This is a genomic window from Streptomyces sp. bgisy130 (genome assembly GCF_057708345.1).
The window spans coordinates 1-44839 of sequence record NZ_JBYISA010000051.1 but is presented as its reverse complement, the minus strand read 5'-3'; the positions used below and the strand labels follow the sequence as shown (position 1 = coordinate 44839).

At 70.6% G+C, this 44839-nt stretch carries 36 protein-coding genes, 1 tRNA gene and 2 pseudogenes; 22 read left to right on the top strand and 17 right to left on the bottom strand.

Features of this window, described 5'->3' with window-relative positions:
• The 5 genes from AC3EUV_RS35070 to AC3EUV_RS35050 form a co-directional block, all read left to right on the top strand.
• The coding region (locus AC3EUV_RS35070) for a hypothetical protein (RefSeq protein WP_435604669.1) at positions 1-202 on the top strand (202 nt) is incomplete at its 5' end.
• Positions 203-369: 167 nt separating this feature from the next.
• Positions 370-2082, top strand: a complete 1713-nt coding sequence (locus AC3EUV_RS35065) for a sensor histidine kinase (protein ID WP_432144330.1) — start codon at positions 370-372, stop codon at positions 2080-2082.
• Complete coding sequence (locus tag AC3EUV_RS35060; protein ID WP_432144331.1) at positions 2075-2785, top strand: response regulator; 711 nt, start codon at positions 2075-2077, stop codon at positions 2783-2785. Before AC3EUV_RS35065 ends, AC3EUV_RS35060 begins: the two co-directional genes overlap by 8 nt.
• Before the next feature lie 185 nt (positions 2786-2970).
• The gene (locus AC3EUV_RS35055; RefSeq protein ID WP_432144332.1) at positions 2971-3852 is read left to right on the top strand and encodes an ABC transporter ATP-binding protein; all 882 of its coding nucleotides are present in this window, start codon (positions 2971-2973) and stop codon (positions 3850-3852) included.
• Positions 3853-3859: 7 nt separating this feature from the next.
• A complete protein-coding gene (locus AC3EUV_RS35050) occupies positions 3860-6427 on the top strand; it encodes an ABC transporter permease (RefSeq protein WP_435604668.1) in 2568 nt (855 codons plus the stop codon).
• A gap of 1053 nt (positions 6428-7480) precedes the next feature.
• On the opposite strand, the gene AC3EUV_RS35045 is transcribed toward AC3EUV_RS35050, so the two are convergent.
• Entirely contained in the window at positions 7481-9091 is a 1611-nt protein-coding gene (locus AC3EUV_RS35045) for an amidohydrolase (protein ID WP_435604667.1), read from the bottom strand.
• 183 nt (positions 9092-9274) lie between these two features.
• Between AC3EUV_RS35045 and AC3EUV_RS35040 the strand changes: the two genes are divergently transcribed.
• Positions 9275-9940: a TetR/AcrR family transcriptional regulator gene (locus AC3EUV_RS35040; protein ID WP_435604666.1), complete on the top strand. Its 666-nt coding sequence runs from the start codon at positions 9275-9277 to the stop codon at positions 9938-9940.
• Positions 9941-10089: 149 nt separating this feature from the next.
• On the opposite strand, the pseudogene AC3EUV_RS35035 reads toward AC3EUV_RS35040, so the two are convergent.
• The 7 genes and pseudogenes from AC3EUV_RS35035 to AC3EUV_RS35005 all read right to left on the bottom strand — a co-directional run.
• Positions 10090-10188, bottom strand: a pseudogene (locus AC3EUV_RS35035) (NUDIX hydrolase); the annotation flags it as partial.
• 168 nt (positions 10189-10356) lie between these two features.
• Entirely contained in the window at positions 10357-10869 is a 513-nt protein-coding gene (locus tag AC3EUV_RS35030; protein WP_435604665.1) for a GNAT family N-acetyltransferase, read from the bottom strand.
• Positions 10866-11753: a protein kinase domain-containing protein gene (locus AC3EUV_RS35025; RefSeq protein WP_435604664.1), complete on the bottom strand. Its 888-nt coding sequence runs from the start codon at positions 11751-11753 to the stop codon at positions 10866-10868. Before AC3EUV_RS35025 ends, AC3EUV_RS35030 begins: the two co-directional genes overlap by 4 nt.
• Complete coding sequence (locus AC3EUV_RS35020; RefSeq protein WP_488187993.1) at positions 11750-12271, bottom strand: DUF6875 domain-containing protein; 522 nt, start codon at positions 12269-12271, stop codon at positions 11750-11752. The genes AC3EUV_RS35025 and AC3EUV_RS35020 overlap by 4 nt, the downstream gene beginning before the upstream one ends.
• Before the next feature lie 110 nt (positions 12272-12381).
• Positions 12382-12798, bottom strand: coding sequence for a hypothetical protein (locus tag AC3EUV_RS35015; RefSeq protein WP_435604662.1), 417 nt, complete (start codon positions 12796-12798; stop codon positions 12382-12384).
• 621 nt (positions 12799-13419) lie between these two features.
• A pseudogene (locus AC3EUV_RS35010) lies at positions 13420-14274 on the bottom strand (mobilization protein); the annotation flags it as partial.
• Between the two features lie 570 nt (positions 14275-14844).
• Positions 14845-14918: transfer RNA gene (locus AC3EUV_RS35005), tRNA-Gly, on the bottom strand.
• Positions 14919-15466: 548 nt separating this feature from the next.
• On the opposite strand from AC3EUV_RS35005, the gene dcd reads away from it, so the two are divergent.
• Together dcd and AC3EUV_RS34995 are read left to right on the top strand one after the other, a co-directional pair.
• Positions 15467-16042, top strand: a complete 576-nt coding sequence (dcd, locus tag AC3EUV_RS35000) for a dCTP deaminase (protein ID WP_432144334.1) — start codon at positions 15467-15469, stop codon at positions 16040-16042.
• An 84-nt stretch (positions 16043-16126) separates the two neighbouring features.
• Positions 16127-16624 carry a phosphoribosyltransferase gene (locus AC3EUV_RS34995; protein WP_042151413.1) on the top strand — a complete coding sequence of 166 codons (498 nt, stop codon included), beginning with the start codon at positions 16127-16129 and terminating at the stop codon, positions 16622-16624.
• Positions 16625-16714: 90 nt separating this feature from the next.
• Here AC3EUV_RS34995 and AC3EUV_RS34990 read toward each other — a convergent pair whose 3' ends face one another.
• Positions 16715-17278: a hypothetical protein gene (locus tag AC3EUV_RS34990; protein WP_432144335.1), complete on the bottom strand. Its 564-nt coding sequence runs from the start codon at positions 17276-17278 to the stop codon at positions 16715-16717.
• Positions 17279-17636: 358 nt separating this feature from the next.
• Here AC3EUV_RS34990 and AC3EUV_RS34985 point away from each other — a divergent pair, with 358 nt between their 5' ends.
• Positions 17637-19121, top strand: a complete 1485-nt coding sequence (locus AC3EUV_RS34985; RefSeq protein ID WP_435604670.1) for a ricin-type beta-trefoil lectin domain protein — start codon at positions 17637-17639, stop codon at positions 19119-19121.
• 85 nt (positions 19122-19206) lie between these two features.
• On the opposite strand, the gene AC3EUV_RS34980 is transcribed toward AC3EUV_RS34985, so the two are convergent.
• The 4 genes from AC3EUV_RS34980 to AC3EUV_RS34965 all read right to left on the bottom strand — a co-directional run bounded on the left by AC3EUV_RS34980 (position 19207) and on the right by AC3EUV_RS34965 (position 24644).
• Positions 19207-20148: a Yip1 family protein gene (locus tag AC3EUV_RS34980; RefSeq protein ID WP_432144407.1), complete on the bottom strand. Its 942-nt coding sequence runs from the start codon at positions 20146-20148 to the stop codon at positions 19207-19209.
• A gap of 99 nt (positions 20149-20247) precedes the next feature.
• Complete coding sequence (locus AC3EUV_RS34975; RefSeq protein ID WP_435604661.1) at positions 20248-20811, bottom strand: GNAT family N-acetyltransferase; 564 nt, start codon at positions 20809-20811, stop codon at positions 20248-20250.
• 73 nt (positions 20812-20884) lie between these two features.
• Positions 20885-22204 (bottom strand): FG-GAP repeat domain-containing protein, encoded by a 1320-nt coding sequence (locus tag AC3EUV_RS34970; RefSeq protein WP_435604660.1) that lies wholly within the window; start codon positions 22202-22204, stop codon positions 20885-20887.
• 172 nt (positions 22205-22376) lie between these two features.
• A complete protein-coding gene (locus AC3EUV_RS34965) occupies positions 22377-24644 on the bottom strand; it encodes a (Fe-S)-binding protein (RefSeq protein WP_432144338.1) in 2268 nt (755 codons plus the stop codon).
• Between the two features lie 290 nt (positions 24645-24934).
• Here AC3EUV_RS34965 and dnaK point away from each other — a divergent pair, with 290 nt between their 5' ends.
• Genes dnaK through AC3EUV_RS34945 form a run of 4 tightly spaced genes read left to right on the top strand, consistent with a single transcriptional unit; the run spans position 24935 to position 29107 of the window.
• A complete protein-coding gene (dnaK, locus tag AC3EUV_RS34960) occupies positions 24935-26782 on the top strand; it encodes a molecular chaperone DnaK (RefSeq protein WP_432144339.1) in 1848 nt (615 codons plus the stop codon).
• Positions 26779-27438 carry a nucleotide exchange factor GrpE gene (gene grpE / locus AC3EUV_RS34955; RefSeq protein ID WP_432144340.1) on the top strand — a complete coding sequence of 220 codons (660 nt, stop codon included), beginning with the start codon at positions 26779-26781 and terminating at the stop codon, positions 27436-27438. Before dnaK ends, grpE begins: the two co-directional genes overlap by 4 nt.
• 45 nt (positions 27439-27483) lie before the next feature.
• Positions 27484-28653 (top strand): molecular chaperone DnaJ, encoded by a 1170-nt coding sequence (gene dnaJ / locus AC3EUV_RS34950; protein WP_432144341.1) that lies wholly within the window; start codon positions 27484-27486, stop codon positions 28651-28653.
• Position 28654: 1 nt separating this feature from the next.
• Positions 28655-29107: a heat shock protein transcriptional repressor HspR gene (locus tag AC3EUV_RS34945; protein ID WP_042151432.1), complete on the top strand. Its 453-nt coding sequence runs from the start codon at positions 28655-28657 to the stop codon at positions 29105-29107.
• A gap of 108 nt (positions 29108-29215) precedes the next feature.
• Here AC3EUV_RS34945 and AC3EUV_RS34940 read toward each other — a convergent pair whose 3' ends face one another.
• The 3 genes from AC3EUV_RS34940 to AC3EUV_RS34930 form a co-directional block, all read right to left on the bottom strand.
• Entirely contained in the window at positions 29216-29620 is a 405-nt protein-coding gene (locus AC3EUV_RS34940) for a hypothetical protein (RefSeq protein ID WP_387241994.1), read from the bottom strand.
• A gap of 403 nt (positions 29621-30023) precedes the next feature.
• On the bottom strand, positions 30024-30428 hold the full coding sequence (locus tag AC3EUV_RS34935; protein ID WP_432144342.1) for a pyridoxamine 5'-phosphate oxidase family protein: 405 nt from the start codon (positions 30426-30428) through the stop codon (positions 30024-30026).
• Between the two features lie 29 nt (positions 30429-30457).
• The gene (locus AC3EUV_RS34930; protein ID WP_432144343.1) at positions 30458-31039 is read right to left on the bottom strand and encodes a Uma2 family endonuclease; all 582 of its coding nucleotides are present in this window, start codon (positions 31037-31039) and stop codon (positions 30458-30460) included.
• 235 nt (positions 31040-31274) lie between these two features.
• On the opposite strand from AC3EUV_RS34930, the gene clpB reads away from it, so the two are divergent.
• Together clpB and AC3EUV_RS34920 are read left to right on the top strand one after the other, a co-directional pair.
• Positions 31275-33905, top strand: a complete 2631-nt coding sequence (gene clpB / locus AC3EUV_RS34925) for an ATP-dependent chaperone ClpB (protein WP_432144344.1) — start codon at positions 31275-31277, stop codon at positions 33903-33905.
• Positions 33906-34046: 141 nt separating this feature from the next.
• Positions 34047-34583, top strand: a complete 537-nt coding sequence (locus tag AC3EUV_RS34920) for a YbjN domain-containing protein (protein ID WP_085925552.1) — start codon at positions 34047-34049, stop codon at positions 34581-34583.
• Positions 34584-34688: 105 nt separating this feature from the next.
• Here AC3EUV_RS34920 and AC3EUV_RS34915 read toward each other — a convergent pair whose 3' ends face one another.
• Positions 34689-35882 carry a pyridoxal phosphate-dependent aminotransferase gene (locus AC3EUV_RS34915; RefSeq protein WP_432144345.1) on the bottom strand — a complete coding sequence of 398 codons (1194 nt, stop codon included), beginning with the start codon at positions 35880-35882 and terminating at the stop codon, positions 34689-34691.
• A gap of 819 nt (positions 35883-36701) precedes the next feature.
• On the opposite strand from AC3EUV_RS34915, the gene AC3EUV_RS34910 reads away from it, so the two are divergent.
• The 7 genes from AC3EUV_RS34910 to AC3EUV_RS34880 all read left to right on the top strand — a co-directional run bounded on the left by AC3EUV_RS34910 (position 36702) and on the right by AC3EUV_RS34880 (position 44750).
• Positions 36702-37223, top strand: a complete 522-nt coding sequence (locus AC3EUV_RS34910) for a DUF2617 family protein (RefSeq protein WP_386440116.1) — start codon at positions 36702-36704, stop codon at positions 37221-37223.
• Between the two features lie 245 nt (positions 37224-37468).
• Positions 37469-39190, top strand: a complete 1722-nt coding sequence (locus AC3EUV_RS34905) for a polyamine aminopropyltransferase (protein ID WP_435604659.1) — start codon at positions 37469-37471, stop codon at positions 39188-39190.
• A 152-nt stretch (positions 39191-39342) separates the two neighbouring features.
• Positions 39343-40353, top strand: coding sequence for an SRPBCC domain-containing protein (locus AC3EUV_RS34900; RefSeq protein WP_435604658.1), 1011 nt, complete (start codon positions 39343-39345; stop codon positions 40351-40353).
• Positions 40354-40431: 78 nt separating this feature from the next.
• Positions 40432-41295: an aldose epimerase family protein gene (locus AC3EUV_RS34895; RefSeq protein ID WP_432144348.1), complete on the top strand. Its 864-nt coding sequence runs from the start codon at positions 40432-40434 to the stop codon at positions 41293-41295.
• A gap of 10 nt (positions 41296-41305) precedes the next feature.
• Positions 41306-41848, top strand: coding sequence for an orotate phosphoribosyltransferase (pyrE, locus tag AC3EUV_RS34890; protein ID WP_168480245.1), 543 nt, complete (start codon positions 41306-41308; stop codon positions 41846-41848).
• 219 nt (positions 41849-42067) lie between these two features.
• On the top strand, positions 42068-43090 hold the full coding sequence (fbaA, locus tag AC3EUV_RS34885; protein WP_432144349.1) for a class II fructose-bisphosphate aldolase: 1023 nt from the start codon (positions 42068-42070) through the stop codon (positions 43088-43090).
• A 124-nt stretch (positions 43091-43214) separates the two neighbouring features.
• Positions 43215-44750, top strand: coding sequence for an MFS transporter (locus AC3EUV_RS34880; protein ID WP_432144350.1), 1536 nt, complete (start codon positions 43215-43217; stop codon positions 44748-44750).
• The last annotated feature ends 89 nt before the right edge of the window (positions 44751-44839 follow it).

Sequence of the window (44839 nt, the reverse complement as noted above, 5' to 3'; positions counted from 1 at the left end):
CGTCGGCCCGCCGGCGGGGCTGGCGAGCGTCACACCGGCCGGCATGAACCACGGCCCCGACCAGGTCCGCCACGCCAACCCGCGCACCCGGCTGCCGTTCTACGTATGGAACGTCGACACCGTCCGCCCCCTGCGCTACACCGAAGCCTTCGAAGCCTTCGAGATACCCGACTTCGCCCGCCAGGAGAGCTACCGCGGCTGACCCCGGCCGGCTCCCGTCGGCCCCCCGCCCGCATCTCCTTCCGCCCGGCAGGGGATGCGGGCCCCACCGACTTGCCCTGCCTTGCGGTGGGGCCTCTGCCTTTGGGTAGAGGCGGGTCGTCCCCAAGGCGCAGGGCGTCCGCGAAGGAGCCCCCGATAATCGGCGTTATGCCGTCCAGCGCTCCACCTTCCACCGAGAACCGCCGTATCCGAAGGCCCTTCGCCGGGCCCGGGGAGAGCGGATGGCAGCTGTTGCGGGCGGCGGGTGAGGCGGTCCTGGCCGGGGCGCTGGTGCTGCTCGTCCACACGGTTGAGTCGGGGATCGACGCGAGGCTGACGGGCGGAGCGGTGGCCCTGGGGCTCGGCGGCATCGCGCTGGTGCTGGTGCGGCGCCGGTTCCCGGTGGTCAGCGTGCTCGGGCTGGCGGTGCTGATGGGGGTGATGCCCGCCGTGGCGCTGCTGACCGCGGTAGCCGCCTACACCGCGGCCCGCCAGTTGGAGATGTCGCGGCAGCGAGCCGGGCTGTTGCTCGGTGCGGCTGCCGTAACGGTGGTCACCTGCGTGGCGTCCGCGCCCGTGCTGGAGACGGGCAGCAGGTCGTTCGGTCTCATGCTGAGTGCGGTGCTCGCCACCACCACGGTGGTCATTCCCGGGCTGGTGGGCACCGTCGCGGGGCAGCAGGATCGGCTGCTGCGGGCGTTGCGGGAGCGCGCGGCCGCCGCCGAGGAGGCGCGGCGACTGGCGGACAGCGAGTCGCGGATGCGCGAGCGGTCGCGGATCGCGGCGGAGATGCACGATCTGGTCGGGCATCGCCTGAGCCTGGTCTCCCTGCACGCAGGCGGGCTGGAGATGGCGCTGTCCAAGGAGGCGCCGGGACTGCAGGACGAGGCCGCCGTGGTGGGCCGTGCCGCCCGGGATGCGATGCAGGAGCTGCGGGAGGTGCTGGAGGTACTCGGCCCGCTGGAGCGGGACACCGGCACCGATGCGCTGACCGACGCGACGGGTACCCGCGCGGACATCGAGGCGCTGGTCGAGGAGTCACGCGGCGGCGGCATCCCCGTCGCCTTCTCCTGGGAGGGGCCCGATCTCGACGCTCGGCCGGCCCGGGTGCGGCGGGCGGTGCACCGCGTGGTGCGCGAGTCGCTCACCAACGTCCACCGGTACGCGGCCGGGGCCCATGTGACCGTCGCCGTCCGCCACGCCGACGAACGGGTGGAGGTGCGGGTGCGCAACGGCGTGCCGCCGGTGCCGCCCGCGGCCGTGACCGGGCTCGGCACCGGGCGCGGGCTGATCGGGCTGCGGGAGCGGGTGGCGCTGCTGGGTGGTGGCCTGGAGGCACACCCGACGCCCGGTGGCGGCTTCGCCGTGGCGGCCGACATCCCCGCCGACCCCGGGCCCGGCGCGGAGACGGCGGGCCCGGCCCCGTCCGACAGCGGCCCGGCCACCGTCGACGGGCCCGGCGGTGGGCCCTTGGCCCTCCAGCGGCGTCTGGCCGGTGCCGTCACCGGGCTGCTCGGTCTGGCGGGGGTGGGCGGGATGATGCTCTTCGGGGTCGTGCTGGTGCACTATGCGCACGGCGGTTCCGAGCACCGGACCCCTGAGGAGCCCCGGGTGGGGATGACCAGGGAGCGAGTGCAGCGCGTCGTGGCACCGGACGACTACGGGGCGCGCGCGGCCGCTGCCGGGCGCGAGCCGCCGCGGCCGGCTTCCGCCACGGACTGCCTGTATCCGCACCCGCGCGGGATTCCCAAGGGCGGGCGGCTGGAGATCGTCCGCTACTGCTTCCGGTCCGACATCTTGATTGCGATCGACCGCTTCACGGTCCCCATGGTGACCGAAGAGGCGACCGAACCACCCCGTGGGAGAAAGACGCATGACTGACCAGGCCAACTCCGCCAACTCCGGGGCGGGTTCCGCGATCCGGGTGCTGCTCGCCGACGACGAGGAGATGATCCGGCACAGCGTCCGGCTGATCCTCCGGCACGCCGACGGCATCGAGGTGGTGGCCGAGGCGGCCGACGGCGGCGGGGCCGTCCGGCTCGCCGCCGAGCACCGGCCCGATGTGGTGCTCCTCGACATCCGTATGCCTGTACTCGACGGGCTCGCGGCCGTCGAACCGCTGGTCGCCCTCGACCCCGCGCCGCAGGTGGTCATGCTCACCACCTTCGGCGACGAGGAGAACGTCCTGCGGGCCCTGCGTGCGGGCGCCACCGGCTTCCTGCTCAAGGACGAGAGGCCGCAGGAGCTGATCCGTGCGGTACAGGCGGCGGCTGCGGGGGACGCGGTCCTCTCGCCGGGCGTCACCGGGACCGTTGTCCGGCGGATGCTGAGCGGCGGCGGGGCCGGCGGCGGGGCCGCCGCCAAGGCTGCCGCCCTGGACAGCAGGGTGGCGGGGCTGACGGACCGGGAACGCGAGGTGCTGGTCATGCTGGGGGAGGGGCTGTCGAATGCGGAGCTCGGCAGGCGCCTCGGCATCGGTGTGGGGACGGTCAAGTCCCATGTCCGCTCGATCCTGGGGAAGACGGGGTGCGGCAGCCGGGTACAGGCGGCGCTGCTGGCACACCAGGCCGGGCTCATGGGCTGAGCCCCCGGCCCGGGGGCATCGGCTCTCTCTTCGGGCAGAGGAGCCATGGTCCGTGAGGGCGACACGGCCCGGCGGGTCTGCCCTTCGGCAGGCGGCGTATTCCCGACCCAGGAGCGACGTATGCGGGGGTGGGCCCCGGCCACGATGGTCGGGAGTTCCGCACCGCACCACCGCGAGGAGTTCCCATGTCGCATCCCGCCACCCTCAACCCCGGCCTCTGGGCCCCTATGGGCGTCGCTGCTCGCGCAGCGGAGCTGACCAAGATCTATGGCGAGGGCGAGACCCGCGTCGTTGCCCTCGACTCGGTCTCTGTGGAGTTCGGCCGTGGTCAATTCACCGCGATCATGGGGCCGTCAGGCTCCGGCAAGTCGACACTGATGCACTGCATGGCAGGGCTCGACTCGATCTCCAGCGGGTCCGCTCGTATCGGTGACACCGAGTTGTCCGGCCTGGGCGACCGGCAACTCACCAGGCTCCGGCGGGAGAAGATCGGCTTCGTCTTCCAGGCGTTCAATCTGCTGCCCACGCTGAACGCGCTGGAGAACATCACGCTTCCGATGGATATCGCCGGCCGCGAGCCCGACCAGGAGTGGCTGGAGCTGATCGTGGGGACCGTCGGCCTTTCCGAGCGGCTGCGGCACCGTCCGTCGCAGCTGTCCGGCGGCCAGCAGCAGCGCGTCGCTGTGGCTCGCGCGCTGGCCGGCCGGCCGGAGATCGTCTTCGCTGACGAGCCGACCGGCAACCTCGACTCCCGTTCCGGCGGGGAAATCCTGGGCTTTCTGCGGGAGTCGGTACGTGAGTGGGAGCAGACGGTGGTGATGGTCACCCACGACCCGGCGGCCGCCGCCTACGCGGACCGGGTGGTCTTCCTTGCCGACGGGATGCTCATCGACGATCTGCCCGACCCCACCCCCGAGGCTGTGCTCGACCGTATGCGGCTCTTCGACACCGAGGGACGGACGAGCGACGCGTCCCGCTCGCACGGCTTGCCCTCCAGCACAGCTCCCTCCCGTTCGGCTTTCCTCCTGCACGGCCTCCCCTTCCCGACCGCGTACCGCCAGGACTGACTCCGACATGCTGCGTACAGCCCTGCGCAACGTCCTTGCGCACAAAGCCCGACTGCTCATGACCGCACTCGCGGTCCTCCTCGGTGTCGCCTTCGTCTCCGGCACCCTTGTCTTCGGCGACAGTGTCGCCGGCGCCTTCGACAACGCCGCCGCCAAGAACCTCAAGGGCGTGGCCGCCTCCGTACAGGCCAATGGCGCCTCCGGGCCCGGCGGCTCGGAAGGCAAGCCGATCACCGGCCTTGACACCGAGCTGGCGCGGAAGATCCGCGCGCTGCCCGGCGTCGCTTCGGTACGCCCCACCGTCAACGGCGAGGCCACGCTGGCCGCCAAGGACGGCAGCCCGGTCAACGCCGACAACAACTGGCTGAACCTGGCCACCAATTACCTGCCCGCCAAGGACGGCAAGGACAGCCGCTTCCCGCTGACAGCAGGCCGCGGTCCCGCAGCCGAGGGCGAGCTGGTGCTGGACACCAGGACCGCCGAGAAGACCGGCTACCGGATCGGCGACACCGTCCGCTTCGCCACCGACGGGCCTGCCCTGACCAAGAAGCTGGTCGGTACCGTCTCCACCGATGACCCGCGGGTCGCCGCCGGCGGCACCCTCACCCTCTTCGACACCCCGACAGCGCAGAAGCTGTTCCTCCACGCCGGTCAGTTCGACGAGATCACGGTCGCGGCCAAGGCCGGTACCGATGAGCGTGCGCTGACCGCCCGGGTACAAACGCTGCTTCCCGAGAAGGGCGCCAGGGTCGTCAGCGGTGCCGACCTGGCAGCCCAGCAGTCCGGAGGGGGCGCCGGGGACAGCGGGTTCTTCGCCAAGCTGCTGATGGTTTTCGCCGGCATCGCGCTGTTCGTCGGCGGGTTCATCATCGCCAACACCTTCACCATGCTCATCGCCCAGCGCAGCCGCGAGATCGCGCTGATGCGGGCCGTGGGCGCCTCGCGCCGCCAGGTCGTACGCTCCGTCCTCGCCGAGGCCGCCGTCCTCGGCCTCGGCGCCTCCGCCGCCGGATTCGCGCTCGGCCTCGGCATCGCCGCCGCCATGCGCCCGCTGCTCAACGCGACCGGCGCCGATTTGCCCGACGGGCCGCTGGTCATCACGACCTCGACCGTTGCCTCTTCGCTCGCGGTCGGCGTCCTCGTCACCGTACTGGCCGCCTGGCTGCCGTCCCGCAAGGCCGCGAAGATCGCCCCCATCGAGGCGCTCAGCACCGTCGACCAGGCGCCGCCCGCCCGCGCCCTGGTGATCCGCAACGTGCTCGGCGCCCTGCTCACCGGGGCCGGGGTACTGGTGATGCTCCACGTCTCCACCTTCCGGATCACCTCCCAGGACCATGTGCAGATCGCCATGCTCGGCTCCGGGCTGACCGTGAGCGGCATGATCGTGCTGGCCCCGCTGCTCTCCCGGCCGCTGATCACCCTGGCCGGCAAGGTCACCACCCGCTGGTTCGGCGTCAGCGGCAAGCTGGCCAAGGAGAACGCGCTGCGCAACCCGCGCCGCACCGCCGCCACCGCATCGGCCCTGATGATCGGGTTCACCCTGATCACCGCTCTGACCGTCGCCGGGCACTCCACCCAACAGTCCCTGGACAAGCAGGTCGCCCAGGGACTGACCGCTGACTACAGCGTCTCCAACAGCTCCCACCGCGGCAGTCTCGAACCGGGAGCGGCCGACAAGGTCGCGAGGGTGCCGGGGGTAGCCGCGGCCGTCCCCGTCACCTCGACGCGATTCGGCACCAAGAGCGGGCCCGTCGTCATCACCGGCACCGACCCCAAGGCGTTCGGCAAGACCACGGAACTCGACTTCCAGGCCGGGTCGCTGCGTGACATCGGCCCCGGGAAGATCGCGGTCTCCGACGAGTTCGCCGACAAGGCCGGCCTCAAAGTAGGCGCCACCCTCGACGTCGGCACGGACACCGGCAAGACCGAGAAGAAGAAGCTGACGGTCGTCGGCGTCTACGCCCAGACCCGCGCCGTGCAGGATGCGCTGGGCACACTCGCCGACGTCTTCCCGCACTCCGGCACCAAGAAGCTCGACAAGGTACTGGTCAAGGCCGAGCCCGGCAAGGATGCGGGCCTGGAGCGGAAGATTCGTACCGCGCTCGGCGACAGCCCCCTGCTGGACGTCCAAAACCAGGAGCAATTCATCAAGTCGCAAGGCGGGCAAATCACCATGGCACTCAACATGATGTACGGGCTGCTCGGCATGGCCGTCGTCATCGCGGTGCTCGGTGTCGTCAACACCCTGGCCATGTCGGTCTTCGAGCGCACCCGGGAGATCGGGATGCTGCGGGCCATCGGCCTCGACCGCGTCGGAATCAAGCACATGGTCCGGCTGGAGTCGGTGGTGATCTCCCTGTTCGGCGCCGTACTCGGGATCGGCACGGGCATCTTCCTGGCCTGGGCCGGGGGCAGCTTGATGGCGTCGTCGATGAAGACGTACGAGATGGCGCTGCCGTGGGGGAGCCTGGGGATCTTCCTGGTGCTGGCTCTGGCGATCGGCGTCCTGGCCGCGATCTGGCCGGCCCGCCGGGCAGCCCGCCTGAACATGCTGAGCTCCATCCAGTCAGCCTGAGCCAGGCGGCGGCACCCCGCGCGGCGCTCACCCTCACCGCCTGCAACGACGGGACCGGCACCAAGTCTGCCCCCGCGCCGGCCACCGCCCCCGCCGCGTCCCGGAACAGCAGGGACGGAAGGCCACCTACGACGCACGGCCCCCTCCGACGAAGAGGGCCGTGAGCCCCGGAGCTGGACGAAGGGAGCCGAGCGGTCCGAAGACGGGGGAGGTGGTGCGGAGGTGGTGCGCGGCGCCTGAATCGGCCCGAGCAACACAGAGGCCCAGCTTGGGGGTTGTCCCCCTGAACTGGGCCTTCATTATGGAGCGGGTGACGGGAATCGAACCCGCGCTCTGAGCTTGGGAATCAATGACGCCTCGGGGGTCAGCGGCGCTCTGAACTGCGATTATTTGGGTGTGGTGGCCTTGTCGGAGGCAGCCGGTTTGACCGTCGTTGACCCTGGTGTGCCGCGTCAAAGGGCTGGGACAGGGCTGGCCTGCGATGGGGTGGGGGCGGAGACGACTCGCTCGGGCTTGGTCCGGGTGCGGAGAGGCGCGGTGTGTCGGCGCCGGCGGCGAGGTGTGCATGCGCGAATGCGGCGGGCTGCTGGATGAAAAGCCCAGATGAACACGTGACCGATAGCCGTGCGTTGTCGGCAACGGACTGCTTATGCCTGGTCGGTAGACATGCACCTTGACATGCGGTCCACCGCATGAGGCGATGCGCGGCGCCGTCCGCTCACGCATCAGCTCACCCAAGGCGGCCCGCCTACCAGGTGCGTAGGCGGGCTGAGGTGCTGCTTCGGCGGGCTGTGACTGAACAGCGGCTGGGACTCGACCAACATGCTTTCCAAATGTTCGTCTGGGGGTTCCGGGGCGTGCGGGAACGTCCTGACCTGCGGCGCAGCCGGGACGGGTGGGGTTTCTGAACGGTGCTGTACGCCGGTGAATGCAACCAGAACTGCGACCACGGATCTACGTGTGCCAACGAGCCGGCCCGCTCAACGAGCGGACCGGCTGGTGGCTGTTCACCACGAACTACCCTGTTCCCGAAGGTCAGGGCGATGGTGACAGTCAGGCTTCGTGGACCACCTCGCCGCCCACCACGGTGGCCAGCACTGCGCACTCGGCCAGTTCGTCAGGCGACGAGGACAAGGGGTCGACGGAGAAGGCGGCCAGATCGGCGCGCTTGCCCACCGCCAGCGAGCCGGCGACGTCCTCCTCACCAACCACCCACGCGGACCGTGTGGTGTATCCCGCAAGCGCCGTGCGCGCGTCGATGGCCTGTTCGGGGCTCACCGGCGTGCGCGTCGGCAGAGCGCCAGGGGGGCGGCGCAGCTGCGCCGCTGCCAGGATGCCGCGCGGGTCGTGGTCGGCGATGGGCCAGTCCGAACCAAGGACGAGGGGGACGCCGGCGGTGTTGAGGTCGGCCAGGCGCCATCCTCGCGCGGCCCGCTCGGGGCCCAAGCGAGCCGACCAGTTGTCGGACCCGTCGGGCTGGACGTGGTCGGTGCAGTGCGTGGGCTGCATGCTGGCGGTCACGCCCAGGGCGGCGAACTGCTTGATCGCCTCGGTGCGCAGGGTCTCGACGTGCTCGATGCGGTGGCGGACGCCGCCCGGCCCGGCCCCGGCCGCCTCCAGCGCCTCCAGGGCGTACTCCACCGCGCGGTCACCGATGGCATGGGTTGCGGTGGCGACCCCGCGCGCATGGAAGAAGGCGACAGCGGCCCGGTACTCCTCGGGATCGGGCCACGCCGGCTTGACCGAGGTGCCGTGCGCATCCGGGGTGTGCAGCCAGGCCGTGCCGTGGTCGACCGTCCCGTCGATAAAGAGCTTTACACCGCCCATCGACCACCGCCGGCCACGCTCGCCCTGCACGTCGACCAGCTTCTGCCACTGCTCGGGCCCGCCTCCCGGCATGCACCAGGCGAAGCATCGCAGCCGCACCGGCAGTGAGCCGTCCGCCTCGATCGCCCGGTAAATCTCGTCCGACCCGTCGAAGAACTCCATCGCGTGCGCGGACGTGATCCCCGAACGGGCCATGTTCAGCAGCGACTCACGCACCCGCGCCGCCTCCCCCTGGGCGGGGCGCTCGGGAATGACGGCCAGGACCGTCGACATCGCGCCCACCTCGCGGAGCACGCCCGTCGGCCGTCCGGCCGCATCGCACACGATCGTGGAGTTGTCGGCGAACTCCCGCGGTCCGTCCACTCCTGCGCGCTCCAGGGCGGCTCGTGAGGCGAGGACCGCGTGGCCGTCGAGGAACTGGAGCACCGTCGGCCGCCCGCCGACCGCCGTCTCCACAAGCTCGTAGTGCGGCTCGCTGTCGCCGAACACCTCCGGTTTCAGCCCCCACCCCCGCACCCACGCCCCCTCGGGGAGTGAAGCGGCGTGCTCGGCGAGTACCGCACGCAAGCCTGTGACGCTGCGCACATCGAGCAGGCTCACCCCTTCGGTCATCTGTGTCCCCGTCACGGGGTGCACATGGCCATCGATCAGTCCCGGCGTCACCGTGGCCGCAGGTCCCAGGTCCAGCACCCGGGTGTGCGGACCCGACCACTCGTCGATCTGCTTCCGGTCCCCCAGGCCGGCCACGAGGCCGTCCTTGACCGCGACCGCGGTCACCGGACCGCCTGCCTCCAGCGTGTGCATCGTGCCGGCGACGACAACAAGGTCTGCATCCACAGCTCCACCTCTTCGTTCGACGGCGGAGGGAAGGCCGGTGTCGGCCGGTGCCGTCCGCCTGCGGGGATCCCGGCGGCCGAGATCGGCACGCCTGCAATAAACGAACGTCGTTCGTTTTAGGTATCATAAGCACAAGATCCTGCGCCGAGCCAGCCCCCACAGCCGCCGAAGAGATGAGCTCACGTGCCCCGACCCACCTCACCGATCCTGTCCCGCAGCAAGATCGCCACCGCGGCCCTGCAGGTCGTCGACGACCATGGGGACTTCACCATCGGGCAGGTCGCCGGGGCCCTCGGGGTCCGCCCCTCCTCGCTCTACAACCACGTCTCCGGGCGCACGGAGATCATCGAACTGATGCGGGACCACCTCGTGCCCGAGTGGCTCGGCGACCACCCGGCAGCCGACGACTTCACCGCCGCACCCGGCATCCCCTGGCAGGACGCCCTCGAAGCGTTCGTGACCGGCTACCGCAACGCTTTGGGCGCCCATCCACGCCTCGTGCCCCTGCTGACGAGCAGCACGGCCGCCGCCCCCAAGATCACTCGCGTCTACCAGGCCCTGGCCGCCGTCCTGCGCGAGGCGGGATTCCGCGACGAGCACCTGCTCGACGCCGTCACGACCGTCGACGGATTCGCCCTCGGGGCTGCACTCGATCTCGCCGCCCCCGAACACATCTGGGACCCAAGCCACTTCACCGACGGCCCCATGCATGACGCACTGCACAACGCCCCTTCCGGACGCCGACGAGCCGACCAGTCCTTCGCCTTCGGACTGCAGGTTCTCGTCCAGGGCCTGCGCGCACAGTCCGAGCAGCTCAAGAGCGACACCTCACGCCCAAGCGCAGATTGAGGGCGAGACACCTCACCAGGCGGGAACCCGCCGGCCATTCACGACGTTCACCCAGACCACCAGCAAGGTCAGCAGCGCCTCCGACTTCACCGAGTTGGCGCGGCTGTGTGACGAGCAGGGCAGCCGTCTGTTCAGCGACGAGGTCTACCTCCCGCTGGGAACTGCCAGGTGACCCCAGACGAATCGTCATCGCGTCGGCAGACCGCCAGCACCTCGTCCTCGCGGACCACGACGGCGATCGCGACTCGCTCCTGGCCCGCCACAGTCGCCGCCCCCGTTCTCCGAGCCCGCCGAAGGGACCCCGGGCGGCCCGACGGGGCGCTGGTCAGCAGGGACAATCATCCAGCCGTCCAGCACCTACCGCGCCTGCTCCAAAATGATCTTGTGCGTTGCCCCATGCCCGAGTCCGTACGCGGCTATGTCTGGTTGTCAGGATCTTGTGGCCGGAGGATTTCGTACACCGGGACGTCGACCCCGGGTCGGCCGAGTGCGGGGCCGGTGGGCGCGGTGCCGGTCTGGACGAATCCGGCCTTGATCAAGACACGGCCGGATGCCGGGTTGTCGGGATGGTGATTGGCGCTGAGGCGGGTGATCCCCGCATGGGCGAAGGCGTAGCCAACGCTCTGTTTGAGGGCCTCGGTTGCGTAGCCGTTGCCCCAAGTGTCCTCGCGCAGGATGTAGCTCACGGTGGCGTGTCTGCGCCCGCGGTTTCGGAACTTCACCAGGCCGACGACGCCATCGCCGACCGTGATGGCGAAGCACCAGCGTTCACGGGGAGTCGCGCGGGCGTGTGCAATGGCAGTCTCGACGTAGGCCGCCGCCTCCTCAGCGGTCATGCCCTCGGGACGAGTGAAGGCCACCGACGCGCCGCTGTAGATCCGTTGGACGGCCGGAGCGTCGCCCGGAGTGAGGTCTCGCAGTTCGATCATTGTCCTGCCTCGGTGAGTACAGCGGCCACCTCAGCGGCGGCAGGTCGCCGGTCGGGGTCAGGGGCCAGGCATGCGGTGATGAGGTTCTCGAAGGTGGGGAAGGGCCACGGCCGGGCGTCTTCGAGGGGGAGGATGTGGCCATGCGCGATGGCCTGGAGCTTGGCCATGCGGTCTGCTTCGTCCTCGTACGCCACGGGGCGACGCCCGGTCCAGCACCAGAACAAGGAGGCTCCCAGGCCCCAGATGTCGGCCGGTGGTTGGACGTGGATGTGCGTGTCATCGCTGGTGGACAAAATGGCGTCGGCGACTTCGGGGGCGGTGGTGTGGGTGAGCGCGCCCCGGTACGGCAGTCGTTCGGCTTCTTCGGGGCCGCACGCCAGTGCGTAGTCGATCAGGTGCACTTCGCCTGAATCGACGAGGGTATTGGTGGGCTGCACGTCGGCGTGTGCCCATCTGGCAGCGTGCAGGGCGTCCAGACGCTGGGCCCAGGTTCGGGCGATGCCCAGCAGCCAGGGGTGCACGGAGGGGCGGTTTCCCTCTGGGCCGCGGGCGAGGGCCAGGGCGCGCCACAGCGGGACGCCTTCGATCCATCGCACGGCGAGCCATTGGCCGCGTTCCCACGGGCCGGCGTCGATTCGGTAGGCGGAGTCGATGGCGCCGGCCTTCGTCAGGCGCATGAGATGGCGGTTTTCCTGTGCCATTTCCGCGGCCTTGTCCCGGGCATCGTCGCCGCCGGGTGCGTTGGCCTTCAGTGCCAGACGGATGTCCGGTGTGGTCACCTTCCAGGCCCTGGAACCGCGTCGGTCGCTGAGCAGGTCCGCGGTGACAGGAGAGCCGAACCGCTCGGACAAAAGGTCTGTTGCCTCGTGTGGAGGTGCCGTCATGCCAGGAGCTGTTTCGCCCATGCGCGTACCACCTTCCAGTCCTGCGAGAGATCCCTGAACACATCGCGTCCATCGTCCACCGCACTCGCCACGGCGGCGGCAAGTTCCGGTGTCCGGCTCAGAAATCGCGGATCGCGAGGGCGTACAGCCACCCGCACGGGGAGGAACGAACACGGAGGCACCGGGATACTGCGGCCGTATCGGTTGCTGCCCTGTTCGCCCGCCCAGAATTTTCCGCACATCAGCCCGACGGGCCCGTACAGGTTCTTCAACGCCCAGTGCGGCCAGTCCATCAGCGCACGATAGTCGGCCCCGTCGCCGCCGAGGAGAACGATGTTCTCGCACACGAGCGCCCCGTGCGGCCGGGTCGTCAACGGCCGTACCCATTCCGCGGCTTGCACGCCTGCGTGGAATACCTCGGCCTCGGCCGACTCCGTGTCTCCAGCGACCTCGTACACCGTCCACCCCGTCAGCTCCCGCGCCATCGACGGTGCCAGATACGGACAGTGCTCCGACACCGCGCGTGCGTAGTCGGCGACATCCGCGGTCTTCGGTCTGACGGTGCGTCCCTCGATGAGGCGGAGCGCCCCAGCCGTAGGCCGGAGCGCTCCGTCGGCGTGCAGGGTGGTCACGATGCGGTGACCTTGCGCCGCTTAGGGACGATGTCGCCGCCATCGCCGGGGACAGGGGAACAGTCCCATTCGGCGACCACTTCACCGGTTTCCCGATAGTGGGTGAGCCGCTTCTCGTCGACCTGGCCGTCGCTGCCGGTGAACCAGATCTCCGGCAGCGGTCCGTACATCTCCTCGTGAGCGGGGATCCAGGAGATCCGGCCGTTCCCGTGGCTGCTCATGTGCCCGAGCATTTGCCCGGCGTGCCGGGCGCTGAACTCGGCGTACTCGGCGGTGTGCAACAGACGGTGCCATTCGGCGTCGATGGCGGGGCAGAACATCTGTGGCGCCGGGCGACCGGCCTCGAACTGCTGGGCGCTCACCTCGAAGAATTTGGCCAGCTCGACGCGTTCCGGGGTCTGTGCGGTGCTCATTTCGTGCTCCTCTCGTTGATTCGAGTGGTGCTGACGGACTTGCGATGTCGCCCTTGACGCGCCCCCTTGGGGGAAGGGCGCCAGGGATCAGCCGCCCCCGGTCGCGTGAGGTCCGGGCGGGCGGCCGTGGGCAGGCCCTTGGGCAGGTGCCGGGAACTCCTGGTCTGCCCTGGCGCCTCCGGCTGCGTTCGTCCAAGCAACCGGAGGCGGTCGTGCGCCCTGGTGGCAGGGGGTCGGCTAGCTGGGCGCGATGCCTTGCGCCCTGCCGCAGGGCAGTTCATGAGCGTCTCGGCGACGGAACGGAAACGCGAGGGGAAGGTAGGGGTTCACGGCGAGGGAGCAGTGGCGCGTCATCGAGCTCGTCACCGTCGCGCACGTCCAGCTGCTTGCCGACGACCGCGGCGGCGCCGCCCAGTCGCTGGACAGCGCGATCCGGGAAGCGGCCACACAGCGCCTGCCCCACCAGCTCCAACGCATCATGCGCACCGCGGGAGCCAGGCTGCCCGCCCAGCATGCCGCCGCCTCGCAGTCTCTGGAGCAGATACGGAGCGAAATGTCCGCTTAGCCGGTAACTGACCATGGCGTTGGCGAGCAACTGGCCTCCACGGTTACGTCTGGTAGCTACCGCCGCTGCCGGTGCTGCTGTTCGGCGGCTGTCGTGATCACCGCTGGGGACTGTGGGATTTGGGCCTGCGACGTGGAGGCCGAGGACGTCATGGTGGTGCGTCGGCGGGCGGCTTCGGCCCGGCGGTTGGGGACGGGGTTGCGGCCGGTGTGCTGGATGCGGGTGATCAGGACGCGGGCGGGATGACGGGCAGTGGCCAGTTCACGCTGGGCGACGGCCTCCTTGAGAAGCTCATGGGGTTTGTGTCCGCCGGCTTCGGCATCGGCAAGGATGGCGGCGAGGGCAGGCCAGCTGGAGTCAGCGAGAATCCGCTGAGCGTGCTCGGGGACGGCGGCTCGCACATCGCTGGCCAGGGTGAGGCGTGCCTCCTCCTTGGGATGGCGTGCTTCGAGTCCCGCCAGCACCGGGGCAAGGGCGTGATCGGCAGCGGTCTGGAGGTGCTGGAGCGTCTGGCGGGCGGCGTCGGCCTGGTGGGCGTGGCCCTTCGCCGCATGCCACCGTCCGGCGACGATTGCCGCCCAGAACATCGCTGCGATCAGGGCAGCGAGGGCGCTGCCGTCGGGACCAGTGGCCGTGTCGACGATGTCGCGTGCCGCTGTACGGAGGGCGCTGGCGGCTCGGTCGTCTGACCGGATCTGCGAACGCTGGGCGCGTGCGAATGCCTTGGAGGCGGCTTGGAGTTCGGCGCGCAGGTCCTCGGGGGCTTTCTGAGCGGTGGCTTCGATCAGTTCGCCGAGGGCGGTGATGTGTGCCTGGGCTCGTGCGTCGTCCGTCAGGTCGGTGTGGAGGGTGTCGAGGGCGTCGGTGGCCTTGTGCCAGGGGGTGCTGGGGCGGTTGCGGCGGGCGGTGGGGGTGGATCGCTGCTGTTCCAGCACGCCCAGAATCCGCTGATAGTCCGGCGCCAGAACCGTCACCGGCAGCCCTTCCCGCCAAGGCGGCACCGTCGAGCCCGGCACCGGTGCGAGCGACGGTACCGCTTCCTCCTCCGCCTCAGTCGTGGTCACGGCAGTGGACTCGGCCGCAGAGACTGCCAGGGCCTCGACCAGTTCCTCCCGCGCGATCACCCGCCGGTCCAACTCGATCTCCGCGGCCTCCAACACCTCAGCCAACCACGCGACTTCCTCCCGCAAGCCCTCCACCCGCACCCGGGCAGCCGCCTCCCGCTCCTCCAGCATTCCCAGCACCGACGCCACCGCGCACCCCTCGACGATGAAGCGGACACAAGACGTCGCGATGCCTCCCTCAACCCGAGCGAAACCATGCCTGACCAGCAGAAATCAAGGGACCACGTTCGGTTGAGATACGGCTTCTTACTGAAATCCGCCCCTCCGTCAGGCAGGTAGGGCTGGTGGAGGGCTGGTCGACCCAAAAATGGTCTAGGCAACAAACTAGGCCCAGGTCGCCGACCTGGGCCTTCGCTATGGAGCGGGTGACGGGAATCGAACCCGCGCTCTGAGCTTGGGAAGCTCATGTTCTACCATTAAACTACACCCGCGTAATCCCGCCTCGGATCGAGAGCGGAACATCGTCGCACACTCTACCCCATCGTCGCCCTGCGGTGCATTTGGCGTGCCCGGATGCCGTGAGAGGGGTGTTCGGTGGGGGTGCCGGGCGGGGGGTGAGCCCGTGGTGTCGGGGGTGGGATGCGGGTGCGGGGTGCGGGAGTTGGGGCGTACGGTTGGGCGTCGGAGTGCCGCGTGTGATGGCGCCCAGTTCATCCCCTAATGTGGCTTTTGTTGTCCACGCAGTTGGGAGAGGGACTTGATGGAGCGCACCGTCGTACGTTGTGCCGAGGGCCACGTGTTCAGCACCGCTTCGTTCCCGATGCAGACCACCGACCGGCTCGGTCCCGGACGGCTGTTGCGCTGCCCGCGCTGTGCTCGGCTGCGGCACTCGGTGCCCGTCGAGCACGCGAAGCGGTAGTGAGAGCGGCGGTCCGCCTCGTGTGAGAGGCAGTGGCCGGAAGTAGACGAGGAGTGGGCGAGGCCCGGCTTCCCTGGTGGGGGGCCGGGCCTCGTCGTGCGGGCGCGTATCCTCGTCTGCGTGCTTCTCTCAGACAAGGACATCCGGGCCGAGATCGATGCTGGTCGGGTGCGTATCGACCCCTACGAAGAGTCGATGGTGCAGCCGTCCAGCATCGACGTGCGGCTCGACCGCTTTTTCCGGGTGTTCGAGAACCACCGGTACCCGCACATCGACCCCGCCGTCGAGCAGCCCGACCTGACCCGTGAGGTCGTGCCCGAGGGCGATGAGGCGTTCATCCTGCACCCGGGCGAGTTCGTGCTCGCCTCGACGTACGAGGTCATCTCGCTGCCCGACGACCTCGCCTCCCGGCTCGAAGGAAAGAGCTCGCTGGGACGGCTGGGGCTGCTGACGCACTCGACCGCCGGTTTCATCGACCCGGGGTTCAGCGGGCATGTGACGCTGGAGCTGAGCAATGTCGCCACGCTGCCGATCAAGCTGTGGCCGGGCATGAAGATCGGGCAGCTGTGCATGTTCCGGCTGACCTCGCCGACCGAGCACCCGTACGGCAGTGAGAAGTACGGCTCCCGCTACCAGGGGCAGCGCGGTCCGACGCCGTCCCGGTCGTTCAAGAACTTCCACCGCACGCAGGTATGACACAGCCGCGGCGGTGTGGGCGGCGCGCTCTACAGGGCGGGCGCGTGGCAGAGGGTGTGGACACAGAAGGTCTGAGAGAGATACGTGAGTGACGTGCGGGAGAACCTGACGTACGAGCGGTTCGGCGGGGCGATCCGTGAGCTGGCGCAGACGATCGCGGATGACGGGTACGAGCCCGATGTCGTGCTGTCGATCGCCCGTGGCGGGGTGTTCGTCGCCGGGGGGCTGGCGTACGCGCTGGACTGCAAGAACATCCACCTGGTGAACGTGGAGTTCTACACCGGGGTGGGGACCACCCTGGAGATGCCGGTCATGCTGGCGCCGGTGCCGAACGCGATCGACTTCTCGGAGAAGAAGGTGCTGATCGCCGATGACGTCGCGGACACCGGTAAGACGCTGAAGCTGGTGCACGACTTCTGCCAGGGGACGGTGGCGGAGGTCCGCAGCGCGGTGATCTACGAGAAGTCGCAGTCGCTGGTGAAGTGCGAGTACGTGTGGAAGCGCACGGATGAGTGGATCAACTTCCCGTGGAGTGTCGAGCCCCCGGTGGTGCGGCGCGCCGGGCAGGTGCTCGACGCCTGAGGTCGAGGTGGCTTGGCCGGCCGATCGCCGTTCTCCGTAAGGGAGTTGGCGGTCGGCCGGCTTTTTGGTGCGTCGCTTCCGTCCCGGGGGTCAGAGCAGCCAGGCCAGGTAGGCGGAGAGGGCTGCGCCGGCGAGGGACGTGAGCGCCAGGCGCTTGGCGAACCAGGCGAGCCGGGTGCCGCGTACCGCCGTGAAGAGGTCTTGGCCCGACGTGCCCCGGCGCGGCAGGACGCCGCTCGCCGTGATGGGGAGCGCTGCCGAGCCGAGCAGCAGGCCCAGGAAGGCGAAGGCGAGGTGGCTCCAGGCGGAGCCCATGCCGGTGACGACGTAGCCGGCGCTGCCCTTGCGGACCGGGAGCGTGTCGCCGGGTTCGGCCTCCAGGGTGTTCACCCGGGCCCGCGGGGCGCTCGACGGGTCCGCACCGCCGTCGGCCCCGGCCGGGTGGAAGGTGCCGTAGCAGTGGCGCAGGCCCCCGCCGCCGCCACCGCCGCTGTGGCAGTCGCTGACGGTCAGCGTGCCGCCGGTGCCCAGGAGCCCGCCGGCGACGGCGGCCTGGGTCACGGATACGCCGAAGATGCCAAGGGCTATCAGCAGGCCGATGATGCCGGCGGCGCGGCCTCCTGCGGTGGGCTGCGGGGCGCTCATTGTTGGCATGGACAGACCCTATGGCAGTGCTCAGCACTCAGGGCTCAGCTGCCGATGGTGCGGTGGGCGGGGCGGGGCGGGTGCTCGGTGCCCGACGTGGCCCGGTTGGCCCGATCGCCGCTCTCCGTAAGGGAGTTGGCGGCCGGCCGCCGGGTGCGTCGCTTTCGGCCAATCGCGTTCCGGGTGTTCCACCCCTGCTCACCTCCGACTAGAACCCGCGGTAACAGGAGACCGGAGGGGAGGCCCCATGGTGCGTAGGAGACGTGGGCGGTGGGCGTTACGTGGGCGGAGTGCGGGATACGGGCCGCGTGCGGGGCGTGGGCGGCGGCTGAGGGGCGTCGTGGTGACGTCGGCGGCGGCCTTGAGCATGGTGTGCACCGTGGCGGTGGGTGGGGCGAGTGCTGCCCCCGGGGCCACGGGCGGCACGGCGGCTGCCGGTGGCACGGCCGCCAAGCCGCTGTCGGCCGAGCTGGAGAAGATCCGGGCGCGGGAGGCGGACCGGCTCTACGGGGATCCGGCCGAGCGGCCCCTCGGGGAGCGCAAGACCTCGGTGATCTCGCTGGGGGACAGCGAGATCTCGGGGGAGGGCGTCGGGACGTACGAGCCGGGGACGGACGGGCCGGACAACTGGTGCCACCGGTCGCCGGACGCGGCGATCCACCGGACCGGGATCGGCGCGGACGTCACGTACAACGCCGCGTGCTCGGGTGCGGGCACCGGCAACATCGTGATCGGTGGCAGCAAGCAGTACGCCGATGAGCTGGTGCAGAGCGACAGTCTCGCCATCGCGGCCCGTAACACCCGGCTGAAGATGGTGCTCCTGGTGGCCGGCGCCAACGACGATCTCCAATTCGGGCCGGTGATGACGGACTGCGTCACCCGCTGGTTCCTGTTCCAGGGGACCTGCGAGCCGAAGTACCAGCCGGGCTGGGCGGCGCGGGTCGACGGGCTGGTGCCGAAGGTGGAGCGGACGGTCGGCGATCTGCGGACCGTGATGCGGGACGCGGGGTACGCCGATGGTGACTACCGGCTCGTGGTGATGTCGTATCCGAGCCCGATCGGGCCGGATGTGGAGGACAACCCGCGGTATCCGGGGAAGCTGCCGGGCGGCTGCACGGGCTACACCTCCGATGCGGGCTGGGGGCGCAATGCCGCCGTGCCGGCGTTCGAGAAGGGGGTGCGGAAGGCCGCGCGGGACAGCGGCGCGACCTATCTGGACGCCTCGCGGCTGTTCCACGGGCATGAGGTCTGCATGGAGGAGACCTGGGCCCGCGGGCTGTATGTGAACCTCACCAACCCCTTCCCGCCGAACTCGAACTCGGTGCGGCAGTCCTTCCACCCGAACGCCCGCGGGCACGGCGCGTTCGCGTCCTGTCTGACCCAGCTGTACGCCTCCGGGCTGCGCGAGGCGGCCTGTGCCGATCCGGCGAGCACCGGGCGGCCGGAGCTGTACGCGGGGGCCTGGGACGAGGCGTACCGGCCGCTGAAGAACGCCGGGACGGGGAGCTGTGTGGATGCGACCGGGGGCGCCAGCCGTAATGGCACGGTGGTCGGCGGCTGGGACTGCCACGGCCAGCGCAACCAGGGCTGGTGGTACGACCCGGAGCAGCGGTCGCTGCATGTGGAGCTGACCCAGGACCGGTGTCTGGACGTGCCGGGCGGGCGGTATGCGGCCGGGGCCGGGCTGGTGCTGTGGAACTGCTCGGGCGCCGGCAACCAGCGGTTCGTACGGGCCGACGGCGGCACCATCCGGCCGGCCGCGGCGACCTCGCTGTGCCTGACGCTGGCCGGGGCGAAGGAGCCGCTGCGGTTGCAGGGGTGCGACGGGTCGGCCGGACAGCGGTTCGCCTGAGGGCCGGGAACCTCCTCGTACGGCAAGGGGCCCGCTCCGGAGCCGAGTGCTCCGGGGCGGGCCCCTTGCCGTGGCCGGTGTGGCCCTACAGCGTGCCGAGCTTCACCAGGGCGAGCAGCGCGACCAGCTGGATCGCGGCGGCACCGAGCGCCTTGGGCAACGGAAGATCGTGCGACTTGCTGACCATGGAGGCGAGCAGATAGCCGGTGGCGAGCCAGGTCAGCCAGCCCAGGACCTGGACCAGGGTGCTGTCGCCGCCGAGGAACATCGCGAACAGCAGCCGGGGCGTGTCCGGGATCGTCATGATCAGCATGGCCAGGCCGATGGTCGGCTGCCAGGCGCCGTCACCGCCCAGCTGGCGGGCCATGGTGTGGGTGACCATGCCCAGGATCAGGCTGCCGATGACGAACATCACAGCGGTGATCAGCAGCCAGAGGATGCTGTTGGAGAGAGTGGAGTTGAGCACATCCTCGCGGGCCTTGTCGAAGCCGAAGACCGCGAGCAGGCCGTAGATGAAGGTGACGATCAGCGCCGGGGCCCATACCGCGTGGTCCCGCATCTGCCAGAAGGTGGCGTCGGGGCGCAGCACGATGCCGGGCAGCAGCTGCTTCCAGTGCAGCCGGGGGCCGGCCGGGGGCGCGCTGGTCTGGCCGGCGCGGTAGGTGTCGCCCGCCCCGTACTCGTCCGAGCCGCCGCCGTACTGGCCGGTCGGCGCCCCGTAGGCGTCCGGGGCGTCGCCGACGCTGAACTGCTGGGTGTGACCAGGGTTGTTGTCGTTCGCATACGGTGCGTAGGACTGCTGGGGTGGGTAGTCGCCGTCACCGAAGTACTCGGGCTCGCCGTACTGCCCGTGCGGCTGCGGCTGCCCCTGCGGCCCGCCGAACTGCTGCGGTGCCTGCTGCTGCCATTGCCCAGGCGGCGAGGGGGGCTGCTGCCCGTACGGCCCTTGCTGCCCGTACGGAGCCTGCTGCCCCTGCTGCCCCTGCTGTCCGTTCTGCGCGGGGCGGGCATCCCGTCCGCGACCCATCCTGAATCCAGCCACGTACTCGAAAGTACCTGGTCCGCGTGGATCGGGTGGCGGAGCCGGGGGATCGGGGCCCGGTTTGCATCTGACCTGTGACATCCCCTAGGGGGTTCCCCGAGGGGGTACGCGGCCGGGGGCCGGGGTCCAGCGGAGGGTGAGATCCGGCAGGTTCTCCATGTTGGTGCTGCCGTCGTTGGCGGCCACGACCCGGAAACCGTGGTGGGCGTAGAACGCCCTTGCCCCGGTGTTGAGTTGAAAGACATGCAGGTACAGGCCGTCGGGGCGGTGCCGCCGCGCCTCGGCGAGGAGGAGCGAGCCGATGCCGGCGCGCCGGACGTCGGGCCGGAGGTAGAGCTGTTCGAGCAGCTCGCCCTGGAGGGCCGCATAGCCGACGAGCTCCGTGCCACGGACGGCGACGAGGGTGTGACACTGCGGCAGCACGATCTCCCGGATCCAGCGGGTGACCTCTTCGTGGGTACGGCGCTGGGGCGGCAGGTAGGGCATGGTGGCCTGCCGCGACGCCTGGTGCACGGCGGCGATCGCGGGGGCGTCGGTGGGGAGCGCGAGCCGGACCCTGACCGGCGGGGCGGGCGGCGTCTCGGGTGGGGCGGGGCGGGCCGGCGCGCCCGGGTCGTCGGCCGTGGCCCGGCCCGTGTCTGTGTTCATGGCGTCATGCTCGGATGCGTCCCGCGCCGGGACAAGTGTATTAGCCACCGGCCACAAAACAGCTGGCGGGCCGTCAGGGAGCCCTGAAATCCGCCGTGGTGAAGGAGAGTGCGGGACGCGTGGCGAGTCCTGACGGACCGCCGGGCAGGACCGTCACCCTGTCGTGGGTGCGGTCGCGCCGGGTCAGCAGGACGAGGTCGGCGTGGCGGTCGCCGTCGAAGTCGGTGAGGGCGAGAACCGTTGCGTGCGGGCGTCCGGAACCGGGCAGGCGGGGCACGGGCAGCCGGCGGGCGGTCGTGGAGAGCCCGTTCGCGGTGCCGCTCAGCAGGGCGGGGCGGCGGCCGGCCACGACGAGATCCGGGTTTCCGTCGTGGTCCACATCACCGGTGGCGAGGGTGGGGATCCCGCCGGTGCCGGTACGGATCCGGCCGGGGCGGCCGCCGACGGAGAGCAGACCCTCGGTGTCGGCGGTGACGGAGGTCACCGCACGGGCGGTCCCGGTGAAGCGGCCGAAGACCGTGGCGTAGCCGGGCGGGTAGGCGGCCGGGCCCGCGCGGACCGGGCCCCGGGGGCCGCCGAGGGCGAGCCGGCTGCGGGCCCGGCGGCCGGGGTCGGCGGCCCGTACGAGGAGCTCGTCGGCGCCGTTGCCGTCGAGGTCGGACGACGAGAGGGGCGCGGTGGGCGCGAGGGCGGTCCCCGGGATGTCGACGGGTGCGCCGGCCGCCTTGGGGGCGCCGGTGCGGGTGAACGGGCCCCGCAGATAGCTGATCCGGGGGCCGGTGGCGGTGATGGCCAGGTCGGGTGCGCCGTCGCCGTCGAAGTCGCCGCAGACCGGCTGGTCGGGCCATTCGTTGCCGAATCTCGCCCGGTCCGGGATACGGAGTTTCACGGCGCGGGCGGGGCCGAGGCCGTGCGGCGAGCCGAAGAGGAGCTGGACGGGGACGGGCGGGCGGCCGACGCCGTCGTACGGCGGGTCGGTGGTGACGACCAGATCGCTGAAGCCGTCCCGGTCGAGGTCGCAGACGGTCTCGGCGTCGAACGAGGCGGGCACGGTCCCCTTGGTGGGGGCGGCGTGGCGGGCCGGGGTGAGCAACTCCCGGGTGGCCGGGTCGAGTCCGCGCGCGGAGCCGTAGACGATGCCGATGCCCGGGTCGTCGTCACGGCCGCCGGCCGGGGCGAGCAGACTGTCGAGGACGAGATCGGGGTGGCCGTCGCCGTTGAAGTCGTGGGCGGTGCGGCTGCCGTGGCCGGCGGGCACGGGGCGCGCTCGCGGCAGCGTGGAGGCGCGGTGGGGCGCGGCGGGACGCGCGTCGCCCGAGGGGGAGAGCAGCCCGCAGGAGCTGAGCAGGAGGGCCAGCCCGAGCCCCGCCGTCGCGGCGATCCGTCTTCCCATGCCGTATCCACCCCACCCGTAAGCCTGTTGTCGTGTCGTCCACCGCGGCCCCACGATGCTTCCCGGTGGGCCGCCGCCCGGCAATGGCGCCCCGTACGGGCCGTCCGGAAAGGCCGGCGGCCGGCCCCCTCCGAGAGGGACCGGCCGCCGGCCGATGTTGCTGCCCGTGCCGCTACTTCACCGGCTCGGGCTCCGAGCTGTCCTCCGGCTCCGGGTCGCCCGCCGGGTCCACCGGTGTCTTCACGGAGTCCAGCAGCAGCTGGGCCACGTCGACGACCTGGATGGATTCCTTCGCCTTGCCGTCGTTCTTCTTGCCGTTGACCGAGTCGGTCAGCATCACGAGGCAGAAGGGGCAGGCCGTCGAGACGATGTCGGGGTTGAGCGACAGGGCCTCGTCGACGCGCTCGTTGTTGATGCGCTTGCCGATGCGCTCTTCCATCCACATCCGGGCACCGCCGGCGCCACAGCAGAAGCCGCGCTCCTTGTGGCGGTGCATCTCCTCGTTCCGCAGGCCCGGCACCTTGGCGATGATCTCGCGCGGCGGGGTGTAGACCTTGTTGTGGCGGCCCAGGTAGCAGGGGTCGTGGTAGGTGATCAGACCCTCGACCGGGGTGACGGGGGTGAGCTTGCCCTCGTCCACCAGGTGCTGGAGCAGCTGGGTGTGGTGGATGACCTCGTACTCGCCGCCCAGCTGCGGGTACTCGTTCGCGATGGTGTTGAAGCAGTGCGGGCAGGTCGCGACGATCTTCTTCGACGCCTTCGGCTTCTTGGTCGACTCGTCCTCGTCGTCCTCGCCGAAGGCCGCGTTCAGCGTCGCGACGTTCTCCGCGCCGAGCTGCTGGAAGAGGAACTCGTTGCCCAGACGGCGCGGTGAGTCACCGGTGCACTTCTCGTCGCCGCCCATGATCGCGAACTTCACGCCCGCGATGTGCAGCAGCTCGGCGAAGGCCTTGGTGGTCTTCTTGGCGCGGTCCTCCAGGGCACCGGCGCAGCCGACCCAGTAGAGGTACTCGACCTCGGTGAGGTCCTCGATGTCCTGGCCGACGACCGGAACCTCGAAGTCGACCTCCTTGGTCCAGGCCAGCCGCTGCTTCTTGGCCAGGCCCCAGGGGTTGCCCTTCTTCTCCAGGTTCTTGAGCATCGTGCCCGCCTCGGACGGGAACGAGGACTCGATCATGACCTGGTAGCGGCGCATGTCGACGATGTGGTCGATGTGCTCGATGTCGACCGGGCACTGCTCGACACAGGCGCCGCAGGTGGTGCAGGACCACAGGACGTCCGGGTCGATGACACCGTTCTCTTCGAGGGTGCCGATCAGCGGGCGCTCGGCCTCCGCGAGGGCGGCCGCGGGCACGTCCTTGAGCTGCTCGGCGGTCGCCTGCTCGTTGCCCTCCATGTCCTTGCCGCCGCCGGCCAGGAGGTAGGGCGCCTTGGCGTGCGCGTGGTCGCGCAGCGACATGATCAGGAGCTTCGGGGAGAGCGGCTTGCCGGTGTTCCAGGCGGGGCACTGCGACTGGCAGCGGCCGCACTCGGTGCAGGTGGAGAAGTCGAGCAGACCCTTCCAGGAGAAGTGCTCGACCTGGGAGACACCGAACTGGTCGTCCTCGCCCGGGTCCTCGAAGTCGATCGGCTTGCCCGCGCTGGTCATCGGCTGAAGGGCGCCCAGCGCCACCCCGCCGTCCGCCTCGCGCTTGAACCAGATGTTGGGGAAGGCGAGGAAGCGGTGCCAGGCCACACCCATGTCGGTCTTCAGCGAGACCGTGATCATCCAGATGAAGGACGTCGCGATCTTGAGGGCGGCGAAGAAGTAGGTGAGGTTCTGGACGGTGCCCAGGCTCATCCCCTTGAAGGCCACGACCAGGGGGTACGAGATGAAGTACGCCGGCTCGTAGTGGTCGACGCCGTGCTGGGCGCCCTCCAGGGCGTGCAGCGTCACGATGCAGAAGCCGACGATGAGGATGACGGTCTCGACGAAGTACGCCTGGCCGGTGTTGGAGCCCGCGAAGCGGGACTTGCGGCCCGCGCCGCCGGGGCGGTTCAGCTGCCGGATGACGATCAGGGCGATGATGCCCACGGTCGTCAGCGTGCCCATCGCCTCGACGTACATCTCCCACGGCAGCCAGTCGCCGATGAACGGGATCAGCCAGTCGGCCTGGAAGAGCTGGCCGATGGCGTTGACGATCGTCAGCAGCAGGGTGAGGAAGCCCACCGCCACGAACCAGTGCGCCACGCCGACGACGCCCCAGCGGTTCATGCGAGTGTGGCCGAGGAACTCCTTGGCCACGGTGACGGTCCGCTGGGCGGGCGCGTCCGTGCGGGTGCCCGCGGGCACCGGCTGGCCGAGTCGCATATGGCGGTAGATCTGGAGCAGGGCGCGGCCGAACAGCGCCACGGCGACCGCGATGAGCACCAGCGACACGATGATCGCGGCGAGTTGCATGGGAGGCTCCTCGTACCTGCGAGAGCGGAAAACGGTGGGGGACTACTAAGCAGTAACTTTTTTGGTCTGCCGCTGAGGTTACCCATTCTCCTCCGCCCCATGAAGCCGCCCGGCCGGTGATCTGCGTCGCGAAGGCAACCCTCTGTGTGGCCCCGGCGTCCTGTGGTGCAGCCGTGGTGACGATAAGAGCGATATAAAACTTGAGCGTGTCCGACTCAGGTCTGTTGACAGGTTTTCTTTGGTCCTGCACTCTTGAGCCTGTTCCACTCAAGTCAGCTGGAGGAATTGAAATGGCACGTGCGGTCGGCATCGACCTGGGCACGACGAACTCCGTCGTCAGTGTTCTCGAAGGCGGTGAGCCCACCGTCATCACCAACGCCGAGGGCGCCAGGACCACGCCGTCCGTTGTCGCCTTCGCCAAGAACGGCGAGGTGCTGGTCGGCGAGGTCGCCAAGCGTCAGGCGGTCACCAACGTCGACAGGACCATCCGGTCGGTCAAGCGCCACATGGGCACCGACTGGAAGATCGACATCGACGGCAAGGGCTTCAACCCGCAGCAGATGAGCGCCTTCATCCTGCAGAAGCTCAAGCGCGACGCCGAGGCGTACCTCGGTGAGAAGGTCGTCGACGCGGTCATCACCGTTCCGGCCTACTTCAACGACTCCGAGCGCCAGGCCACCAAGGAGGCCGGTGAGATCGCGGGCCTCAACGTCCTGCGCATCGTCAACGAGCCCACCGCGGCCGCCCTGGCCTACGGCCTGGAGAAGGACGACCAGACCATTCTGGTCTTCGACCTCGGTGGCGGCACCTTCGACGTCTCGCTCCTGGAGATCGGCGACGGCGTCGTCGAGGTGAAGGCCACCAACGGTGACAACCACCTCGGTGGTGACGACTGGGACCAGCGCGTCGTCGACTACCTGGTCAAGCAGTTCCAGAACGGCCACGGCGTCGACCTGGCCAAGGACAAGATGGCGCTCCAGCGCCTGCGCGAGGCCGCCGAGAAGGCGAAGATCGAGCTGTCGTCCTCCACCGAGACGACGATCAACCTTCCCTACATCACCGCCTCCGCCGAGGGCCCGCTGCACCTGGACGAGAAGCTCACGCGCTCGCAGTTCCAGCAGCTCACCTCGGACCTGCTGGACCGCTGCAAGACGCCGTTCCACAACGTGATCAAGGACGCGGGTATCAACCTGTCCGAGATCGACCACGTGGTCCTGGTCGGCGGCTCCACCCGTATGCCCGCCGTCGCCGAGCTCGTCAAGGAGCTGACCGGCGGCAAGGACGCCAACAAGGGCGTCAACCCGGACGAGGTCGTCGCCATCGGCGCCACCCTCCAGGCCGGTGTGCTCAAGGGTGAGGTCAAGGACGTCCTCCTGCTGGACGTCACCCCGCTGTCCCTCGGTATCGAGACCAAGGGCGGCATCATGACCAAGCTCATCGAGCGCAACACCACGATCCCGACCAAGCGTTCCGAGATCTTCACGACGGCCGAGGACAACCAGCCGTCCGTGCAGATCCAGGTCTACCAGGGCGAGCGCGAGATCGCGGCGTACAACAAGAAGCTCGGGATGTTCGAGCTGACCGGTCTGCCGCCGGCCCCGCGCGGGGTCCCGCAGATCGAGGTCTCCTTCGACATCGACGCCAACGGCATCATGCACGTGACCGCGAAGGACCTGGGCACGGGCAAGGAGCAGAAGATGACCGTCACCGGCGGCTCCTCGCTGCCGAAGGACGAGGTCGACCGGATGCGCCAGGAGGCCGAGCAGTACGCGGACGAGGACACCAAGCGCCGCGAGGCCGCCGAGACCCGCAACCAGGCCGAGCAGCTCGTCTACCAGACCGAGAAGTTCCTCAAGGACAACGAGGAGAAGGTCCCGGGCGAGGTCAAGACCGAGGTCGAGGAAGCCCTCACCGAGCTGAAGGAAAAGCTCAAGGGTGAGGACACCGCGGAGATCCGCACCGCCACCGAGAAGGTCGCGGCCGTCTCCCAGAAGCTGGGCCAGGCCATGTACGCCGACGCCCAGGGTGCCGAGGGCGCTGCCGGTGCCGAGGGCGCCGAGCAGGCCAAGGCCGAGGACGATGTCGTGGACGCCGAGATCGTCGACGACGAGAAGCCGAAGAAGGATGGTGCCGCGTGACGGAGGAGACCCCGGGCTTCGACGAGAAGCCCGACGTCCCCTCTGACGCCGCTTCCGAAGACGCGGCGCAGGCCGAGTCCGCCGACAAGGCGGGCTCGGCCCCGGCCGGGGACGTACCGGACGTAGCGCTCCAGGCGCAGCTGGACCAGGTACGTACGGCGCTCAACGAGCGCACGACGGACCTCCAGCGGCTCCAGGCGGAGTACCAGAACTACCGCCGTCGGGTGGAGCGGGACCGGGTCACGGTCAAGGAGATCGCCGCGGCGAACCTCCTGTCCGAGCTCCTTCCCACCCTCGACGACATCGGCCGGGCCCGCGAGCACGGCGAACTGGTCGGCGGCTTCAAGTCGGTGGCCGAATCGCTGGAGACCGTGGTCGCCAAGCTGGGTTTGCAGCAGTTCGGCAAGGAGGGCGAGCCCTTCGACCCGACGATCCACGAGGCGCTGATGCACTCGTACGCACCGGACGTCACCGAGACGACGTGCGTGGCGATCCTTCAGCCCGGGTATCGCATCGGTGAACGAACGATCCGCCCCGCGCGGGTCGCCGTCGCCGAGCCGCAGCCGGGCGCGCAGGGCCCCAAGTCCGGATCCGATGACGAGGCCAAGGGTGCCAAGGCTTCGGACGAGGAGAGCGGTGGCCCGGAAGAGGGCTGACGTGAGGACAGAATCGAAAACCGCGCGGAAGGAGGGACGTCGGGGATGAGCACCAAGGACTTCGTCGAGAAGGACTACTACAAGGTCCTCGGCGTCCCGAAGGACGCCACCGAAGCGGAGATCAAGAAGGCGTACCGCAAGCTCGCCCGCGAGTTCCACCCGGACGCCAACAAGGGTGACGCCAAGGCCGAGGAGCGCTTCAAGGAGATCTCCGAGGCGAACGACATCCTGGGCGACGCCAAGCGCCGCAAGGAGTACGACGAGGCGCGCACGCTGTTCGGCAACGGCGGCTACCGGCCGGGGCCGGGCGGCGGCGGCAACTTCAACTTCGACCTGGGCGACCTCTTCGGGGGCTCGCAGGGCCAGGGCGGCGGCGGAGGCTTCGGCGGCGGGCTCGGGGACGTCTTCGGCGGCCTGTTCAACCGCGGCGGCGCCGGTACCCGTACCCATGCGCGCCGGGGCCAGGACATCGAGTCCGAGGTGACTCTCAGTTTCACCGAGGCGGTCGACGGGGCCACGGTCCCGCTGCGGATGTCCAGCCAGGCGCCGTGCAAGGCGTGTTCCGGCACCGGCGACAAGAACGGCACCCCGCGGGTCTGCCCGACCTGCGTCGGCACCGGCCAGGTCAGCCGGGGCGCGGGCGGCGGCTTCTCGCTCACCGACCCGTGCGCCGACTGCAAGGGCCGGGGTCTGATCGCCCAGGACGCCTGCGAGGTCTGCAAGGGCAGCGGGCGGGCGACCAGTGCCCGGACGATGCAGGTCCGTATCCCCGCGGGGGTCTCGGACGGGCAGCGCATCCGGCTGCGCGGCAAGGGCGCCCCGGGCGAGCAGGGCGGCCCGGCGGGCGATCTGTATGTGGTCGTGCATGTCGACGCCCACCCGGTCTTCGGCCGCAAGGGCGACAACCTCACCATCACGGTGCCGGTCACCTTCCCGGAGGCCGCGCTCGGCGGGGAGGTCAAGGTGCCGACGCTGGGCGGTCCGCCGGTGACGCTGAAGCTGCCGGCCGGCACGCCCAACGGACGCACCATGCGGGCCCGTGGCAAGGGTGCGGCCCGTAAGGACGGCACACGGGGGGATCTGCTGGTCACCATAGAGGTGCTGGTCCCCGGTGACCTCAGCGACAAGGCGAAGGAGTCGCTGGAGTCCTATCGCGAGGCGACCGCGGGTGCGGACCCGCGGGCGGAGCTGTTCCAGGCCGCGAAGGGAGCTTGAGATGGACAGCCGGGGCGGGCAGCGTCGTAACCCCTATGAACTGACCGATGAGTCGCCGGTGTACGTCATCTCCGTCGCGGCTCAGCTCTCCGGCCTGCATCCGCAGACCCTTCGGCAATACGACCGGCTGGGGCTGGTCTCGCCCGACCGCACGGCCGGGCGGGGCCGCCGCTATTCGGCCCGGGACATCGAACTGCTCCGTACGGTCCAGCAGTTGTCCCAGGACGAGGGCATCAACCTCGCCGGTATCAAGCGCATCATCGAGCTGGAGAACCAGGTCACGGCCCTTCAGCAGCGGGTCGTCGAGCTCCAGGGCGCCCTGGAGGGCGCGGCCAGCGCGATGCAGCAGCGGGAGGCGGCGGTGCACGCCTCCTATCGGCGCGATCTGGTGCCGTATCAGGATGTGCAGCAGACCAGCGCCCTGGTGGTCTGGCGTCCCAAGCGGCCGGAGTGACGGCCGCGGCCGGGGCGCCGACGCCCGGCACATGACGTGACGAAGGGCCGGGGTGACCCGGCCCTTCTCGCGTTTCCGGATCCGGCCGCGCGCCCGGCCGCGGTCCGCTCAGCAGCCGTTGTATCCGGCCGTCGGCATCGACAGCCGCCGGTGCACCTGCGACTTCATCGCCAGGGTGTAGACCGGCTCGTCGAGGTCGGCGGTCTCCAGGCGGACGCCGGCCGCGGCGCACCGTGCGGTGAACTCGTCCGCGCCGGCGATGGCGTTCTCCAGCGCCCGGCGGTTGGGCGCCACGAACACATCGACCAGGCCCTCTTCGACGTCACGCCACAGCGCGCCGTGGTCGGCGCGCAGCTGGTGCAGGCTGAGCTGGCAGGTCAGGTGGTAGTCACGGGCCGCCGCCCACTGCTTGCACATGTCGTGCTGGCTGCGGTCATCGACCAGGAACGGATCCTCGTCCAGCTCGGACAGCGGCATCAGGCAGGCGATCGCCGTGACTCGGACCGAGTTCATCGTGCCCTCCGGGGCGTGGCGACTGTGGGGGCGACGATACCCCCGCGAGCGGCCCGTGGAGGAGGGGCTGTACCGGGCGGCGAGGCATAGCCGCAGGCGTGGCAGATCTTCCAGCCGTCCTGATTGACGGCGAGCTGGCCGCCGCAGCGCGGGCAGAGCTCGGCGTGCGGATGCGGCGCGGTGGGGGACGGACGGCGCGGAACGGCCGTCACGGTGCACACTGCCGACGCCATACGGCCTCCAGCTGCTGTCTTTTGCAGGGGACAGGTCCGATGTCGTCCGTGATTGCGCGGAGCTGTTCGGTTCCCGTCGCTCTTGAGTACCAGGTGGATGGCCCGGAGCGGATACGGAGGGACCGTTTCCGGCCAGCGCGCCGGAGGGGGAGCGGATGTCGGGCCGGCGCTCAGGCCCGGCCCATCGCCTTGGTCACCGCGATCTCGATCATGACGCGATCGGGGTTGGGCGTCGGCGTCCGGCCGTACCGCTCGGCGTACCGGCGCACCGCGTCGGCCACCGACTCGGCGTCCGTACGCACCCGGGCCCGGCCCTCCAGCGTCGCCCAGCGCCCCTTGTCGACCTGGCACACGGCGACCGTGGCACCGTCGGCCCCGGCGGCGAGGATGTTCTTGACCTTGGCACTGTCCTTGCGGGTGATGATCCGCGCGATCCGCTGCCCGGCGTCGTAAGTGACGCCTACGGGAACGACATGGGGCGTCCCGTTCGTACGCAGCGTGGTGAGGGTCGGCATCAGATACTCGCCCCAGAAGGCGAGGTATTCCGGGCTGAGGGCACTGAGGTCATGGGCCATGGGGGCCAGAGTAGTTCGGGGCCGGGGGCTCAGAGGAAGTCGGCGGTTTCGAGGTCGAAGGAGAAGGGGGCGGGGAGGGGGAGGGGTTTGCCGACAGGGGCGGTGCTGTGCCCTGCGTAGTCGTCTCCGGAAGGGTCGCTGAACAGCGTGATCTCGGCCTTGCTGCGGTCCACGAGCAAGTAAAGCGGGATGCCGGCACGGGCGTAGCAGTGCCGCTTGGCCTTCCGGTCGCGCTCCGGATTGCTCGATGTCACCTCGGCGACCATGGCGACTCCGTCGCTGGGCATCCAGGGAGGGGCGCCGCGGAACAGACGCAGCGCGCGTGGGGCAATGGTGGCATCGGGAATCACGTGATTCTTTGGGCACCTGCCGCCGCGGGGCATCTCGAGCCCCTTGTAGCCGGAGACGTCCATGTCCACTTCGGACTGTCGCAGGATCTGCGAGACGATCCCGCTGAAGCAGTGCTCATGCGTACCGTCCGTCGGTGGTGTCACAACGATCTCCCCCTCGATCAGCTCGGCTCGGAAGCCCAGGGGCGTCTCCAAGGCGAGGAAGTAATCCAGGAGGGTCTCGTCGTCGGTGGGCATAGGCGCGTGTGCCATAGCCGTCATGCTGCACCTCCTTGTGGTCGAAGGCCAGTGTCGCCGGGCGACGCGGTGGGTGGCGGCGCGATCGGCCCCCGTTCCCTCGCACGAGTGAGCGAGCAACGGGCGAGGGGGCTCGCTTCCGCAGCCTTGAGTGGAATAGACTCAACTTATCGCACGTTGGTATGTGCAGGATGTGCCGGAGTGGGTCCAGACCGGTCACTGAGGCCGGGCAGGACGAGTCGAGGAGGATCGCGAGGACGTGGACGCCGAGCTGACCAACAAGAGCCGGGAGGCACTGAGCGCCGCCAATGAGCGGGCGGTCACCTCCGGGCACGCGGACATGACGTCCGCGCATCTCCTGCTCGCGCTGCTGGCCGGGCAGGACAACGAGAACATCATGGACCTGCTGGCCGACGTGGAGGCGGACGCCGCCGCGCTGCGCAACGGGGCCGAGCGCCAGCTGGCCGCGCTGCCCAGCGTGCAGGGCTCGACGGTCGCGCCGCCGCAGCCGGACCGCGATCTGCTCTCCGCCATCGCCGACGCCACCCAGCGCGCCAAGGAGCTCGGTGACGCGTATGTCTCCACCGAGCACCTCCTCATCGGCATCGCCGCCAAGGGCGGGCGCACCGGCGAGCTGCTGGAGCAGCAGGGCGCCTCCGCCAAGAAGCTGCTGGCCGCGTTCGAGGCGAACCGCGGCGGGCAGCGGGTGACCAACGCCGACCCGGAGGGCACGTACAAGGCGCTGGAGAAGTTCGGTACGGACTTCACCGCGGCCGCCCGCGAGGGCAAGCTCGACCCGGTCATCGGCCGGGACCACGAGATCCGCCGCGTGGTGCAGGTGCTGTCCCGCCGTACGAAGAACAACCCGGTGCTGATCGGTGAGCCGGGCGTCGGCAAGACCGCCGTCGTCGAGGGGCTGGCGCAGCGGATCGTCAAGGGCGATGTGCCCGAGTCGCTGCGCAACAAGCGGCTGGTCGCGCTCGACCTGGGGGCGATGGTCGCGGGCGCCAAGTACCGCGGTGAGTTCGAGGAGCGGCTGAAGACCGTCCTGGCGGAGATCAAGTCCAGCGAGGGCCAGATCATCACCTTCATCGACGAGCTGCACACCGTCGTCGGCGCGGGCGCCGGCGGCGACTCGTCCATGGACGCGGGCAACATGCTCAAGCCGATGCTGGCCCGCGGTGAGCTGCGGATGGTCGGCGCGACGACGCTGGACGAGTACCGCGAGCGGATCGAGAAGGACCCGGCGCTGGAGCGGCGCTTCCAGCAGGTGCTGGTCGCCGAGCCGACCGTCGAGGACACCGTGGCCATCCTGCGCGGGCTCAAGGGGCGCTACGAGGCCCACCACAAGGTGCAGATCGCGGACTCCGCGCTGGTCGCCGCGGCCTCGCTCTCCGACCGCTACATCACCTCCCGCTTCCTGCCCGACAAGGCCATCGACCTGGTCGACGAGGCCGCCTCCCGCCTCCGTATGGAGATCGACTCCTCGCCCGTGGAGATCGACGAGCTCCAGCGCGCCGTCGACCGGCTGAAGATGGAGGAGCTGGCGCTCAAGAACGAGACCGACGCGGGCTCCGTCCAGCGGCTGGAGAAGCTGCGCAAGGACCTCGCCGACAAGGAGGAGGAGCTGCGCGGCCTGACCGCCCGCTGGGAGAAGGAGAAGCAGAGCCTCAACCGCGTCGGTGCGCTCAAGGAGAAGCTCGACGAGCTGCGCGGCCAGGCGGAGCGCGCCCAGCGCGACGGCGACTTCGACACCGCCTCCAAGCTGCTGTACGGCGAGATCCCGGGCGTGGAGCACGAGCTGGAGGAGGCGGCCGCCGCCGAGGCCGAGCAGGAGGCGTCCAAGGAGTCCATGGTCAAGGAGGAGGTCGGGCCGGACGACATCGCGGATGTGGTCGGCGCCTGGACCGGCATCCCGGCCGGCCGCCTCCTGGAGGGCGAGACCCAGAAGCTGCTCCGTATGGAGGAGGAGCTCGGCAAGCGGCTGATCGGCCAGACCGAGGCCGTCCGCTCCGTCTCCGACGCCGTACGCCGCACCCGCGCCGGGATCGCCGATCCGGACCGCCCCACCGGCTCGTTCCTCTTCCTCGGCCCGACCGGCGTCGGCAAGACCGAGCTGGCCAAGGCGCTCGCGGACTTTCTCTTCGACGACGAGCGGGCGATGGTCCGGATCGACATGTCGGAGTACAGCGAGAAGCACAGTGTCGCGCGGCTGGTCGGCGCGCCGCCCGGCTATGTCGGCTACGAGGAGGGCGGCCAGCTGACGGAGGCGGTCCGCCGCCGCCCCTACTCGGTCATCCTGCTGGACGAGGTGGAGAAGGCCCATCACGAGGTCTTCGACATCCTGCTCCAGGTCCTCGACGACGGCCGGCTCACGGACGGCCAGGGCCGCACCGTCGACTTCCGCAACACCATCCTCATCCTGACCTCCAACCTCGGCTCCACCTTCCTGATGGATCCGCTGCTCAAGGAGGAGCAGAAGCGGGAGAAGGTGCTGGAGACGGTCCGGACCGCCTTCCGGCCCGAGTTCCTCAACCGGCTCGACGACGTGGTGGTCTTCCACCCGCTCGGCACGGACCAGCTCCAGCGGATCGCCCGGATCCAGCTCGGCCATCTCCAGCGCCGTCTCGGCGACCGCCGGCTGACGCTGGACGTCACCGACCGCGCCCTGAACTGGCTCGCCTGGCTCGGCCAGGAACCGGTCGTCGACGCCCCCGCCCCGGACCTGTCCTACGGTGCCCGGCCGCTGCGCCGCCTGGTCCAGACGGCCATCGGCGACCAGCTCGCGCGCGCCATCCTGGCGGGCGAGGTGCTGGAGGGGGACACCGTGCGGGTGGACGTGGACGGCGATCAGCTCTCCGTGGAGGCAGCCGGGCGGCCCGCGGGCTGACCGCCGCCGCGGCGATCGGCCCGCCCGCCCCGGCCGATCGTTGCCCCGGGCGACACCTTGCCCGCATCCTCCCCGTCCGGGTTGCCACGACGGGGCGGATGTGGGGGAGGATGGCAGGGACCATACGAAGGGAATTCCACGGTGAGCATCGACCCGTCCTCGATTCCGAATTTCGGGGGCCAGCCCGAACCCGAGCCGTCGGGGCCTGATGGTCCCGTCGTGCCAGACCAGGACCTGGTCAAGCAGCTCCTCGACCAGATGGAGCTGAAGTACGTAGTCGACGAGGAGGGTGACCTCGCCGCCCCGTGGGAGCAGTTCCGCACGTACTTCATGTTCCGGGGCGAGGAGGAGCAGCAGATCTTCTCCGTCCGTACGTTCTACGACCGTGCCCACGGCATCGATGAGAAGTCGAAGCTGCTGGAGGCGATCGACGACTGGAACCGCCGGACGCTGTGGCCCAAGGCCTACACCCACACCCATGACGACGGCACGGTCCGTCTGATCGGTGAGGCATCGATGCTGATCGGCACCGGTGTCTCGCTCGAACACTTTGTGTCGAGCACGGTCAGCTGGGTCCGCGCCTCCATCGAATTCGACAAGTGGATCGTCGAGCAGCTCGGCCTGGAAGCCGAGATCGAAGGCGACTCCGACGAGAAGCCGGGTGACGACGAGGCCTGAGCCCCGTCCGTCCCACACCCACCCTGCTGCGCGGGCCCCGGAGCTTGATGGCTCCGGGGCCCGCGTGTGTCTGTGCCGGGGTGGGGCGACGGTCCCCACTGGCCGTTACAGGCGCTTCAAGCGGTCGGCCGCCTCCTGGAGCACGTCGGTGCTCTTGCAGAAGGCGAAGCGGACGTAAGGGGCGCCCTGGTCCTTGTGGTCGTAGAAGACGGCGTTGGGGATGGCGACGACGCCGGCGCGTTCGGGGAGGGCGCGGCAGAAGGCGAAGCCGTCGCCCTCTTCGGACAGCACAGCGCCGAGGGGGCGGATGTCGGTGGTGATGAAGTACGTGCCCGAGGGGCGGAAGACCTGGAAGCCGGCGTCGGTGAGGCCGGTGGCGAGGATGTCGCGCTTGGTGCGCAGGTCGTCGCGCAGCTCCGTGAAGTAGCTGTCGGGGAGGGCGAGGGCCTCGGCGACGGCGTACTGGAAGGGCCCGGCGGAGACATAGGTGAGGAACTGCTTGGCGGAGCGGACCGCGCTCACCAGTTCCGCCGTTGCGGTGACCCAGCCGACCTTCCAGCCGGTGAACGAGAAGGTCTTGCCGGCCGAGCCGATGGTGACGGTGCGCTCGCGCATCCCGGGGAACGACGCCAGCGGGAGGTGCTCGCCCTCGAACACGAGGTGCTCGTAGACCTCGTCGGTGACCACGAGGAGATCGCGCTCGCAGGCGAGGCGGGCGATCTCGGCGAGCTCGTCGCGGGTCAGGACGGTGCCGGTGGGGTTGTGCGGGGTGTTGAGGAGGATCAGGCGGGTGTTGCCGGTGATGGCGTCGCGCAGTTCGTCCAGGTCGAGGCGGTAGCTGCCGGACTCCGGGTCCGCGCGCAGGGTCACCGGGACGCGGCGGCCGCCCGCCAGCGCGATACCGGCGGCGTACGAGTCGTAGTACGGCTCCAGCGCGATGACCTCGTCGCCCGGCTCCAGCAGTGCCAGCAGCGCGGCGGCGAGGGCCTCGGTGGCGCCCGCGGTGACCAGGACCTCGGTGTCGGGGTCGTAGGAGAGGCCGAGCTTGCCGTAGAAGCGCTGCTGATGGGCGGCGACGGCGGTGCGCAGCTCGGGGATGCCGGGGCCGGGCGGGTACTGGTTGCCACGGCCGTCGCGCAGCGCGCGCACCGCCGCTTCCCTGACCTCTTCCGGACCGTCGGCGTCGGGGAAGCCCTGGCCGAGGTTGATGGAGCCGGTCCGTACGGCGAGCGCCGACATCTCGGCGAAGATCGTGGTGCCGAATTCGGCGAGGCGGCGGTTGAGCAGCGGTCGGTCCATGGACGTCATCCTGCGCCGAACCTCTGGTCTTCCTCAACTGTGCTTTGAGACGCCGGAGCCGGGGCATCAGCCCCGCACAACGGAATGAGACGGCCGCCGACGAGGGCGGTCCACGGTGCCGGACGGCGCCGGAGCGGCGCACCGGGCGCCGGACGGAGCGTATGCGCCCCCACTGCCTCAAGGGCGGCGGAGGTGCCCTCACGCTTCGGGGGATGAAAAGGAGTGTGAGGCAAATGGGGATTGTGGTTTTCCTGGTGATCTGCGCCGGAGTGATCGGCCTGGTGGCCGTGGCCTCGCGGAGTGGTGCGCGTGGCGGGGGCGGGCGGGGCTCCGGCGGCGGCAGCTGGTGGGCCGGTGGCGACGGAGGTTCGGGCGGTGGCCACCACCACGGTGGGCACCACGGCGGATGCGGCGGCGGATCCTCCTGTGGCGGGTCTTCCTGCGGTGGCGGCGGTGGTGGCGGCGGCTGCGGTGGCGGTGGCGGCGGCTCCTGAGCCGAGGACGCGCCGCGCCAACTCCATATGTGCGGATGGCTAGTTGCTTGTCGCATATGCGCCCGGTGGGGCTGGTCGAAAGGCCAACACCCGCCGGGCGCTTGGTCGTTGAACAACTGAACTGCAAGGCCCCCGAGCGGATGGAAACCCGGAGAAGATGGGTAAAAGCGCTGTGGGCGACGGGGCTTTCATGATTCCCTCTCCCCAGAGAATCCCCCACGTTCTCCGACCCCACGTGGGCGCGAGCCGGCAGGCAGTCGTACATCCCTGATCCTTTTCGGGCGGGCCGGCCCACCATTCCACTGCGTGCTTGCGGAGCCGACCCATGCTCACCTCTTTGACGACGGCGTACACCGATACCCGTGCCTCCGACCTGGCCTGGGCGCTGGGCAGGGAACCCCTGCCGGCCCTCGCCGTACTCGATCTCCAACTCCAGGACGCTCAGGTGCAGTTGAGACTGCTCGGCGCCTCTCACCAGGTGCTTCTCGAGGAGGAGCACGGCAGCTGTTCCGAAACGGTCGCCTGTATGCCGGGCAGCAGCACACCGCTGCCGCTCGGGGTGGCGAAGCGGCTGGGGGACTGGGAGTACGAGTTCGCCGCCCATGTGGAGACCCTCTCGCGCGGCTCGTTCGCCGGGCGGGCGCAGGAGCTGCTCGCGCTGGTGGCGGAGCATCCGCACGGGCTCGCCGGTACGTTCCCCGGCTCGCCGCACGCCTTCACCGCGATGCTGGCGCAGCGTCAGCAGGGGCAGGTGCGCTGGCGGACCTGGCACGCGTATCCGCAGGAGGGCCGCCTGGTGGCCACCCGTACCCGCGTGGGCGTACGGGCCAGGGTCGCGGCGGTCTAGCGGGACCGGGCGCCGGTGACCGGTCCGGTCGGCGGGAGGGCGTGGGGGCATGTGCGGTGCGAGGGGCGCGGGGACGGTGCGCCGGGGGCGTGGGGGTTCGGGAGGGCGCGGACGGTGGGGCGCGCGCGGCGCGGTGTGTCCTTGCGCCCCATGCTTCGGTAACGCCCCAACGGAGGCGTGTAGCCCGCGAGGTCTACTCGTGTGGGTGACGGAATGCCACAGAATCGTCACGTAGCGTTCATTTTATGATCGACCCGTCAGAGTCCGCTCGCGTCGGCGCTCCCGGCCCGCCGGACGTCATGACACCGGCGCGACTGCCCGTGCCGGCCGGGCTCGGCCGGCTGCTCGTCCTCGCCGTCGTCTTCGTCTGCGCCGCCTGCGGTCTGGTCTACGAACTCGAACTGGTCGCTCTGGCCACGTACTTGGTGGGCGACTCCGTCACCCAGGCGTCGGTCGTGCTGTCCGTCATGGTCTTCGCGATGGGGGTCGGCGCGCTGCTCGCCAAGCGGCTGCGCTGCCGGGCGGCGGCCGGCTTCGGCGCGGTGGAGGCCGGCCTCGCGCTGGTCGGCGGCACCTCCGCGATGGCGCTCTACGCCTGCTTCGCCTGGTTCGGGCAGTCCCGCTCCGCGCTCGTCGGCTTCTCCCTGGCCATCGGCATCCTGATCGGCGCCGAGGTACCGCTGCTGATGACGCTGATCCAGCGGGTGCGCCGGCAGGACGCGGGCGGCGCGGTGGCCGATCTCTTCGCCGCGGACTATGTCGGCGCGCTCGTCGGCGGGCTGGCCTTTCCGTTTCTGCTGCTGCCGGGCTTCGGCCAGCTGACCGGTGCGCTGCTCACCGGTGCCGTCAACGCGGTGGCCGGCGCGGTGCTGGTGCTGTGGCTGTTCCGCCGCGATCTCAGTGCCCGTGCCCGTTGGGCGCTCTTCGGCGTCAATGCCCTGGTCCTGGCGCTGCTCGCCGCGGGCGTGGTGCTGGCGACCCCGTTCGAACGGGCCGCCCGGCTGGCGGTGTACGGCTCCTCGGCCCGGGTCGCGGTGCAGACCGGCGTCCAGGAAGTGGTGATGACTGGCGGGACGGGTGCCGGAGCCGGTGCGGGGCACGGGAGGAAAGGTTCCGGCGGACCGCTGGCGCTGTATCTCGACGGCCGGCTCCGCGTCAGCGCGGAGAACGAGTTCCGCTACCACGAAGCGCTGGTGCACCCGGCGATGGCGGGTGGCCCGCACGGCCGGGTGCTGGTGCTCGGCGGCGGCGACGGCCTCGCGGTGCGCGAGATCCTCCGCTATCGCGCGGTCCGCTCGGTGACCGTCGTCGAACTCGACCCCGGTGTCCTGCGGTTGGCGCGCACCGACCCCGGTCTCACCCGCCTCAACCGGCACTCGCTCGCCGATCCCCGGGTCCGGACGGTGACCGCCGACGCCTTCGACTGGCTGCGGCAGCGGGGCGTCCGCGGCCCCGGCCACCGGGCGGAGCCGTACGACGTCATCGTCTCCGATCTTCCCGATCCCGGGATCACCGTGTGCACCAAGCTCTACTCGCAGGAGTTCTACGGCCTGGCGGCGCAGTTGCTGGCCCGCGACGGGCGGCTGGTGGTGCACGCCGGGCCGCCGGTCGAGCGCGCGCGTCTGTACTGGACGGTGGAGTCGACGGTCCGGTCGGTGGGCCTGGCGACGGTTCCGTACCGGCTCTCCGGCCGGCCCGCGGCCTTCTCCGGCGGCCCGGACCGCTCGGCGGGCGCCGTCCCGCCCGTGGACGCCCAGGCCCCGGCCGCCGCGGCGCCGTCCGGGACCCGGTACTGGGGCTTCGTGCTGGCCGCGCGGCACCGTCCGGTGTTCGGCCTGGCGCCCGACGCTCCCCCGCTGGCCGGGCTCAGCGCCGGGGAACTGCGGGACGGTTGGCGCGCGGAGGCCCGCGAGCGGCGGGCCGGACTGCCGGCGTCGACGCTGATGCGTCCGCGGTATCAGGACTGAGCGGGTCCGGCACGGGGCGGCGCGCGCTGCGGACCTCGGGCGGTGCGGGCGGCGGCAGCGGCGCTGCCGGTTCCGCCCCGGTTCCGGCCCGGTGGCAGAAAGTTCCGCGTGGGCGGGCACGGGTTCGCGGCCGCTGGGTAGGCTCCCATGTCATGGAGCATGAGGTGTACGTTCCGTTTCCCGTCGGGACCGTGCGGCAGGCGCTCACCGATCCGGAGCGGGTGGCGCGCTGTGTCCCAGGAGTCCAGCTCGACGCCGATGCGGCCCCCGGGTGTCCGGAGGGCCGGCTGCGGCTGCGTATCGGAAGCTCCACCATCACCTATCGCGGCACGCTGACGGTCGGCGCCGCCGCGGAGGACGGAACCGGTGACGACGGTGCGGCCGCGGTGACCGTCGAGGCGAAGGGCACCGAGACGCGGGGCGACGGCGCGGTCGCGCTGACCGTGGCCGTACGGCTCGCCCCGGCCACCGAGCCCGGCCCCGGTACGACGCTGCGCTGCTCCGGCACGGTCCACCGCGACGGCCGGCTCGCCGAGGCCACCGACCGGTCCGCCGCCTCCGTCGGCCGCCGGCTGCTGGACCGCTTCGCGGAGAACCTGGCGGCGGACCTGCGACGGCGGCCGGTGACCGACGGGGCCGGAGCGGCCGAGGACGGTGGAGTGGCCGACGAGGCCGGAGCGGCCGATGCCGGTGGGCCGGGCGACGCCACCGCAGCGGACGACGCCACCGCACCGGCCGATGACGCCGGGGACGCGGCCGGGTCCCGGGTGTTCGACACCGAGGTGCCGCCGCCGTCCCTGGACCCGGGCAGCGACGAGGACGCCGATGAGACGGTGGATCTCGATGCGGCGGCCGAGGCCGGCGAGGACTTCGACCTCGACGCGGGCGAGGCGGCGGACGCGTTCTCCGCTGCGCACCCCGAGCACGCCTACGGGGACGAGGCGGACCGGCTCGCTCCCGCCGAGGCCGCGCACGCCCGCCGCACGATGATCGGCCGCAGCGCGGAAGAGGTCGACCACGCCCCGCCGCGCGGCCGGTACGCGCCGGTGCCCGCACCCGAGTCGCACGGCACCTCGGTGACCCTGCGCTGGGCGGCGCCCGCGGCCGCGGTGGTGCTGGCGTCCGCGGTGGTCGTCGGCCGGGTGCTGCGCCGACGCCGCTGACCCGGGGCCGCGGCCGACGATGGCCGCGGCCCGTACGGCGTCCCACGCTGCACGCGGTGCGTCGCTAGGCTCGGTCCCGTGAGCACCGACAACACCACGCAGGGCGTGGCGCGGACGCAGGCGCCGGAGGGCGTGCGACTGGCCGCCGGAGACACCGAACTGACCGTCCGGCCGGACCTCGGCTGCCGGATCGCGAGCCTGCGCACCGGCGGTACGGAGCTGCTGCGGCAGGGCCCCCGATACGGCTGTTTCCCGATGGTGCCGTGGTGCGGACGGCTCGCCCACGGGGAGTTCCGCAACGGCAGCGAGCTCCACCGGATGCCGCTCAACGCCGCGCCGCACGCCATCCACGGCACCGGCCGCGACCTGCGCTGGCGCACGGTGCGGGCGGGCGCCACGGAGGGCGTCTTCACCTACGACCTCCAGGACCCGGCGGCGCCCTGGCCGTACCCGGGGCAGGTCACCCAGCTCGTCGAACTCGCCGAGGACGGCGCTTCGCTCACCCTCACCATGGGCGTCGAGGCGACCGCCGACTCCTTCCCCGCGCAGGCCGGCTGGCACCCCTGGTTCCTGCGGAACCTCGGGGAGGGCGGCAAGGACGTCCTCGTCGACTTCGGGCCCGAGTGGCAGGAGGAGCGGGGCGCGGACCATCTCCCGACCGGCCGCCGGATCCCGCCGAAGCCGGGCCCCTGGGACGACTGCTTCGGGATGCCGCAGGGCGTGGCGGCCACCCTCACCTGGCCCGGCCGCCTGGAGCTGAAGATCACCAGCCGCGCCGAATGGGCCGTGGTCTACGACGAGCAGGAGGCCGCGGTGTGTGTCGAGCCGCAGACCGGCCCGCCGAACGGCCTCAACACCCTGCCGCGCCTGGTCACGCCGATCGACCCGCTGGAGATCTCCATGACCTGGAGCTGGCGGAACCTGTCCCGGGGCACCGCCTAAGCTCGTGCGCATGAGTGACGACGTGCGCGGCGAGCTGCTGCGCCAGATCAAGGACAAGGCCGTGGTGCACGGCAAGGTGACGCTTTCTTCCGGCAAGGAGGCCGACTACTACATCGACCTGCGCCGGATCACCCTGGACGGCGAGGCCGCGCCGCTGGTCGGTCAGCTGATGCTGGACATCACCGCCGACCTGGACTACGAGGCGGTCGGCGGGCTGACGCTCGGCGCCGACCCGGTCGCGACCTCGATGCTGCACGCCTCCGCGGCGCGCGGCGGCCGGCTGGACTCCTTCGTCGTCCGCAAGGCGCAGAAGGCACACGGGATGCAGCGCCGTATCGAGGGTCCGGACATCAAGGGCCGCCGGGTCCTGATCGTCGAGGACACCTCCACCACCGGTGGCTCGCCGCTGACCGCCGTCGAGGCGGCGCGTGAGGCGGGCGCCGAGGTCGTTGCGGTGGCAACGATCGTCGACCGCGGTGCCGCCCCGGCCATCGCCGAGGCCGGGCTGCCTTATATCACGGGCTACCAGCTGGGCGACCTCGACCTGGGCTGAGACCGGCGCGACGGCCGCACCGGTGCTGAGCCCTCCGCGCTGACCTGCGGCTTTGTCGAAGGGCAGTCGGTTTCACGTGAAACCGACTGCCCAAGGACTGGGACGGCCGGACAGGCAATGTGGAGCGAAGGGCCTTGTCTGGGAAGATGTGCACGGCGAAGTCCTCGCCCCCCTGGTCAGGGCCCAGTACGCACACCCGCACACACAAGGAGCGGACAGATGCCCATCGCAACCCCCGAGATCTACAACGAGATGCTCGACCGGGCGAAGGCAGGGAAGTTCGCCTACCCGGCCATCAACGTCACGTCGACGCAGACGCTGCACGCCGCGCTGCGTGGGTTCGCCGAGGCCGAGAGCGACGGCATCATCCAGATCTCCACCGGTGGTGCGGAGTTCCTGGGCGGCCAGTACAACAAGGACATGGTCACCGGTGCGGTGGCGCTCGCCGAGTTCGCGCACGTTGTCGCCGCCAAGTACGACATCACCGTCGCGCTGCACACCGACCACTGCCCGAAGGACAAGCTGGACGGCTACGTACGCCCGCTGCTGGACATCTCCGCGGAGCGCGTCGCCAAGGGCCAGAACCCGCTGTTCCAGTCCCACATGTGGGACGGCTCGGCCGAGAACCTGGCCGACAACCTGGCCATCGGCCAGGAGCTGCTGGCCAAGGCCGCCGCCGCCAAGATCATCCTTGAGGTCGAGATCACCCCGACCGGTGGCGAGGAGGACGGCGTCACCCACGAGATCAACGACGAGCTCTACACCACGGTCGATGACGCGCTGCGCACCGCCGAGGCGCTGGGCCTGGGCGAGAAGGGCCGCTACCTGCTCGCCGCCTCCTTCGGCAACGTCCACGGCGTCTACAAGCCGGGCAATGTCGTGCTCCGTCCCGAGCTGCTGAAGGACCTCCAGGAGGGCGTGGGCGCCAAGTACGGCAAGGCCGCCCCGTTCGACTTCGTCTTCCACGGCGGCTCCGGCTCCACCGAGCAGGAGATCGCCATCGCGCTGGAGAACGGCGTGGTCAAGATGAACCTGGACACCGACACCCAGTACGCCTTCACCCGCCCGGTCGCGGACCACATGTTCCGCAACTACGACGGTGTGCTGAAGGTCGACGGCGAGGTCGGCAACAAGAAGACCTACGACCCGCGCAGCTGGGGCAAGCTGGCCGAGGCCGGGATGGCCAAGCGGGTCACCGAGGCCTGCGCCAACCTGCGCTCCACCGGCACCAAGATCAAGTAACCGGCGGGCCGCACCGCCGGCCGCCGCGCACCGGGGCTCCGCATCCGTCCGGGATGCGGAGCCTTTGTGCGCCCGGCCGGCCGCAGGGCGGGCGAGCGGGCGCGGGGACGGGCATGCTCGCCCTATGAGCGAACCGAGTGCGCCCGGCGCGGTCCGGCTGGCCTCGGCACAGGGCCGGTGGGTGCTGCTGACGGCCGTGCTGGGGTCCGGCATGGCACTGCTCGACGGCACCGTCGTCAATGTCGCCCTGCCCCGGATCGGCGAGGATCTCAACGCGGATCTGGCGGTCCTCCAGTGGACCGTCACCGCCTACCTGCTCACCCTCTCCTCGCTGATCCTGCTGGGCGGTGCGCTCGGTGACCGCTTCGGCCGCCGCCGGGTGTTCGTGATCGGCGTGGTCTGGTTCGCCACCGCTTCCCTGCTCTGCGGGCTGGCACCGCAGGCCGGCGTACTGATCGCGGCCCGTGCGCTCCAGGGCGTCGGCGGGGCGCTGCTCACGCCCGGTTCGCTGGCGCTGATCCAGGCCGTGCTCCACCCCGACGACCGGGCCCGCGGGGTCGGCGCCTGGTCGGGGCTCGGCGGGGTGGCCGCGGCGGTGGGCCCGTTCATCGGCGGCTGGCTGGTGGACGGCGCCGGCTGGCGCTGGGTGTTCTTCCTGAATGTGCCGCTGGCCGCGGTGTGCGTCCCGGTGGCGCTGCGGCACGTACCCGAGACCCGGGAGCGCGGCGCGCGCGGACGCCGCGGCTTCGACGTCCTGGGCGCGGTCCTGGGAGCGCTGTCGCTGGCCGGGGTGACCTACGCCCTGATCGCCGCACCGAACGGGGGCGCCGGTCCCGGCGTGATCGTTCCCGCGGTGGCCGGGCTGCTGCTCGGCGCACTCTTCATCAGGGTCGAACGCCGCCGGGCCGATCCGATGCTGCCGCCCGCCATCTTCCGTATCCGCCAGTTCTCCGCCGTGAACGCGGTGACGGTCTGCGTCTACGCCGCCTTCAGCGGCTTCTTCTTCCTGTCCGTGCTCCAGCTCCAGGTCGTGGTGGGGTACTCGGCCCTGCAAGCCGGTACCGCGCTGCTGCCCACCACCGTGCTGATGCTGCTGCTCTCCGCCCGCTCCGGAGAACTGGGCCAGCGCACCGGCCCACGGCTCCCGCTCACCGTCGGACCGCTGCTGTGTGCCGCGGGCCTGCTGCTGATGATGAGGGTGGGCCGCGGCGCCTCCTACTTCACCGACGTGCTGCCCGCCCTGGTGGTGCTGGGCGCGGGCATGGTGACCCTGGTCGCCCCGCTCACCGCGACCGTCCTGGCGTCCGTGGACGTCGACCGCGCGGGCCTGGCCAGCGGCATCAACAACGCAGCGGCACGGGCCGCGGGCCTGATGGCGGTAGCAGCACTCCCCCTGCTCGCAGGCTTCGGCCCCGACGCCTACCGCTCCCCCGACGCCTTCGCCGCCGCCTTCCTCCGCGCCATGCCACTGTGCGCCGCGGTCCTGGTGGTCGGCGCACTGATCGCCTGGCTCACCGTACGCACCGACGTCCTACGCCCCCAACCAGGCGCCGAAGAACCCTGCCACGCCAAAACCACCTACCACTGCGGCGTCACCGCACCCCCACTGGACCCGGGCGAGACAAGAGAACACAACGAACCACGAGAACCGGAGAGATAACGCCCGCCCCCTCCAGCCTTCTTTTCCCCACCCCCAACGGGAGGGGACGGGCCGGAGGGGCCTGGTGTGTGGACGTAAAGCGAAGCAGT

Bases quoted from the DNA above. Each gene is read 5' to 3' on its own strand.
- AC3EUV_RS35065 (WP_432144330.1), top strand. From the start codon at position 370: ATGCCGTCCAGCGCTCCACCTTCCACCGAGAACCGCCGTATCCGAAGG.
- AC3EUV_RS35060 (WP_432144331.1), top strand. From the start codon at position 2,075: ATGACTGACCAGGCCAACTCCGCCAACTCCGGGGCGGGTTCCGCGATC.
- AC3EUV_RS35055 (WP_432144332.1), top strand. From the start codon at position 2,971: ATGTCGCATCCCGCCACCCTCAACCCCGGCCTCTGGGCCCCTATGGGC.
- AC3EUV_RS35050 (WP_435604668.1), top strand. From the start codon at position 3,860: ATGCTGCGTACAGCCCTGCGCAACGTCCTTGCGCACAAAGCCCGACTG.
- AC3EUV_RS35030 (WP_435604665.1), bottom strand. From the start codon at position 10,869: ATGATCGAACTGCGAGACCTCACTCCGGGCGACGCTCCGGCCGTCCAA.
- AC3EUV_RS35025 (WP_435604664.1), bottom strand. From the start codon at position 11,753: ATGACGGCACCTCCACACGAGGCAACAGACCTTTTGTCCGAGCGGTTC.
- AC3EUV_RS35015 (WP_435604662.1), bottom strand. From the start codon at position 12,798: ATGAGCACCGCACAGACCCCGGAACGCGTCGAGCTGGCCAAATTCTTC.
- AC3EUV_RS34990 (WP_432144335.1), bottom strand. From the start codon at position 17,278: ATGCCAACAATGAGCGCCCCGCAGCCCACCGCAGGAGGCCGCGCCGCC.
- AC3EUV_RS34985 (WP_435604670.1), top strand. From the start codon at position 17,637: ATGGTGTGCACCGTGGCGGTGGGTGGGGCGAGTGCTGCCCCCGGGGCC.
- AC3EUV_RS34980 (WP_432144407.1), bottom strand. From the start codon at position 20,148: ATGGGTCGCGGACGGGATGCCCGCCCCGCGCAGAACGGACAGCAGGGG.
- AC3EUV_RS34975 (WP_435604661.1), bottom strand. From the start codon at position 20,811: ATGAACACAGACACGGGCCGGGCCACGGCCGACGACCCGGGCGCGCCG.
- AC3EUV_RS34970 (WP_435604660.1), bottom strand. From the start codon at position 22,204: ATGGGAAGACGGATCGCCGCGACGGCGGGGCTCGGGCTGGCCCTCCTG.
- AC3EUV_RS34965 (WP_432144338.1), bottom strand. From the start codon at position 24,644: ATGCAACTCGCCGCGATCATCGTGTCGCTGGTGCTCATCGCGGTCGCC.
- dnaK (WP_432144339.1), top strand. From the start codon at position 24,935: ATGGCACGTGCGGTCGGCATCGACCTGGGCACGACGAACTCCGTCGTC.
- dnaJ (WP_432144341.1), top strand. From the start codon at position 27,484: ATGAGCACCAAGGACTTCGTCGAGAAGGACTACTACAAGGTCCTCGGC.
- AC3EUV_RS34945 (WP_042151432.1), top strand. From the start codon at position 28,655: ATGGACAGCCGGGGCGGGCAGCGTCGTAACCCCTATGAACTGACCGAT.
- AC3EUV_RS34940 (WP_387241994.1), bottom strand. From the start codon at position 29,620: ATGAACTCGGTCCGAGTCACGGCGATCGCCTGCCTGATGCCGCTGTCC.
- AC3EUV_RS34935 (WP_432144342.1), bottom strand. From the start codon at position 30,428: ATGGCCCATGACCTCAGTGCCCTCAGCCCGGAATACCTCGCCTTCTGG.
- AC3EUV_RS34930 (WP_432144343.1), bottom strand. From the start codon at position 31,039: ATGACGGCTATGGCACACGCGCCTATGCCCACCGACGACGAGACCCTC.
- AC3EUV_RS34915 (WP_432144345.1), bottom strand. From the start codon at position 35,882: ATGGACCGACCGCTGCTCAACCGCCGCCTCGCCGAATTCGGCACCACG.
- AC3EUV_RS34910 (WP_386440116.1), top strand. From the start codon at position 36,702: ATGCTCACCTCTTTGACGACGGCGTACACCGATACCCGTGCCTCCGAC.
- AC3EUV_RS34905 (WP_435604659.1), top strand. From the start codon at position 37,469: ATGATCGACCCGTCAGAGTCCGCTCGCGTCGGCGCTCCCGGCCCGCCG.
- AC3EUV_RS34900 (WP_435604658.1), top strand. From the start codon at position 39,343: ATGGAGCATGAGGTGTACGTTCCGTTTCCCGTCGGGACCGTGCGGCAG.
- pyrE (WP_168480245.1), top strand. From the start codon at position 41,306: ATGAGTGACGACGTGCGCGGCGAGCTGCTGCGCCAGATCAAGGACAAG.
- fbaA (WP_432144349.1), top strand. From the start codon at position 42,068: ATGCCCATCGCAACCCCCGAGATCTACAACGAGATGCTCGACCGGGCG.
- AC3EUV_RS34880 (WP_432144350.1), top strand. From the start codon at position 43,215: ATGAGCGAACCGAGTGCGCCCGGCGCGGTCCGGCTGGCCTCGGCACAG.